Here is a 55,279-nt window from a genome sequence, read left to right as displayed (position 1 = left end):
GTACCAGGAGCCGCCCGCGGGGTCGATCACCCCGGCCAGCCGGGACTCCTCCAGCAGCACGGCGTGCGTGTTGCGCGCGATCCGCGCGGAGAACGCGTCGGGCAGGCCGATCGCGGCATCGAAGGGCAGCACGGTGACCGCGTCCGCGCCGCCGGCCCCGGCGCCGAAACACGCCAGCGTCGTGCGCAGCATGTTCACCCACGGATCGCGCCGGGTGAGCATCGCGGGGGACGTCACGGCGTGCTGGCGCATGCCGCGTGCCTCGGCGCGCACACCGGAGACCTCGGTGACGCGGGCCCACAACCGCCGCGCGGCACGGAACTTCGCGATGGTGAGGAACTGGTCGGCGGTGGCGGCGAGCCGGAACTCCAGCTGGCCCGCCGCGGCGTCGACGTCGAGCCCGGCCTCGGTCAGCGCGCGCAGGTAGGCCACGCCCGCGGCGATGGTGGCGCCCAACTCCTGCGCGTCCGAGCCGCCCGCCTCGTGGAACGGCAGCCCGTCCGCGACGATCGCGCGCACCTTGGGGTACGCGCCGTGCACGCGGGTGGCGAGCGCGACGGCGGGGGCCAGCGGCACCGCGGTACCGGTGCGGGCGGCCAGGCCGATCGGGTCGGCGCCGAGCGTGCCCAGCGCCTCGCTGGCCGGGATCTCCCGCTCGGCGAACAGCTCCAGCAGCGCTTCGGCGGCGGCCTCGTATTCGGCACCCGCGTCGAGAACGACGGCGGCCAGGTCGAGGTAGACCTCGTTGAGCGCGTCGGCGAGCGAGGACACCGGCAGCGCGCCCTCGCCGAGCCGCAACCAGACGGAGCTCACACCGCCTTCGAGGTCGGCGAGGATCGCGGTGTTCAGCGGCTTGGCCTCGGGCAGGACGTGCCGGGCGCGGACGTCCCAGCCGGTGCCCACCGCGCCCTGCGGGCGGGCGCCGCGCACGAACGGCGGAAGACCGGGGAAGCCGGGATCGCCGGTAGCGCTTTCGGCGGTGTAGAGCGGCTGGATCTCGATGCCGTCGTACGTGCGGCTGACCAGCTTGCTCTCGGGAGCCCCCGCGAAGTCCTCGGGCAGCCGTCCGCTCTTGCGCAGCACGGCGGCGACCAGCTCCTGCCACTGCGCCCGCTCCGCCGCCGGGAACTCGGCGGCGAGCGCGAGTGTGGTGTCGGCGGTCTGCACTGACCCCGGCCCAGCCTCGTGTGTCATACCCAACGATGGTAGAGCCCTCGTCGGAGCCCGCCCTGTGACACTTCTCGCGTCCGGCGCGCGGCGACAGGCGAGCTGACTCCGCGGCGGTCAGGGAGATACGACACAATTGGGTGCGTGTCCACCTCCAGCGAATCCTCTCGCGTCGTAGCCGGGCGGTACCGGTTACGGTCCGTGCTCGGAGCCGGATCGATGGGCACCGTCTGGTCCGCCTACGACGAGTTCCTGCACCGGCCGGTCGCCGTCAAGGAGATGAAGCTGCCGCCGGGCGTCCCGGCGGCGCAGGCGGACGAGCTGCGCGAGCGGACGCTGCGCGAGGCCCGCGCGATCGCGGTCCTGTCGCATCCCAACGTGATCATCCTGCACGACGTCGCGCGCGACAACGACGAACCGTTCGTGGTGATGGAGCTGCTGCCCTCGCGCAGCCTCGCGCACATCCTGCGCGACCACGGCCCGCTCACCGTGCCGCAGGCGGCCGCGGTCGGCATCGCCGTCGCCGCCGCGCTGGAGGCCGCGCACGCCGCCGGGATCACCCACCGTGACGTCAAACCGGGCAACGTCCTGGTCGCCGGGGACGGGCGGATCAAGCTCACCGACTTCGGGATCGCGCGCAACGTCTCCGAGGCGACCATGACCCGCACCGGGATCATGCTCGGCTCGCCCGCCTACATCGCCCCCGAGGTCGCCTCGGGCGGCGCGGTGGTCCCGGCCGCCGACCTGTGGGGGCTCGGCGCGACGCTGTTCGCCGCGATCGAGGGCACCGCGCCCTACGACGCCGACGGCGACCCGCTGGAGACGGTCGGCAAGGTCGTCAACGGCAAGGTCCCGAAGCCCTCGCCCGGCCAGCTGGCCGACGTCATCTCGGCGCTGATGAGGAAGGAGCCGTCGAAGCGGATCTCGCTGCGCGACGTGCGGCACCGGCTGTACCCGCTGCAGGCGGAGTCGGCGATCGACCTGTTCGGGCCCGAGCTGTTCCGTACCCCGGACGGCAAGAAGACCTCCGCCCAGCCGGACGCCACCGACACCCAGATCATCAAGACGGTCACCCCGGAGCCGCAGGCGGAGAACAGCGTCGCGCTGGCGGCCGACCCCGGCCCGCTGCCGTTCCTGCGCGGGTCCGAGTCCCCGGCGTCCGCGTCGGCGTCCCTCCCCGCGCTCCCGGCGTCGGCGTCGGCCGCCCTGCCCGCGCTCCCGCCGGCGCCCGCCCCGGCCGGTCCCCCGGCCCCGGTGCCCCCGCCGCTCACGCCGCCCACCGCGCCCGCCGCCCCGGCGTCCCCCGCCCGGCGGAGCGTGAAGACGAGCGCGGTGCTCACGGTCGTGTCGGTGTTGATCTTCCTGCTGGCCGCGGGTGGCGGGTTCGCGCTGGCCAGGACCGTCGGCGGGCAGCCGCTGCTGCCCCCGGCGGCGGGTTCGCCGGTCTCGACGGGCCAGCCCGTGGTGGTCCCGCCCCCGGTGCTCGTCACCCAGCAGGGCAACTCGAACGCGGTCAACGGCGTCAAGGGCGGGCAGTTCTCGCTCGATGTCCCCGAGGGCTGGCTCAAGTTCGCCTCCCCGCACCAGTTGCGGTCCGGCTCCACCTCCACCATGGTGCAGTTCGTGTCGCCGGACGGGCGCCAGGTCATCACGGTGGAGCGGCTGGCCGGGTTCCTCACCGGTGGCGCGCCGGCCCGTTACCTCTCCGAGGTGCAGCGGAACTATCCCGGGGACGCGTTCTTCCTGGCCAAGCAGGCACCGCTGACGGGACAGAACGGGCTCGCGGTGACCTACCGGACCACCGAGCGGGCCACCGGCAGGTCGGACGGTTCCGGCCCGGTCACCCGGTCGACGTTCGCGAACCTGATCCAGGCCAAGAACGACCTCTGGGTACTTTCGCTGACCGCGCCGTCCGAGCAGGAGGACAGCGCGCGCACCGGCGTCTTCGACCGGGTCGCCCCGACGCTGAAGATCGACTAGCGGTCGGTGCCAGGCAGGTGGCCGGGCTGGAACAGGCGCCGCGACTCGCCTTCCTGCGCGAACCTCCGCAGTCCCGCGAACAGGCGATCCCCGAGCACACTGCCGACGACGGCGGCCTCGACGATCCGTTCCACCGTCGGCAGACCGGTGGTGATGCCCAGGTCGATCACCGCCAGTTCCTGCGCGAGGGCGGCGTACTCGTCGAGCCGCACGATCAGCTCGTCGTGCCCGAGGTCGCGGATCCGGCACAGCACGTCGATCACGTTCCGCTCGGTCGGGTCGCCGTCGTGCAGCTTCCAGCCGTGCTGCTCCGCGAGCCCCGCCAACAGGCCCCGCGCCCAGGCCCGGTCCTCTTCACTCGCCTCGTCCGGTTGCGGGGTGAGCGCGTCGAGCGCGACGCCGAGCGCGTTGTAGGTCGTCGCGCTGTCGTCGATGGCCTTCAGGACCTCGCCCACCGCGGCCACCGACAGCCCGCCGACCTCGCGCAGCGCGCGGACGAGCTTGAGCCGCTGGACGTGTGAGACGTCGTACCGGGCCTGGTTGGGACTGGTCCGTTCGCCGGGCGGCAGCAGGCCTTCCCGCAGGTAGTACTTGACGGTGGCCACCGGCACCCCGGACTCGGCGCTCAGTTCCGCCATCCGCATCCGCGTTCACTCCGATCTCAGGGACGGATTTCAGGGACAACCCTGAGGACCTCTCAGGATAGATAGTTTAGCTTTCCATAACGGAGAGCATAACTATCCATATTGGGAGGGACCTCGTGACCATCTTGGCCGACATCCGGACCAAACCCTGGCAGTGGCACCGGCCCGCGACCGGGTTCGCCTTCGCGATGGCGGGCGCGGCCGTGCTGTGCGTCATCGGCCTGATCGTCGACCAGCGGACGCTGGGCGGCGCGCCGATCTGGGCCAAACCGCTCAAGTTCGCGATCTCGGGGGCGCTGTACTTCTTCACCTGGAGCTGGCTGGTCTCGCTGCTGCCGCGGCTCCGCCGGACCGCGTGGTGGGTCACCACGGTGCTCGTCGCGATGTTCGGCGGCGAGTACGTCCTGCTCGTCATGCAGGCGTTCCGGGGCACGGCGAGCCACTTCAACCAGGCGACCCCGTTCGACACCCAGGTGTTCAACGCCATGGCGATCATGGTGGCCGTCATCTTCGTGGCGACACTGGTCCTGACCGTGCTGCTGGTGTTCAGCCGCCAGGAGGACCGCGGGACGTTCTGGGCGGTCCGGTTCGGCGGGATCATCTCGCTCGTCGGCCTCGGTCTCGGCCAGCTCATGACCAGCCCGAGGCCGGAGCAGCTCGCCCTGATGCACGCCGGGATCAGGCCGGACCTGCGGGGCGGGCACTCCGTCGGGCTGGCCGACGGCGGCCCCGGCCTGCCGATCCTCGGCTGGAGCACGGTCGGCGGCGACCTGCGGATCCCGCACTTCGTCGGCATGCACGCGCTGCAACTGCTGCCGCTGCTCGCGCTCGGCCTGCTCGCGCTGGCGAAGCGGTTCCCGGTGCTGGCCGACGGCACGGTACGGGCGCGGCTGGTGCTGGTCGGCTCGGCCGGGTACGCCGGGCTCGTCGCGCTGGTGACCTGGCAGGCCGAACGCGGCCAGTCGATCGTGCGCCCGGACGCGCTCACCCTGGTGGCGTTCGGAGCGCTGGTGCTGGCCGTCGCGCTCGGCACGCTGGCGTCCCTCTCGCGCCCTGGCAAACGCGCCCAGCTGGGAACGGCGGTCTGACGCGATGACGGCTTCGACGCTGTTCAGCTGGACGTTTCCGCTCGCGACGCCGTTCTGGGCGCTGATGATCTTCCTGCCGGGCTGGTCCTGGACACGCCGGATCATGGCCTCGCCGTGGGTCCCGCTGCTGCCGCTGGTGTGCTACTTCGCGCTCGCGATCCCGCACTTCGGCGAGCTGTGGCGGGCGGTGAGCAACCCGGATCTCGGTGTGCTGCAAGGGTTTCTCTCCACCCCGCACGGCGCGGCGCTGATCTGGGCGCACCTGATCGCGTTCGACCTGTTCATCGGCAGGTGGATGTACCTCGAGTCACGCGAGCACCGGATTCACCCGCTCGTGACGAGCCCGATCCTGGCGCTGACGATCTTCCTGTCCCCGTTCGGGCTGGTCGCGTTCCTGGTCGCCAGGAGCGTCCGGATACGCTCGCTTTCATGACAGAACACGAGGTCGCCGCGTCCGCCATCGCGGAGCGCACGGGCGTGGAGAAGCACGACATCGCCGTGGTGCTGGGGTCGGGCTGGCGCCCGGCGGCGGACGTCATCGGCACGCCGGAGGCGGAGATCCCGCTGGGTGAGCTGGCCGGGTTCGCCCAGCCGAGCGCCGTCGGGCACGGCGGGACGGTCCGGTCGGTGCGCGTCGGGGACAAGCGGGCGCTGGTCCTGCTGGGACGCACGCACTTCTACGAGGGCAAGGGCATCGACCCGGTGGTGCACAACGTGCGCACCGCCGCGGCCGCCGGGGCGAAGTCGGTGCTGCTGACGAACGCGGCGGGCGGGCTGCGCGAGGGGATGCGGGTCGGCCAGCCGGTGCTGATCTCGGATCACCTCAACCTGACCGCGCGGTCGCCGATCGTCGGGGCGAACTTCGTCGATCTGACCGACCTGTACTCCGCGCGCCTGCGCGGGGTCGCGAAGGAGATCGACCCGTCGCTGGAGGAGGGCGTGTACGCCGGGCTGACCGGGCCGCACTTCGAGACGCCGGCGGAGATCCGGATGCTGCGCACGCTCGGCGCGGATCTGGTCGGGATGTCCACGGTGCTGGAGGCGATCGCCGCGCGGGCGGCCGGGCTGGAGGTGTTCGGGCTGTCCCTGGTGACCAACCTGGCCGCCGGGATGACCGGGGAGCCGCTCAACCACGAAGAAGTGCTCGAAGCGGGCCGCGCGGCCGCCACCCGGATGGGCGAGCTGCTGCGCGAACTCGTCTCCCGCGCCTGATCCGCCGATGGTCCGTGAATGCCACATTGAGGGACTCTGAGTCCTTCAATGTGGCATTCACGGACCGTTCTAGACGTAGCTGGGCAGGGTGGCGGCGACCTCGGCCGGGCCCGGCATGGCGGCGACCTCGGCGGCGAGGGCGCGGGTGGCGTCACGCACGGCGGCGTCGGTCAGCAGCACGCGGGCGTTCTCGGTGACCGCCTCCGCGGTGACGGCGTCGCCGAGGAGCTGCCGCCCGACCCCGGCGTCGACCACCATCTCGGCGTTGGAGAACTGGTCGGCACCCTGCGGCAGGACCAGCTGCGGCAGCCCGGCGCCGAGCGAACCCAGCGTCGTCCCGCTGCCGCCGTGGTGCACGACGACGTCCACGTACGGCAGCAGTGCGCTCTGCGGCACCCACGCCTCGAGCCGCACGTTCGCGGGCACTTCGCCCAGCTCCGCGACGTCGACGCTCGGTCCGGCGGCGACGAGCACGTCGGCGTCGAGCACGGCGAGCCCCTTGATCGCCTTGCCCAGCACGTCGGTGTTCCCGAACGCGGTGCCCAGCGTCAGGTACACGAGCGGACGGCTCCGGTCACGGCCGGCGATCCCGGCGGGCAGGTCACCCGGCTCGCTCCAGCCGACCGGACGCAGCGGGATCCGCTTCGTCCCGGCGAGGAACTCCGGTGCCTGCACCGATTCCGGGCAGATGTCCACCACCGGATCGCCGAAGTAGCTCTGGGGATCGCCCTCGACGCCGTACTCGCGCGCGGTCTCGCCGATCCGGGCACGGATCAGGTCGCCGAGCTCGCCCATCCGCGACATCCGGCCGAAAGTGTGGCCGACACACGGAATTCCGGCGCGTTTCGCGGCGAAGGCCCCGCCCACGTTCCCGGATTCGTAGACCACCAGATCCGGTCGGCGCTCGGCGAAAATCGATTCGAGGTCGGTGACGAAGGACCTCGGCACGACTTCGCCGAAGATCCGGCCGAGGATCTGGGGCAGCTGCTCCGGGGGCAGCTGCTCCGGGTCCTCGGCGATACCCTTCGCCGCCTCCGTGAACGCCACCGTCATGGTGACCCCGGCCGAGATGCCGGTGATACCCGCCTTTCCGATGTTCGGCAGGAAGTCCTCGGCGGTGGCGAAGCCGACGTCGTGCCCGGCGTCGCGAGCGGCGACGGCGAGCGGGATGAGTGGGAACGAATGTCCGAAGCCCCCCAGGGCTGTGAAGATCACGCGCATCCTTCGAACGTAGCCGTAAGCTGAGCCGCGTGCCCATGACAGTTTCCTCGACGCTGCGGGACGCGGCCTTCCGCTGGATCGCCGACGACCCCGACCCCGATTCCCGTGCCGAACTGCAGGACGTCCTCGCCAACGCGCTGGGCGGCGTGCCGGGACGCGCCGAGGAGCTGGCCGACCGGATGGCCGGTCCGCTCGAGTTCGGCACCGCCGGGCTGCGCGGGCCGGTGCGCGCCGGGCCGAACGGGATGAACGTCGCGGTCGTCGTCCGCACCACCGCCGGGGTGGCCGCGTGGCTGACCGCGCACGGGCACGCGGGCGGGACCGTCGTGGTGGGCCGGGACGCGCGGCACGGTTCGGCGGCCTTCGCCGAGGCCGCCGCCGAAGTGCTCACCGCCGCCGGTTTCGCGGTGAAGACACTCCCCGAGCCCCTGCCGACGCCGTTGGTGCCGTACGCGGTGAAGCGGCTCGGAGCGGTCGCCGGGATCCAGATCACCGCGTCGCACAATCCGCCCGCCGACAACGGGTACAAGCTCTACGACGGCACCGGCGCACAGATCGTCCCGCCGTCGGACGGGGAGATCGAGCGGGCGATCGCCGCCGCGCCCGCCGCGGTGAGCGTGCCGCGCTCGCCCGGCGCCGAGACCCTGGATCCGCGCGAGGGCTACCTCACCGAGGTGGCCGCGCTGCCCCGCGGCACCGCCCGCGACGTCCGGATCGCCGCGACCGCCCTGCACGGCGTCGGCGCCGAGACGCTGCGCGCCGCGTTCGCGCGGGCCGGTTTCACCGACGTGCACCTGGTCGCCGAACAGTCCACACCGGACCCGGACTTCCCGACCGTCGCCTTCCCGAACCCGGAGGAGCCGGGCGCGACGGACCTTCTGCTCGCGCTCGCGTCCACTGTGGACGCCGATCTCGCGGTGGCGCTCGACCCGGACGCCGACCGCTGCGCCCTCGGCGTCCGCGAGCACGACGGCACCTGGCGCATGCTGCGCGGTGACGAGACCGGCGTGCTGCTCGGCGCGCATGTGCTGTCCACAGTGGACCTTTCGGTGACGCCGGACCCGCTGGTGGCCACCACGATCGTGTCCTCGTCGATGCTCGGCGAGGTCGCGAAGGCGCGCGGCGCGCGCTATGCCGAGACCCTGACCGGGTTCAAGTGGCTGGTCCGTGCCGGCGAGGGCCTGGTCTTCGCCTACGAAGAAGCGCTGGGGCTCTGCGTCAACCCGTCCTTCGTCCGTGACAAGGACGGCATCGCCGCGGCCGTGCTCGCGGCGGGGCTGGCGGCCACGCTCAAGGCCGAGGGCGGCTCGATCCCGGCCGTGCTGGACGAGTTGTCCCGCCGGCACGGCGTCCACCTCACCGACCAGGTTTCGTTGCGGGTCACCGATCTCGCCGTGCGCGGCCGGATCATGGCGCGGCTGCGCGCGGAACCGCCGTCCTCACTGGCGGGTGTCCCGGTCACGATGGAGGATCTGCTCCCGGACGCGGACGTGCTGCGCCTGACCGGGGAGGGGTTGCGGGTGGTGATCCGGCCGTCCGGGACGGAGCCGAAGCTCAAGGCGTACCTGCAGTCCGCGCGGCCGCCGTCCAGCGAGCTGGCGGCGTCCCGCGAGGCCGCGGCCGCCCGGCTCACGGCCCTGCGTGCCGACGTCGAGGGGTTGCTGTCCTGACATGCCGACGTTGCTGATCGTCCACCACACGCCGTCGCCGTCGACGCAGGCGATGTTCGAGGCGGTGCTCGCGGGCGCCACGCATCCGGACATCGAGGGGGTGGACGTCGTCCGGCGTCCGGCGCTGGGCGCGACGGTGCCGGACGTGCTGGCCGCCGACGGGTACCTGCTGGGTACCCCGGCGAATCTCGGCAGTATGAGCGGGGCGTTGAAGCACTTCTTCGACACCGTGTACTACCCGTGCCTGGACGCCACGAAGGGGCGTCCGTTCGGTTACTACGTGCACGGGAACAGCGACACCAGCGGGACCACCCGCCAGCTGGACGCGATCACCACCGGTCTCGGCTGGACCCGCGTCGCGTCCCCTGTCCTGGCGACCGGAGACCCTGCCCCCGACACCCTCGCCGCCTGCACCGAACTAGGCGGCACCCTGGCCGCCACCCTGATGAAGTAACCAACACCACAAGAACACGGGCACCAAGGCACGCCCCCACCCCACGCAACCACGGCTGGGGGTCCGGGGGCGTGCCCCCGGGCGGGGCGTGGGGGCTGCGCCCCCACAAAAAAGAGGAAGGCAGGACGGCGCAGCGCGCTGTCCTGCCTTCCGAGGCCTCTACCGGAAGCCCTGGGGGTCGACCTCCGGCGGAAGGCCTGGTGCCAAGGGTTCGCCGGACGGGCGATCAACCTCAGCTTCCCCAGCTTACTACGAACGCTCGATCTTGACGACCCCCGGGCAGGGCAAAACCTTCCGCTGCGGTCTCCGTGCACCCCCAGGACGCGGAAACCGCAGCGGAAGGCATGCGGGATTGTCGATCCCGTAGCGAGTGTAAACCACTGCATACACAAGTCGTCAACAGATGCGTACAGTTGTCCCCGGACAGGAATTTCACCGGGCACGGGAGGGAAGCCGGGGATGGCACGGCAGCGCACGTTCGCCGAAAAACTGACCGCGCTGATCGACTCGGCCCGGGTCGACGGCAGAGCGCCGCACAGCTATCGCGAGCTGTCCGCGGCCATCGAGCGCGCCGGTGGCCCCGCCATGTCCCCGGCCTACCTCCAGCAGCTGGCGACCGGCAAGCGCATCAACCCGAAGATCCACTACGTCGAGGCGCTGGCGAAGCTGTTCGGCGTCCCGGTGACGTACTTCTTCGAAGAGGACGAAACACCCACCACCGGCGGTCCGGCCAACGAGGCCAAGCTCATGGCGATGCGTGCCCAGGAGCTGTCGCCGCGGGGGCGCCGACAGGTGATGGACCTGCTCGACCTGGTCGAACGCTACGAGCGCGCCGAACGGGACACCCCGGACGACGAACGGACCGAGCGGTAACGAGCGGGCGCCGCGCGAGCGGTGCCGAGGTGCTCTACGCGCGGCTCGGCCTACCCGCCAGGGATACGAAGTCCGGACACCCCGTCCCATCCGCGAAGGAATGAACGGAAGATTCAGGACACCCTGAAGCCCCTACCAAACAGCCTAGGCAAGGGGTCCGACACTTCCACGTCCCGGCACCCTGCCCCGCCCACGTACCCGAGTAGGCGACTCGCGTACCCAGACGGTCGGTTCACGTACCCAGAGGGTCGACTCGCGTACCTGGGCGGACGACACGCGTCCGACCTCCCAGGTACGCGAGTCGTCCATCCAGGTACGCGAGATCTCCGTCCAGGTACGCGAGATCGCCGTTCGGGCACGTGAGATCGCCGGTTGGGCTGTCGGGGCGGCGCGCCGACGTGCTGTTAAGGCCACCTTGCGGGCGTCTCCCGCCCCTAAGGTGGCCTTAGCGGCGGGAGGACGTCTGATTTGGTGACAGTGTTTTAAAACGGTGTTATCGTAGGGCTCCCCGATCGAGAAGGAGTCCGAGATGCACGGGCCCGTCCAGCTGTTCACCGTGATCGCCCTGGTCTCGCTGCCGACCGTGATGTATGGCGGCTACGCGCTGATGGGCGTGCTGCGCCACCGCGACCTGACCGACTTCCAGCGCGGGATGTTCCGCGCCGGACACGCGCACGCCGGCGTCCTGCTCGTCCTCGTCCTCGCCGCGCTACAGGTCCTCAACCTCGGCGGGCTCGGCGACACCGCCCGCTGGGTCGTCTGCTTCCTCCTGCTGTTCGGCGTGCTCGCCCAGTCCGGCGGGATGTTCCTGCACATGGCGCTCGGGAAACCCGGCAAGGCCTCGGCGGGCAACGCCGTCACCACCGGCGGCGCCGTCCTGCTCGCCGCCGCGATGCTGATGACCGCGTACGGGGTGGCCTTCCCCTGACAACCTTCCCCTGACAACACTGTCGGACCCGGTCGTTAAGCTTGCTGACGTGCCTGAATACCTGCCTACCGCGCCGACCAGGGGAACCCGCGACTTCCTCCCCGCCGAGATGTCCGTCCGTACGCAGGTTTTCGGCCATCTCTACGAGGTACTGGAGCGCCGCGGCTTCCTCCGCTACGACGGCCCGATCCTCGAACCCGCCGAGATCTACGAGGCCAAGTCCGGCCAGGAGATCGCCGACCAGCAGCTGTACACGCTCACCGACAAGGGCGGCCGCCGCCTCGCGCTGCGCCCGGAGATGACCCCGTCGGTAGCGCGGATGATCGCCGGGAACGCGAAGTCGCTGTCGTTCCCGGTCCGCTGGTACAGCCACCCCAACTGCCACCGCTACGAGAAACCACAGCGCGGCCGGGTGCGCGAGCACTGGCAGATCAACGCGGACATCTTCGGCTCCGACAGCGCGAACTGCGAGATCGAGATCTTCGAGCTGATCCACGATCTGATGACCGCGCTCGGCGCCACCCCGGACATGTTCGCGGTGCGCGTCAACGACCGGAACCTGCTGTCCTCGGCGCTGCTCGACCTCGTCGGCGTCTCCCCCGAGCACCTGTCGCAGGTCTTCGCGCTCGTCGACCGCTGGGAGAAGCTAGACCGCGACAAGCTCGCCGAGGGCGCGGCCGAGATCGGCCTGTCGGACAAGCAGTTCGAGAAGCTCTCCGAGGTGCTCGGCGCCGGGACGGCCCTGCTCGACGAGCTGCCCGAGCACGCCAAGGAGAACTCGAACCTGGTCAAGGTCCTCGCCAGCGGCGCGGCCGACCTCGTCCGCTTCGAGCCGATCATCGTGCGCGGCCTCGCGTACTACACGTCCACCGTGTTCGAAGTCTTCGACACCTCGCCGGAAAACCGCCGCGCGCTGTTCGGCGGCGGCCGCTACAGCGATCTGGCCTCGCTGTTCACGCCGCAGCAGATCACCGGCATCGGGTTCGGCATGGGCGACGTCACGCTGATGGACTTCCTCGACACGCACGGACTCACCCCGGCCCCGCGCAGCGAGGTCGACGTCATGGTCGTGCCCGTCGTCGAGGAGCTCTTGGACGCGGCCCGCGAGGTCGCGAAGTCCCTGCGCCAGGCCGGGCTCCGCACCTCGACTCCGATCGAGCTGCGGAAGCTGGGCAAGGAGCTGGCCCGCGCGGACAAGGCGGGCGCCGCCGCCGTCGTCATCGTCGGCCAGGAGGACTGGGCCGCCGGGAACGTCACCGTCCGCTCGCTCGCCACCCGCGAACAGCGGCAGGTCCCCACCGCCGAGGCCCCCGCCGCCGTCCAGGCCCTGCTTTCCTGAGCAACGCGCCGCCGATCTCATGTGATCGGCGGCGCGACTCACGTGATTGAACGCGTAACTCGCGTGATTGGCGACGTCTCTCGCGAGTTACGCCTCTGATCACGCGAGTTTCGTGCCCGATCACGCGAGATCGCCGTGTGATCACGGGACGGCGCGGAGGAAGCGGAGGGTGAAGGTGGCGCCGGCGCCGGGGGTGCCGCGGGCGGCGATGGTGCCGCCGTGCCCGGTGACAACCTCACGCACCAGTGCCAGGCCGAGACCGAACCGGCGGCCGTCACCGTCGTGTCCCCGCGCGAAACGTTCGAAGAGCCGCGCGGCGTCCCGCTGTTCGAAGCCGACGCCGGTGTCCCGCACGCTCAGCTCCACGTGCCGGTCGTCCGGCACGCCGAGCGTGACCTCGATCGTCCCGCCCGGCGGGGTATGGCCGATCGCGTTGTCCAGCAACGCCGAAAGCACCCGGCGCAACGCCGTCGGCACGCCCGGAACCACGTACGCGCCGCCGTCCGCCGACACCGAGATCCGCACGTTCCGTTGTTCCGCGCGCACCGCCTCCGCCGCCACCGCCTGTTCCGCCAGCTCGCCGAGCTCGACCGGCTCCATCCGCGGCGCCTCGGCCCGCAGCCGTGCCGAGAGCAGCAGGTCGTCGACTACCTCGCCCAGCTCCCGCGTCCCGCCGACCAGCTGATCGACCTCCGCGACGACCCGAGGTGGCAACTCCGAACCCCGCGCCCGCCGGGACAGCAGCTGCGCGCGGGTGTGCAGCCGCGTCAACGGCGCGCGCAGCTCGTGGCTGGCGTCCGCGACGAAGGTCCGTTGCCGCCGCAACGCCTCCCCCAGCGGCCGGATCACCCGGCCCGCCAGCAGGTAGCCGGTGAGCACCGAGGCCACCAGCGCCAGCGCCTCGGCGATGGCGAACCCGGTGAGCAGCGAATACCGGTCCTGGAGCTGGTAGACCTGCTCGAAGAACGCCTGCGAGATGATGCCCCCTCGGTTCTCCGTCCGGATGGTGTAGACCACTCCGCCCAGCTCGCGGGTCTCGGTGACGACGTCGCCGTCGGCGGGCACCCGCGCGAAGATCTCGGTCACCGGCATCCCGGCGGGCGGCTCCCCCAGCGGCGTATGCCCGCCCCCGCTGAACAGCCACACGCAGCCCGGCGGCGGCACGGTGAGCCCCTGCCGGATGGTCCAGGCCAGGGTGCGATCGGCCTCCGCCCGCTGACCGCCGATCAGCACCGCGAACGCGATCACCCCCGAGACGAACACCAGCAGCGTGATCACCACGGCGATCTCGCCCGCGACCAGCCGCCGGGCCCGCCGCAGCTCCCGCGTCTCCTGGTCACCGCGCGCGAGCTTCACACCGCGCCGATCTGGTACCCGAGGCCGTGCACGGTGCGCACCACGTCCCGGCCGAGCTTGCGCCGCAGGTAGTACACATAGGTGTCCACAATGGACTCGCCGGTCGAGTCCGCGAAGATGTTGCTGCGCAACGACTCCCGCGGATGGATCGCCTTCGGCCGCTGCGCCAGCGTACGCAGCAGCTCGAACTCCCGCCCGGACAGCGTGACCCGGTCCCCGACGGCCAGCACCACCTCGTGCCGCCGCAGGTCCAGCTCCGCCGTGCCGAGCGGGAGACACTCCGCGCCGTCGAGATCCCGCCTGCCCAGCGCCCGCAGCCGCGCCAGCAGTTCCTCAGCCTCGAACGGCTTGACGAGGTAGTCGTCCGCGCCCGCGTCCAGCCCGTCCACGCGATCCCCGACGTCGCCCAGCGCGGAGAGCACCAGGACCCGCGTGGTGACCCCCTTCCGCCGCAGACCGGCGAGCATCTCCAGCCCGTCCATCACCGGAAGCCTGCGATCGACGATCATCACGTCGTAGCGCCCGACCAAGCCGAGGTGGAGCCCGCGCTGGCCGTCATGGGCCAGCTCGGGCTCGTAACCCTCGTCCGCGAGCAGTTCGGCGAGCATCCCGGCCAGTTCACGGTCGTCCTCGACCACGAGCACACGGTTCCCTGCCTCTTCGCGCACGAATCCATACTGGCAGTCATTCCCTCGTCCTTGAACCCTCAACTCTTCGGAAAAGACTGTGCTCCCAGCAGGAATTCGTCCGTGTTCCCGCTGACCGGGGCACGGCCTTCCCTGCGGTCCAGCCAGCTGAGCACCGGCGCGGTCATCACCGTGGTCACCAGCGCCACGACGACCAGCACGGTGAACAGCGAGGGCGACACGATTCCGGCCTGCAGCCCGATGTTCAGCGCGATCAGCTGCATCAGCCCGCGCGCGTTGATCAGCGCCCCGACCCGGACCGCGACCCCGGGCGGCTCCCCCGCCAGCCGCGCCGCTCCCCAGCACGCCCCGAACTTGCCCACCACGGCGGCGACCACACACACCACCGTGAACAGCAACAGCCCCGGATCTCCGAGCAACGCGAAGCGCGTGTTGAGCCCGGAGTAGGTGAAGAACAACGGCAGGAACACGATGCGGCCGATCGGCATCAGCTTCGCCAGCACGGCTTCGGCGGTCTCGGACCTCGGCAGTGCGATCCCGACGCAGAACGCGCCGAACACCGCGTAGAGCCCGATGACGTCGGTGAACCAGGCCGCCGCGAACAACACCACGGCGGTGATCAGCACCCGCTGGTCGCCGCCGAACCGGGTCCCCGCCATCACCCTGCCCAGCAACCGCCTGCCGACCGTGGTGAGCACGATCGCGAACAGCACCGCGCCACCCACGGTCAGCAACGCGGGCCCGCCCGAGGCTGCGTGCATGCTGAGCACCACCGCCAGCAGCACCCACGCGAGCGCGTCGTCGATCGCACCGCAGGCCAGCGCGAGCGAGCCGAACCGCGTTCCGGCCAGGCCGCGTTCGGTGATGATCCTGGCCAGCATCGGGAACGCCGTGATCGCGACCGCGACCCCGACGAACGCCGCGGACACCACGACCGACACGTCCGGCCGGAACAGCCGCGTCCACTGGTTGCCGAGCAGGCTGACCCCGACGCCGAGCGCGAGCGGAACCACCGTGCCCGCCAGCGAGACCGCGCCGACCGTCCGCGCCGAACCCCGGATGCTGCGCAGGCTGAACTCGTACCCGGTGCCGAACATGAACACCACCAGGCCGATCTGGCCGCCGACGTAGAGCAGCGGCCGCAGCCCTTCGGGGAACAGCGCTTCCTGCACCCCCGGCGCGAGCAGCCCCAGCAGCGACGGGCCGAGCAGCACGCCGGCGACCATCTCGCCGACCACCGGCGGCTGCCCGATCCGCCCCATGGCGTAACACACCACCCGGCACACCAGGAGAATCACCAGCACGGCCAGGAAGAACGCCGGGGCCGCGGCTGCCGGGCTCATCGCTGTTCCCCTTCGAAGTAGCTGGCGCACAGGCGTTTCCGCCGGGCGTCGAGCACCATGTAGGTCCCGAAGACCAGTTGCGCGAGGCTCCGCCAGACGTCCTCCCAGCGGTCACGCACGAACATCACCGCCAGCGCGAACCGCCGGTTTCGCGGCGCTTCCCTCGGCGTCAGCAGGCACGGGCCCCGGTTCGGGACCGACCTCGTGTGCGCCGCGCTCGTCGCGAGCGTGTAGCGCCGCAACACCTCCCGCAGCACGACGCGCATGGTCACCGGTGCCAGCCCCCGCGCCGGGCAGGGCCGGTTGTGCGTGCTGCCGAACGGAAGGAAGTTGTGGTCCACAGTGGACGTCTTGAGCCACCGGTCCGGATCGAACTTCTCCGGGCACTCGTATCCGGCGCTGTGGTACTCGGGATAGCTGAAGCACAGCACGCTGCCCTCGGGGATCGTGGTGTGCGCCAGCTCGACGTCCGCGGTGGTGATCCGGTGCGCGATCCCGAACAGCGGGTAGACGCGCAGGCATTCGTCGATCACGCGGTCGACGTAGTCCTCGTCGTCCGGATCGGCGGCGAGCCGTTCCTGCACACCGGGATGCTGCGCGACGACCATCAGCAGGTGGGTCATCGCCTCGGACATCTGCACCACGGCGGTGTTGAAGAACGTGCCCTGCAGGTAGTACGCCTTTTCCACTGTGGACAGCCGGGACGGGAGCGGATGCGGCACGTCGTCCAGCCTGCGCCGCAGGTACGCGGTCAGCCGCGCCCGGCGGCGCATGTGCCGTGGCCGCACGCACTTTAGCGCGGAAACGACGTCGTCGGCGTTGGCCACGATGAGCGCACGCGCCTCCGCCGGGCACGGCTCGCCGAACACGAGCTCGTAGTACAGCTCCGCCCAGATCGGCATCATCGTGTCCCGCAGCCGGACGAACCCGCCGTCACCGAGCTCGTCGAGCACGCGCGTGGCGCATCGCCGGATCAGCTCCTCGGACTCCACTTTGGACCGGACGAGGATCTGCCTGGTCGTCTTCGCGACCTCGTCGTAGCGCGGCCCCGCCTCCAGATGTTCCTGATGAATATGGGAACCCGGTTCGAGCCAGTACCAGAACAGGTCGGACAGCGCGGCGCCGCGGCTGCGCCCGCCGGCGGCCGGATCGGCGTAGACGCGCTTGAAGTCCTCGATCCCGATCCGGTCGCCGGGGATCGGCACCGCCTCGTCCCCGTTGACCAGTGCGAAGATCCGCATCCGCAGCGCCACCACCCGTCCTGGCAGCCAGGACGGGATCGTGACCACCAGCACGGCGAGCAGCGCCCGGAGCGCGAGCCGGATCACCGGTAGCTCCGGACCAGATCGGCGGTGAGGTCGAGCGGCGAGGCCGCGCCACACAGCGCGAGCGTGTGGTCGAACTCCTCCCGGACCCGTTCGAGCACCCGCGCGACGCCGTCCTGCCCGGCAGCCGCCAGCCCCCACAGCACCGGCCGCCCGAGGCCGACCGCCGACGCGCCGAGCGCCAGCGCCTTCGCCACGTCCGTGCCGCGCCGCACCCCGCCGTCGAGGATCAGCGGGACCGCGCCCGCGACCGCCTCGGCGATCTCCGGCAGCGCGTCGATCGTGGCGGGCACGGTGTCGAGCTGACGGCCGCCGTGGTTGGACACGATCAGCCCGGCGACCCCGTGCCGCACCGCGAGCCGCGCGTCCTCGGGATGCAGCACGCCCTTGAGCAGGATCGGCAGCGCGGTGAGCTGCCGCAGCCAGGCGATGTGCTCCCACGACAGTTCCGCCGACATCGCGATCTGGCGCACGTGCCCCGGCTCGCCGCCCCGCAGGTTGCGCAGGTTCTCCACCACCATGCCCGGCGGCAGGTCGTGGAACCCGTGCCGGTCGTCGCGTTCCCGCCTGCCCAGCACCGGCGAGTCGACGGTGACCACCAGCGCCTTCACCCCGGCCCGTTCGGCGCGGCGCACGATCGCCTCGGAGAAGTCCAGATCCGGCTGGAGGTAGAGCTGGAACCACAGCTCCGGCTCCGGGGTGACCTCCAGCGCGGCGGCCGCGACGTCCTCGATCGCCGTGGTCGCCGCCATGCTGACGATCATGACCGTGTCCGCCGCCATGGCCGCCCGCACCGTCGCCAGCTCCCCGTCCGGATGCGCGAGCCGGTGGAACGCCGTCGGTGCCACCAGGATCGGCATCGACGCCCGGGAACCGAGCAGCTCGATGGTGAGATCGCGCTTGTCGCTTCCCCGGAGCACCCTGGGCAGCAGGCAGAGCCGGGCGAACGAGTCCACATTGGACCTTGCGGTGATCTCGTCACCGGCGGCACCCGCGAAGAAGTCGTAGTACACCGGATCGAGACGTTCTCTCGCCGTCTCTTCGAATTCCGCGACAGAACTCATCGCTCGCTCCTTCACGCCCGCGCGACGACGGGTTCGAGCTGCCGGGCGAGGAACGCGCGCAGCGGTCCTATGTGGATCTCCTGGTTCCATTCGTTTTCGAGGTTCTCGGTGACGTGGTGCGTCGCGACGAGCTCCCCGCGCCGGTAGTGCCGGACGATCGGGTGCAGGTAGTGGCCCGCGCCCTCGTCGTTCGCCGCGTCCTGGCGAGCCCTGGCGACATTGGCGTCGAACGGGTCGATCTTGTCGTGGTCCGGGCCGTAGTCGAGCGTGACCACGAAGGCGTTGTCCGAAGTGGACAGATCGCTCGCCGCGAAGAGCGCGATCGGCATTTCCTCGTGGTAGCGCGCTTCACCGCCGTCGACGGTGAGGATGTCGGCGAGGAACCCGAACTGCTGGTACAGCGCGGAAGTACGGTTGACCCGCGCGATCACCGCGTCGGCGAGGCTTTCCACGTCGGCGGGCACGGCGACGCTCGGCCACGGCTTGCCGTGGTAGCGCTCGTCCAGCGCCTTGGCGAGCGCGCGGACGCTGTAGCGGTAACCGTGGATGAACGCGCTCGTGCTCTTCCTGTAGTCGCGGACCTGGCTCAGGGTGCCCGCGAAGTACAGCCCCGGGACGTTGACCGACTCCCAGTACGGCGTCTGGTCCGGGAACCGGTTGTTGATCGTCAGCTCCGGACGGCAGTCCTCGTCGAAGATCGAGGCGTCGAACCGGAATCCGGTGCACGCGATCACCCGGTCGTAGCGCAGGTCCTTGACCACCTCGTCGGCACGGGAGAAGGCGAAGCTGACGACGTAGGAGTCCCCGGCGCGGCGGATCTCCCGGATCTCCCCGTCGAGGACCGCGTGCTGGAGCTTGAGCTGGTACATGTCGAGCACACCGGCGTTGATCGCGCGGAGGTGCCCGACGAAGTGGGTGCGCCACGCGAGCCGGACCCCGCCAGGACCGCCGACGTGCACCACCGCCGCGGACGCGATCAGGTTGTCCGCGGTCTCGAACGCCGAGTTCCCCTTGCCGATGACGAGCACCCGCTTGCCGAGGAACTCCCCCGGCTCCACCGAGACGTTCTCGTACTGCTCGGCGAACTCCATCCCCGGCACGTCCGGGACGTACGGCCTGCTCACGCCGGTCGCCACGACCACGCGGCGCGCGCGGTACACGGCGCCGTCGGTGTCGGTGACGGCGAAACCGTCGCCGTCGCGGCTCACCCGCGTCACCCGCGCGTTGTAGCGGACGGCGACGGCGTACTTCTCCGCATAGTCGGCGACGTAGCGGAGGAAGTCCTCGGCGTCCGGGAAGAGCAGGTCGCTGTAGGCGGTGAACAGCAGCGGATCCGGGTCGTCGGCCAGCAGCGAGTTCCAGTCCATCCGGAGGTTGAGCTCCGGGTCGGCCCAGCCGGTGTGCTTCTTGTTGACCGAGATCAGCTGCCGGTGCCGTGGATAGCGCGTGAAGAACGTGCCGGGCGCGGCGCCCGCCTCCAGCACCAGGTAGCGGTGCCCGGCACGGTCCAGGTGATGCCCCAGCTGGAGCCCCGCGGGCCCCGCCCCGATCACCAGATAGTCCAGAACGTCCTCTGCCATGACGGCCTCCCAGATCGGCTAGACGCCCCCCTCGCGTCAGCCACTCTGATCCGCCGATCTCAGAAAACCCTCAGAACTCGAAGGTCCGTGGGGGCCTCCTTGAGGGACCTAGAGTCCCTCAAGGAGGCCCCCACGGACCGTTACCGCCGGGTCAGCCGTTGACGAGGGACATGCCCGCGTCGGGATAGCGGTTGCCCGCGACGGCGTCGGCCGGGACGGCGGCCTCGATCGCCTCGATGTCCTCTGTGGACAGTTCGAGCGCGACCGCGGCGACGTTCTCCTCCAGGTACTTGCGCCGCTTCGTGCCCGGGATCGGCACGACGTCGTCGCCGCGCGACTGTACCCAGGCCAGCGCGAGCTGACCCGCCGTCACGCCCTTCTTCTCCGCCAGCGCCCGCAACGCGTCCACGATCGCCAGGTTCCGGTCCAGGTTCTCCCCGGCGAACCGCGGCTGGAGCGTCTGCCGGTAGTCGCCCTCGGCGAAGTCCGACTTGGCGGTGAACCGCCCGGTCAGGAAACCCCGGCCCAGCGGCGAATACGGCACGACGCCGATACCCAGCTCCCGGCAGGTCGGCACGATCTCGGTTTCGATGTCCCGCGACCACAGCGACCACTCGGTCTGCACCGCGGTGATCGGGTGCACCGCGTGCGCCCGGCGGATCGTCGCGGCGCTCGCCTCGGACAGCCCGATGTGCCGGATCTTGCCCTGCTCCACCAGCGCGGCCAGCGCCCCGACGGTCTCCTCGATCGGCGTGTCCGGATCGACCCGGTGCTGGTAGTACAGGTCGATGTGGTCGACACCGAGACGGCGCAGCGAAGCCTCGGCCGCCGACCGCACGTACTCCGCGTCGCCGCGGACCCCGCGCTTCGACGGGTCGTCCGGATCCCGGACGATGCCGAACTTCGTCGCCAGCACGACCCGGTCCCGCCGGTCGGCGATCGCGCGGCCGACCAGTTCCTCGTTCACGAACGGCCCGTACATGTCGGCCGTGTCGAGCAGGGTGACGCCCAGGTCGAGCGCGCGGTGGATGGTGGCGATCGACTCGGTGTCGTCGCCCTGGCCGTAGAACTCGCTCATGCCCATGCAGCCGAGCCCCTGCGCGCTGACCTCCAGCGCGCCGAGCCTGCGGGTGGGCAGCGTCGATCCACTCATGATTTTCCCCTGCCGGTTGAGAAAGCTGCTAATTCACTTGCCAGCGGCGCGCGCGAGCCGCTCCGGGTAGCGTTCCCCGGCGAAGGCGTCCGCGGGAGCCGCCTGTTCGATGGCCGCGATGTCCTCTTCGGACAGTTCCAGCGTCGCCGCGGCGACGTTCTCTTCGAGGTACTTGCGCCGCTTCGTCCCGGGGATCGGCACGACGTCGTCGCCGCGCGACTGCACCCAGGCCAGCGCCAGCTGCCCCGCCGTCACGCCCTTCTTCTCCGCCAGCGCCCGCAACGCGTCGACGATCGCCAGGTTCCGGTCGAAGTTCTCGTCCGAGAAGCGAGGCAGGCCACGGCGCACGTCGTCCTCGGGAAGGTCCTTGACCGAGGTCACCGCGCCGGTCAGGAAACCGCGCCCCAGCGGGGAGAACGGCACGACGCCGATGCCCAGCTCGCGGCAGGTGCCGAGGATCTCCGCCTCGATACCGCGAGTCCACAGTGACCACTCGCTCTGCAACGCCGTCACCGGGTGCACGGCGTGCGCCGCGCGGATGGACGCCGCGCTCGCCTCGGAAATCCCGGCATACCGGATCTTCCCGGCATCGGCCAGCTCGGCGAGCGCGCCCCAGGTCTCCTCGATCGGCGTGTCCGGGTCGACGCGGTGCTGGTAGTAGAGGTCGATGTGGTCGACACCGAGCCGGCGCAGCGACTCGTCGCAGCTCTGCTTGACGTAGGCGGCGTCACCGCGCGCGCCCATCTGGTCACCGTTCCACACGATGCCGAACTTGGTCGCCAGCACGACCTCGTCGCGGCGGCCCGCGATGGCGCGACCGACCAGCTCCTCGTTGGCGCCGTTACCGTAGACGTTCGCGGTGTCCAGCAGCGTCACGCCCAGTTCGAGCGCGCGGTGGATGGTCGCGATCGACTCCTCTTCGTTGTCGCGGACGCCGTAGGCCTGGCTCATGCCCATGCAGCCCAGGCCCTGCGCACCGACTTCGAGGGCCCCCAGCTTGCGAATCTTCACGCGGATATCTCCTGCATCGTGTTTTCGGGCACTGTTGTGCCGCTGATTTCGAGCACCCTGCGTTCGAGCTGCTCGTAGTTGTCGATCTTGTAGTCGAGGATGTCGAGACAGCCCTGCAGCTCGGCGATCCGCTCGGCCACCGCCTGCCGCTGCTCGACGAGGATCGCCTTGCGCCGCCCGGCGCTGGCGGTGCCGCGGCTGCGCAGCGAGGCGTACTCGCGCATGCGCTTGATCGACATGCCGGTCAGGCGGAGCTTGGTGAGGAACCCGAGCCAGGCGAGATCGTTGTCCGAATACGCCCTTCTGCCCGCCGTGTCCCGCGCGGGCGGATCGACGAGTTTGATGCGCTCGTAGTACCGGAGGGTGTCGATGGACAACCCGCTACGTCGCGCGGCTTCCGCTATCGAGTAGCTCATGACCTCGACAGTACGACCTGGAGTGCACTCCAGGTCAAATCCGCGCACTCGCGATTGGTAACACTGTTGCGATACGCTCGGTACATGGCTCGTCCCCGCACGCACGACGAAGCTCTCCGGCTCAGGCTGCTCGACCGGGCCGGTGAGCTCATCTCCGCCGACGGTCCGAAGGCGCTCTCGCTCCGCAAGCTCGCCGCCGAAGCGGGCACGTCGACCACGGCGGTGTACTCACTGTTCGGCAGCAAACCGGACCTTGTCAACGCCCTGTACATGGAGGGGTTCCGGCGCTTCGGAGCGCGGATGGCGTCGGTCGCGCGGTCCGGCGACCCGGTGGCGGACCTCGTGGCGCTGGGCGCGGCGTACCGCACGAGCGCGCTGGCCGACCCGCACCTGTACGCGATCATGTTCACCAAGTCGGTGCCGGGTTTCGAGCCGAACGAGGAGGCCGAGAAGCTCGCGCGGTCCAGCCTGGAGCCGCTGCAGGAGGTCATCTCGGCGGCGATCGCGGCCGGGATCTTCGTCGACGTCCCGGCCGAGACGATCGCGGTCAGCTGCTGGGGCATCGTGCACGGGCTGGTGTCGCTGGAGCTGACCGGGAACCTGCCGGACGAGTTCAGCGTGGGCGGCGCCTACGAAACCGCGTTACGCGCCAACGCTTCCGGCTGGCTGCGTCCCTGAGTGACGGTCCGTGAATGCCACATTGAGGGACTCAGAGTCCCTCAATGTGGCATTCACGGACCTGGGACGCCGTAGCCGAGGATGACGTATTCGCCGTCGCGTCCTTCGATGGAGCAGTTCGGCGGGAGCTTGACCGTGCCCTCTTGCGACTCGGGAAGCAACAGCCGGGCACCGGCCAGATCCAGCCAAGTCTCGCCGTACTCGGGGAGCTTCGCCCATCGTGTCCGCTGAAGTTCGACAGTGCTCTCGGCGGCGAGTCCATAAAAGAAGCTCTCGCCATCGAAGACCGCACTGTTGAACAGCGGATTTCGAACTACCCGCAGTTGCGGGAAATGCGCATCGCCGCGAAAGTGACACCAAGAGAACGCTGCATATCCACTAAAGCTGGCTCCACTGAAGTACGCGCTGTTAAACTGCACACCGAAGAACCGCGCGTCACCAGCGAATACCGTACCCGCGAAATGCGCGTCGCCGAAGAAAGTCGCGTAACTGAAGTCACCGAGGCGGACCCGGCATCCCCAGAACGAGAACTCGACCAGGCACGCCCGTTGCAGATCGAGGTCGATGTCGCTCCAGAACTTCGCGCTTGGAGCATCTTCCGGACCGGGGCGCAGGTGCTCCCGCAGGATGCTCTGCGCGGCCAGCCGGACCTGGAGTTCGTCCGTGGACACGGCCGCGGTGTCAGGGGCGGCGGGACTTCCCGACAGGGCACGATGCGCGGCCGTCGCCGCCGGCCCCCGAAGCTCGACGGACGGCGGTTCGAACGGCATCCGGAGATAGGCGCAGATGACGTTGATGATGGTTTGCCGATGTGGCGGGTTTTCCTGGCCTACGCGTTCCAGCGCATACAATCCGCCGAGCCGGACCGGGGCCTTGTCGCTGCCGAGCTGTTCCACGGCCTTCGTGTACAGCTCGGTCACCCGGCGTTCTTCGAGGTCCCGTTCGGTGACCTCGGCGACGCGCTCGGAATGTGCCTTGGTCTCCGCGGCGATCCGGGTGGTCTCGATGAGCTGCAACTCCGTCGTCCGCTGACGCCGTGCCGCGAGCCACAACGCGAACACCCCGCCCGCCCCGACGCCGACACTCAGCGCGGTCCGGAACGCGTCGAGCCGCGCGCGGACCTTGTCGGCGTCGGGCTGGGCGGCCCAGTCGAGCAGCAGCCACAACAGACCGCCCGTCACCACCGCGACCAGCGCGGTCGCCGCGATGATCCACGACCACTTCAGATACGGCGGCCGCGTCATCCCGGTGTCAGACGGCGCCGTACTGGCGGTCCCCGGCGTCGCCGAGGCCGGGGACGATGAAGCCGGAGTCGTTGAGCCGCTCGTCGATGCTCGCGGTGACGATCCGCATCGGGAGGCCGGTCTTCTCCAGGTGCGCGATGCCCTCGGGCGCGGCGAGCGCGCAGATCGCGGTGACGTCGGTCGCGCCGCGCCCGGTCAGCAGCCGGATCGTGTACTCCATCGAACCGCCGGTCGCGAGCATCGGGTCGAGCACCAGCACCGGCCGCTCGGCCAGTGACTCCGGCAGCGACTCCAGGTACGGCGTCGGCTGGAGCGTCTCCTCGTCACGGGCGAGGCCGACGAACCCCATCTGCGCGTCCGGGATCAGCTTGTGCGCCTCGTCGGCCATGCCGAGACCCGCCCGCAGCACCGGCACCAGCAGCGGCGGGCTGGCCAGCGCGATGCCCTCGGTACGCGCGACCGGGGTGTGGATGCGCTCGGTCCGCACCGGGGCCTCCCGCATGGCTTCGTACACCAGCATGACGGTCAGCTCGTGCAGCGCGGCACGGAAAGCGGCGCTGTCCGTGCGCGCGTCGCGCATGGTGGACAGCCTGGCCTTGGCCAGCGGGTGATCGACGACGTGCACATCCATGGCGGTTAATCTAGCTCGCGCCGCTCGGCGTTGTCGCGGGCCATCTCGCGGACCGCCTCGTAATAGTTCACCGCCTGAAAGAAGTGCCCCGCGACCGGGGCGATCTTGTCGGTGGGCCACTCCGGGACGTCCGGCCGCGAGGCGCCCTCGGGCGCCTCGATGACCACGATCATCCGCCAGTTGGCATACGTGCCACTGATCTTCCACGACTGCTTCATGTTCCTCCTCTTCCATCGCACCGGCTCACGATTTCCGCTTGCATACCCGGCATGCAACCTTCCTTCAGGTGACCGGCCTTTCTTGCCACGGGGGCATGCCGGAAGAGTGTGCGCATGGGAAATCGCAAGGGGATCTCGGTGCGGCAGCGGCGGGTGTCGGCACAATTGCGAACGTTGCGGCGCGCACGCGGCTTGACGTGCAAGGACGTCGCCGCCGCGCTGGACTGCTCGGAAAGCAAGGTCAGCCGCATGGAAACCGGCGAACGCGGCCTCTACGCCGACGAAGTGTCCGCCATTCTGGGCTTTCTCAAGGTTCCTTCGAAGACGCGAGAATATCTCGTCAAACTCGTCCGCGACGGCGAGGAGCGGAACTGGCACGAGATCCACGGCAAGCTCCCGCCCAACTGGAAGGAGCTGATGGAGTTCGAAGCCGACGCCACCAGCATCCGCAACTACGAACCTCTTCTCGTGCCCGGACTCGCCCAGGTCCCCGACTATTCCCGTGCCATCATTCGTGGAGGCAACCCGAAGCTCACCGATGTCGAAATTGACAGCTTGGTCGCAACACGCATGACGCGGCAGGTCATCTTCAGCCGCCGTCCCGCACCGAGCGTCCATCTCGTCATGGACGAAACTGTACTGACTCGGCCCGTATGCAGGGCCGAGATCAGGCGTGCCCAGCTGCGCAACCTGCTCAGCCTGAGCGAACGCCGGAGCGTCACGATTCAGGTTGTCCCCTTCACCGCCAAGGCGAACCCAGGGTTGGAAGGACCCTTTGTTGCACTTGACTTCGCAGAGGACCACTCGGTGGTCTACATGGATAGCCGTGGCACCAGCAGTTTTCTTGAGGAAGACGTGCACATCGACCGTGTTAAGGTTTCGTGGCAAGGCATTCTTGCCGCGGCGTTGTCACCTGAGGAGTCGATGCGGCTCGTCGCCAACGTCATCGGCACGCTGACCGGCCCGGAGGAGCAGGAACCGTGATCACCCCAGGTACCTGGCACAAGAGCAGCTACAGCAGCAGCGACGCCAACTGCGTCGAAGTCGGCGCCTGGCACAAGAGCACCCGCAGCACCAGCCAGGCCAACTGTGCCGAGGTCAGTGCCTGGCACAAGAGCCCCCACAGCAGCGGCGACGATGCCAACTGTGTCGAGGTAGCCACCGGTTCGCTCGTCGTGGCCGTGCGGGACACCAAGGACCGCGACGGCGGCCAGCTCACCCTCCCGGCCCCCGCCTGGTCCGCCTTCCTCACCACCCAGCGCTGACCGTCCCGAAGGTCCGTGGGGGCCTCCTTGAGGGACCTAGAGTCCCTCAAGGAGGCCCCCACGGACCACTACGAGGGTTGTTGCGCGAACCAGGCGACCCAGCGGCGTTGCCAGGGCGTCTCGACGGCGTGTTTGTTGTAGTGCTCTCGAACCCACGTAACAGCTTCGTCGGCTGAAAGGCCCGAAAGCGTCGTAAGACACGAAAGCACCGTCCCGGTCCGGCCCGAACCGCCGTAGCACGCGACCTCGACGTCTTCGCCCGCGATGGACCGCGCGTGCAAGGCGAGGATGCTTCGTCGCGCGGCGTCACGGTCCAGCGGCACCAGAAAGTCCGGCCACCGGACCCATTCGCGGTCCCAGGACAGGCCACCGTCGTACTTCTTCCGCAGCCGTCCCGACCCCAGATACAGGCCGAAATCCGGCGATTTCCCCTCCGGCGCCCCGCGCCGGAGGCCCCGGCCGCGCACCCGGACGCCGCCGGGCAGTTCGATCGTTCCCACCAGCATGGGGCCCATCCTGCCCGTGTCCGCCATTCGATGGACGCCCGCCACCCGAGAGGGGGCTAGGCTACGCGGGGTGAGCGATCAGCCAGCCGTCCCGCCGGACCAGATGCGCATCTCCGACGCCGACCGCGAGCGCGTCGCGCAGGTGCTGCACACCGCGCTGTCCGAGGGCCGCATCACGGTCAACGAACTCGAAGAACGCCTGAGCACGGTGTACGCCGCCAAGACAGCGGGCGACCTGAAACCGGTCACCGCGGACCTGCCCGCCGTGGGCGCGTCCGGCGTCATCGAACCGGCCACGACCCGCGCGCTCGGCCTGCCCGACGAGCGGATCGGCGGGCACCCCGGCTCGCCGGCATCGGTCGCGATCATGTCCGGCGCGACGCGCAAGGGCAGCTGGGTCCTGCCGCCGCAGCACAACAGCTTCGCGTTCTGGGGCGGCGTCGACATCGACCTGCGGCGGGCGCGGTTCGCCGAGAAGGACTGCACGATCACCGCGGTGGCGATCATGGGCGGCATCGACATCGTCGTCCCCGACGACGTCAACGTCGAGGTCACCGGGGTCGGCTTCATGGGCGCGTTCGAGTTGCAGGACAAGGCGGGCACGCCGCCCGCCCCGCCCACGGCGCCGACGGTCCGCATCAACGGACTGGCCTTTTGGGCGGGCGTCACGGTCTATCGCAAGCCCGCAAAGCGGGACGAAAGCCCGCAGCTGGAAGCGTGACTCCCCGATAACGTCGGACGCACCGATCCGGGGAGGATGCGATGCGACGTTCCATCGGTTTCGTGCTGTGCGCCGTCATCGGCGCCGCGCTGTGCACCGGCACCGCGCACGCCACCACCGACCCGCGCCAGGCCGCGATGGACGCCGCCGTGGCGTCCGGGGTTCCCGGCATGGTCGCGGTGGCGCCGGACTGGCGTGGTGCCGGCGGGGTCCGGCAGGCCGGAGGTACCGGCAAGCCCGATCCGTCCGGCCGGTTCCGGATCGCGAGCGTGTCGAAGTCGTTCGTCGCGACGCTCGTGCTCCAGCTCGTCGGCGAACACCGCGTTTCGCTCGACGACGTCGTCCAGGACCGGCTGCCCGGCCTGCTGCCCTACCCCGAGCCGATCACCGTGCGGCAGCTGCTCCAGCACACCAGTGGTGTCCCGCGTGATCTCGCGCCCGAGGACGGCTGGGGATCGCTGCCGGAGATCGACACCGAACGGTTCGTGCACTTCGACGCGGCCGAGCAGGTCCGGCTGAGCACGAAACAGCCGTTGCTGTTCAAGCCGGGCACGAAATGGTCGTACTCGAACACCGGTTACAACGTGCTCGGCCTGCTGGTCGAGAAGATCACCCACCAGCCGCTGGCGCGCGTGCTCGCCGGGCGGATCACCGGGCCGCTGGGCCTGCGCGACACGTTCCACCCCGGCGACTTCCCGTTCCTGCCGCACGCCGCCGCGCACGGCTACGAGCAGCTGTACCCGGCGCCGCACGCGCGTACCGACGTCACGACGTACAACTACTCGCGCTACTTCGGCGCGGGTCAGATCGTCTCCAGTGCCGGGGACCTGAACCGGTTCTTCCGCGCGCTGTTCGACGGGAAGCTGCTGCCGCCGGCGCAGCTCGCGGAGATGAAGAAGACGGTGCGCGCGGTCGACGTCACGTTCGGCGACATGGGCCTCGACTACGGGCTCGGGCTGATGAAGCTCGATCTGGGGGCGGCGTGCGGGAAGCCCGCGGTCGTGTGGGGCCACGCCGGGGATCTGCCGGGGTTCAACACGCTGAGCTTCGTCGCGGACTCGGGCCCGAAGCAGATCAGCACGCTGGCGACGGTGGACCTCACCGCGAACAAGGAGCAGGCGCTCAAGCGGCAGCTGCCGTTCGTCGCCGAGTTCTGTGCCGCTCCGTCTCCCGCGCGGCCGCTGTTCCCGATGTCGCTGTAACTCGCCCGATCGGGCGGCCGGTTCCGCCCCGCCACCAGTGCTCGGGGGCGGGATCCGGCGCGCCGGCGTCGGCAGGCTCGACGGTATGCGAATCCTTACCACCGGCCTGCTGGCCGGAGCCGCCGCCGTCGCGCTCGCGACACTGCCCGCGTCCGCCATCGCCTCCGCCTCCGCGGAAGGCCCGTCACCGTGGCCCGCGCTGGGCCCGACGCCCATCCCCGCGCTGGCCGACACCCCGCAGCCCATCCCGGCGCTGCTCCCGGCGCTGCTCCCGGGACGTCCGAAGGCCGGGGAGGTCATCCTCGCGGACGGCCCCGGCCCGATCCCGCCGTTCGCGGACGACAGCCCCGGCCCGGTGCCCCCGTTCGCCTGACCACACCGGTCCGTGGGGGCCTCCTTGAGGGACTCTAGGTCCCTCAAGGAGGCCCCCACGGACCTTTCGGCCGCTGTCGGACCCGCCGCATACACTCATCGGCATGACAGCTACGACCAGCTCGTCCGTGGCGCCGGCCATCCCGGCTCCGCTGGCGGACGCGACTCGCGACGAGGCGAGCCTGCGCCGGTTCCTGCACGGGCTGCCCGGCGTCGACCAGGTCGGTGTCGAGCAGCGCGCGGCGGGCCTGGCCACCCGCAGCATCAAGAAGGACGCCAAGCGCTGGGCGATCGACACCGCCATCTCCATGGTCGACCTGACCACGCTCGAAGGCGCCGACACGCGGGGCAAGGTCCGCGCGCTCGCGGCCAAGGCGCTGCGGCCCGATCCGGAGCGGCCGGACACGCCGCGGGTCGGCGCGGTGTGCGTGTACCCGGACATGGTCGCGACGGCCGTCGAGGCGCTGAAGGGCAGCGGCGTGCACGTCGCGAGTGTCGCGACCGGCTTCCCCGCCGGGCGCACGAGCCGCGAGATCAAGCTGGCCGACACGAAGATCGCCGTCGACGCCGGCGCGCACGAGGTCGACATGGTGATCGACCGCGGCGCCTTCCTCGAAGGCCGCTACCTGGACGTCTTCGAGGAGATCCAGGCGATCAAGGCCGCCTGCGGCGAGGCGCACCTCAAGGTCATCCTGGAGACCGGCGAGCTGGCGACCTACGACAACGTGCGCCGCGCCTCGTGGCTGGCGCTGCTCGCGGGCGGCGACTTCATCAAGACCTCCACCGGCAAGGTCTCCCCCGCCGCGACGCTGCCGGTCACGCACGTGATGTTGCAGGCGGTGCGCGACTGGTTCACCCACACCGGCGAGTTGCGCGGCGTCAAGCCCGCGGGCGGGATCCGGACCACCAAGGACGCGATCAAGTACCTGGTCGCGGTGCACGAGGTCGCCGGCGAGCAGTGGCTGACCCCGGACCTGTTCCGCTTCGGCGCGTCGAGCCTGCTCAACGACCTGCTGCTGCAACGCCGCACCCAGACCGACGGCCACTACAGCGGCCCCGACTACGTGACGGTGGACTGATGCCCGTTTTCGAGTACGCGCCCGCGCCGGAATCGCGCGCCATCGCGAACCTCAAGGACCACTACAAGCCGTTCGTCAACGGCGAATTCGTCGACGGCTCGGGTGAGCCGCTGAAGTCGGTCAACCCGGCCACCGAAGAGGTCCTCGCGGAGGTCGGCACCGCTTCCGTGTCCGATGTGGACACCGCGGTCAAGGCGGCCCGCAAGGCCTACACCAGCGTCTGGTCGAAGATGCCGGGCACCGAGCGGGCCAAGTACCTGTTCCGCATCGCCCGGCTGATCCAGGAGCGTTCGCGCGAGCTGGCCGTGCTGGAGACGCTGGACAACGGCAAGCCGATCAAGGAGTCACGCGACTCCGACGTGCCGACGGCGGCCGCGCACTTCTTCTATCACGCGGGCTGGGCGGACAAGCTCGACTACGCGGGCTACGGGCCGTCGCCGAAGCCGCTCGGCGTCGCGGGCCAGATCATCCCGTGGAACTTCCCGCTGCTCATGCTGGCGTGGAAGATCGCGCCCGCGCTGGCCACCGGCAACACCGTGGTGCTCAAGCCCGCCGAGACCACGCCGCTGACTGCGCTGGTGTTCGGCGAGATCTGCCAGCAGGCCGAGCTGCCTCCCGGCGTGGTCAACATCCTGCCCGGCGCCGGTGACATCGGATCGTCCATTGTGGAGCACTCGGGCGTGGACAAGATCGCGTTCACCGGCTCCACCGAGGTCGGGAAGCTGATCCAGCGCCAGGTCGCGGGCACGCCGAAGAAGCTGACGCTGGAGCTGGGCGGCAAGGCGGCGAACGTCGTGTTCGAGGACGCGCCGCTGGACCAGGCCGTCGAGGGCATCGTCAACGGCATCTTCTTCAACCAGGGCCACGTCTGCTGCGCGGGGTCCAGGCTGCTCGCCCAGGAGTCCATTGTGGACGAGCTGCTGGACAAGCTGCGGCATCGCGTCGCCACGCTGCGGCTGGGCGATCCGCTGGACAAGAACACCGACATCGGCGCGATCAACTCCGCCGAACAGCTGGCGAAGATCAAGGGGCTCGTCGAGTCGGGCGACGCCGAGGGCGCGCAGCGCTGGACGAGCCCGTGCCCGGTGCCGGACCGCGGGTTCTTCTTCGCCCCCACGGTGTTCTCCGACGTGCACCAGTCGATGCGGATCGCGCGCGAGGAGATCTTCGGGCCGGTCCTTTCGGTGCTGACCTTCCGCACCCCGGACGAGGCGGTGGCCAAGGCGAACAACACGCCGTACGGGCTCTCGGCCGGGATCTGGACGGAAAAGGGCTCGCGGATCCTGTGGATGGCGAACCAGCTGCGCGCGGGCGTCGTCTGGGCCAACACCTTCAACCGCTTCGACCCCGCCGCCCCGTTCGGCGGCTATCAGGAATCCGGGTTCGGCCGCGAGGGCGGGCGTACCGGGCTGGAGGCGTACCTCAGTGTCTAGTCCGAAGCAGTCTGAGACTCGTTTGTCTGTCGCCAAGACGTACAAGCTCTACCTCGGCGGCAAGTTCCCGCGCTCGGAATCGGGACGGGTGTACCCGGTCACCGATCCGAAGGGGAAGTTCCTGGCCAACGCGGCACACGCCTCGCGCAAGGACGTGCGGGACGCGGTGGTCGCCGCGCGCAAGGCGTTCGGCGGCTGGTCGTCGGCCACGGCGTACAACCGCGGCCAGGTGCTCTACCGCGTCGCCGAAATGCTGGAGGGCCGCCGCGAGCAGTTCATCAGCGAGGTCGGCACGTCCGAAGGCGTAACCGCGAAGAAGGCGCAGTCCCTTGTGGACGCTTCGATCGACCGGTGGGTCTGGTACGCGGGCTGGACGGACAAGATCGCGACCGTGCTGGGCGCGGCGAACCCGGTGGCGGGGCCGTACTTCTCGTTCACCGTCCCGGAGCCGACCGGCGTCGTGGGCGTGCTCGCGCCGCAGTCCTCGTCGTTGCTGGGCCTGGTCAGCGTGCTGGCCCCGGTGCTGGCGACCGGCTCGACCGCGGTCGTCGTCTCCAGCGCCGAGCGTCCGCTGCCCGCGATCACGCTCTCGGAAGTCCTTGCCACGTCGGACCTTCCGGGCGGCGTCGCGAACATCCTCACCGGCCGCGCCGCCGAGCTGGGCCCCTGGCTCGCCTCGCACGGCGACGTCAATGCGCTCGACCCCACCGGCGCCGCCCCGGCCGACCGTCCCGAACTCGCCCGCGAGGCCGCGGGCACGGTGAAGCGCGTCCTGACCGTGCCGGACGCCGAACCGGACTGGACGGCCGCGCCCGACCTGTCCCGGCTGCGCCGCTACCTGGAGGCGAAGACCGTCTGGCACCCCACCGGCGTCTGACGCTCCGGCCAAGGTCCGTGAATGCCACATTGAGGGACTCTGAGTCCCTCAATGTGGCATTCATGGATCACTGCTGCTGGCGCACCATTTCCAGGTCCTCGGTGGTGAGCGCCCGGCCGGGCAGCGGGGTGCCCGGGATCGCCCGCAGGCCGTCGAGCATGACGCCGACGCAGCGCTGCGCTGCCATCCTGGCCACGTCCTCGGACTTCGCGCGGACCTGACGCATCAGCACCGCGCACATCATCGCGATGTCCCCCGCGGCGACGTCGGGGCGCAGCACCCCCTCGTCCTGCGCCCCGGCCACCAGCCCGGCCAGCAGGTCCATCAGCTCGGCCCGGTACTGCCGGATCTGCGGGTCCGTCTTCAGGATCGTCAGCGCCCGCGGGGAGAGCATCGCCAGCTGAACGCTCAGCTGGAGTTCGACCGAGTGGTGCAACAGCCACTCCAGCGCCAGCCACGCGGTCGGCTTCTCCGCCGCGGCGGCCCGCGCGTCGCGGAGCACGCGCTCGAAGTTGTCCGCCGCGACGGCCCTGATCAGCGCCTCCCGGTCCGGGAAACGCCGGTAGAGCGTGCCGACACCGACGCCGGCGGCACGCGCGATCTCCTCCATCGGGGCCTCGGGCCCGGAGACCGCGAAGATGGCGCGCGCGGCGGCGATGATCTGGTCGCGGTTACGGCGTGCGTCAGCCCGCAGGGTGGTCTCGGGGTCAGCGGTCATGCGCTTGCCTCTCCAACTCGCTTCGGCCGGACGATTCTCGCATGGTCAGCGCCCGACGAGCTTCCTGCACGAATGGTCACCCTTTCGCGAGTGGACGGAAAGCTTCCGCTTGAGTACCTTGGTCAGTGTAACCGGAATGTAATCCTCCACATACATTTCGTCCGGATTGGGGATCCGCGCATGACCGAAATGACCAGTTCCGCGCCCGTTGCGTCCTTTCCGATGAAACGGACCTGTCCGTTCAGCCCACCGCCGGAGTACCGCGACCTGCGGGACGAGGGCCGGGTGGCCCGGGTCGATCTGCCGTCCGGGCAGCGGGCCTGGGTGCTGACCCGGCACGAGGACATCCGTGCCATGCTCACCGACCCGCGCTTCAGCTCCGACCGCTTCGACCCGGGGTTCCCGCTGACCGTCAAGCGTCTCCGGGAGCTGAACGAGGAGGACCGGGACAACCCGTTCCTCACGTCGATGATCAACATGGATCCGCCGGAGCACGGCGCGGCCCGCCGCGCGGTGCTCGGCGAGTTCACCGTGAAGCGCATGCGGGCCCTGCAGCCGCGGATCCAGGAGATCGTCGACGAGCACATCGACGCGATGCTGGCCGGGCCCCAGCCTGCCGATCTCGTCCAGGCGCTTTCCCTTCCCGTGCCGTCACTGGTGATCTGCGAACTGCTCGGCGTCCCGTACTCCGACCACGAGTTCTTCCAGCAGCGCAGCACAACGCTGCTGAACCGCGAGGCCGACGTCGACGAGCGCCAGCAAGCGGTCGACGAGTTGCAGAAGTACCTGGACGAGCTGGTCACCGCGAAGGAGGCCGCGCCCGGTGACGACCTGCTCGGCCGTCAGGTTCTCAAGCAGCGCGAGTCGGGCGAGTCCGACCACCGTTTCCTGGTCGGTACGGCGTTCCTGCTGCTCATCGCCGGGCACGAGACCACCGCGAACATGATCTCCCTCGGCACGCTCACGCTGCTGGAGAACCCGGCGCAGCTCGCCGCGATCAAGACCGACCCCGGCAAAACCCTCGACGCCGTCGAAGAACTGTTGCGCTACTTCACGATCGCCGAGTTCGCGACGTCGCGAGTGACGACCGAAGAGGTCGAGATCGGCGAGGTGGTGATCCCGAAGGGCGAGGGCGTCATCGGGCTGAGCAACGCGGCCAACCGGGACGAGAGCGTGTTCGAGAACCCGGACGAGTTCGACATCGAGCGCGGCGCGCGGCACCACGTCGCCTTCGGGTTCGGACCGCACCAGTGTCTCGGCCAGAACCTCGCCCGCATGGAACTCCAGATCGTCTTCGACACCCTCTTCCGGCGGATCCCGACGCTGAAGCTCGCCACGAGCGTGGACGACCTGCCGTTCAAGAACGACTCGCAGATCTTCGGCCTCCACGAATTCCCTGTGACCTGGTGAGGAAACCGATCATGACCGAAACTCTCGACAGCTCCGAGACGACGACGTTCCCCCTGGCGCGGCAGTGTCCGTTCGGCCCGCCGGCCGAGTACGAACGGTTCCGCGCCGAAGCGCCGGTCACCCGGGTCACCCTGCCGACCGGCACCGAGGCGTGGCTGGTGAGCAGGCACCATGACGTCCGCGCGGTGCTGACCGATCACCGGCACTTCAGCTCCGACCGGCTGCACCCCGACTTCCCGAGCCAGATCCCCGGCGGCACCCGGATCGCCGACCGGCGGTCGATGATCGCGATGGACGCGCCGGAGCACGGCCCGGCCCGCCGCGCGGTGATCGGCGAGTTCACCGTCCGCCGCATGGAAGCGCTGCGGCCGCGGATCCAGGAGATCGTCGACGAACGCGTCGACGTGATCCTTTCCTCGTCGAAGCCGGTGGACCTGGTGGAGACGCTCTCGCTGCCGGTGCCGTCACTGGTGATCTGCGAACTGCTCGGCGTCCCCTACTCCGACCACGAGCACTTCCAGGGGCACACCGCGACGGCCCTCAAGCGTGAGTCCACCATCGAGCAGCGCCGCACCGCGTTCGCCGCGATCCGGAACTACCTCGACGAACTGGTCACCCGCAAGGAGACCGAACCCGGCGACGACCTGATCAGCCGCCAGATCGCCAAATCCCGCGAGGACGGCAGCGTCTACGACCACGAAGACGTGGTCGAACTCGCCCGCCTGCTGCTGGTCGCCGGGCACGAGACCACCGCGAACATGATCTCCCTCGGCACGCTCGCCCTGCTGGAGAACCCGGAGCAGCTCGCCGCGATCAAGGCCGACCCCGGCAAAACCCTCGACGCCGTCGAAGAACTGCTGCGGTACTCCTCGATCGTCGACGCGATTCCGCGGCTGTGCGTGGAGGACACCGAGATCGACGGCGTCCTCGTCCGGAAGGGCGAAGGCGTGCTCGCGCTCGCCTACTCGGCGAACATGGCGGCGGACCCGTTCGAGAACCCGGACACCCTCGACATCGAACGCGGCGGGCGGCACCACGTCGCCTTCGGGTTCGGACCGCACCAGTGCCTCGGGCAGAACCTCGCCCGCATGGAACTCCAGATCGTCTTCGACACGCTTTTCCGCCGGATCCCGGCCCTGCGCCTCGCCCCGGGAGCCGACCTGTCGTTCAAGGACGACGCCCTGATCTTCGGTATGTACCGCCTCCCCGTGACCTGGTGAATGAGGAGCAGAGCCATGACCGAAACCCTGCACCAGCAGTACACGCACGAGTTCCCGCAGACCCGTACCTGCCCGTTCGCCCCGCCCGACTCGTACGAGCAGATCCGCGAGACGGAGCCGGTCTCGAAGGTGGCGCTGCCGGACGGCCAGTGGGCCTGGGTGGTCAGCAGGCACGAGGACGTCCGGCTGGTCCTCAACGACCGGCGGTTCAGCGCCAACCGGCAGGATCCCCGCTTCCCGATGCTCGCCTCCGGCGCCCGTGTCCGTGACGAGGACGCCGAGAAGGCACTCATCTCGATGGACGCGCCGGAGCACGGCCCGGCCCGCCGCGCCGTGCTCGGCGAGTTCACCGTCCGCCGGATGGAGGCGCTGCGGCCCCGCATCCAGCAGATCGTCGACGAACACCTCGACGCGATGCTGGCCGGGCCGCGACCGGCGAACCTCGTCCAGGCGCTTTCCCTTCCGGTGCCGTCACTGGTGATCTGCGAACTACTCGGCGTCCCGTACTCCGACCACGACTTCTTCCAGCAGCACACCGCGAAGATGCTCAGCCGGACCACCACGCCGGAGGACCGCAAGACGGCGTTCACCGCGGTCGAGGGGTACTTGGAGGAGCTGATCGCCAAGAAGGAGGCGGCCCCGTCCGACGATCTGCTCGGCCGCCAGATCGTCAAGCTCCGTGAGGAGGGCACCTACCGCCGCGCGGCGCTGGTCTCGATGGGGTTCCTGCTGCTCGTCGCCGGGCACGAGACCACCGCGAACATGATCTCCCTCGGTACCGTCGCGCTGCTGGAGAACCCGGAGCAGCTGGCCGCGATCAAGGCCGACCCCGGCAAAACCCTCGACGCCGTCGAAGAACTGCTGCGGTACTTCACGATCGCCGATCTCGTCACCGCGCGGCTGTGTGTCGAGGACATCGAGATCGGCGGGGTCACCATCCGGGCGGGTGAAGGCGTGCTCGCACTCGGCTTCGCGGCGAACCGGGACCCCGGCGCCTTCGCCGACCCGGGTTCGCTCGACATCGAGCGCGGCGCGCGGCACCACGTCGCCTTCGGGTTCGGGCCACACCAGTGCCTCGGCCAGAACCTCGCCCGCATGGAGCTCCAGATCGTCTTCGACACCCTCTTCCGGCGGATCCCGACGCTGAAATACGTGGGGAAAATCGATGATCTGCCGTTCAAGGAGGACGCCGCGATCTATGGTCTGTACGAACTCCCGGTGACCTGGTGAGGAGGCCGGCATGACCGAGACGGCCCAGACCGGCGTCCTGTCGCCGGAGTTCCCGATCGCGCGTGGCTGTCCCTACGCCCCGGCCGAGGAGTACCGGCGGATCCGCGCGGAGCGGCCGATCACCAAGGTCCGGCTGCCCGACGGGCGGGAGGCGTGGGCGCTGTCCCGGCTGTCCGACGTCCGCGCGCTGCTCACCGACCACCGGTTCAGCGCCAACCGCCGGGACCCGCGGTTCCCGCACCTGACCGCCGGTGGCGGGGTCAGCCTGCTGGACGGCGAGCGGAGCATCCTCACCCTGGACGCACCCGAGCACGGCCCGGAGCGTCGTGCCGTGCTCGGCGAGTTCACCGTCCGCCGGATGGAGGCACTGCGGCCGCGGATCCAGCAGATCGTCGACGAACACCTCGACGCGATGCTGGCCGGACCGAAACCCGTCGATCTCGTCCAGGCGCTTTCGCTGCCGGTGCCGTCACTGGTGATCTGCGAGTTGCTCGGCGTCCCGTACGAAGACCACGACTTCTTCCAGCGGCATTCGGCGAAGACGCTCGACCAGGGCATCGGGGCCGAGGAGCGGCAGGCGGCGGTCGACGCCCTCCTCGGCTACCTCGACGAGCTGATCACGGCGAAGGAGGCCGCGCCCGGCGACGACCTCTTCGGCCGCCAGATCGTCAAGCGCCGCGCGGAGGGCACCTACCGGCACCAGGGGATGGTCGCGCTGGCCTTCCTCCTGCTCCTCGCGGGGCACGAGACCACCGCGAACATGATTTCCCTCGGCACGCTCATGCTGATGGAGAACCCGGACAAACTGGCCGCCCTGCGGTCGGACCCGGGAAAGACCCTCGACACCGTCGAGGAGATGTTGCGGTACTTCACGATCGTCGACGCCTTCGTCGCGCGGTTCTGCGTCGAAGACGCCGAGATCGGCGGGGTCACCATCCGGGCCGGCGAAGGTGTCCTCGCGCTGGGGCACATCGCCAACCGGGACCCCGAGCACTTCGAGAACCCGGAGACGTTCGACGCCGAACGCGGCGCGCGCCACCACGTCGCGTTCGGTTTCGGGTTCCACCAGTGCCTCGGGCAGCACCTGGCCCGGCTGGAACTCCAGATCGTCTTCGACACGTTGTTCCATCGTATTCCCGAACTGAAACCGGCCGCCGAGGTCGCCGACCTGCCGTTCAAGGACGACGCGTCGATCTACGGCCTGCACCGGCTGCCGGTCACCTGGTAGGAGGCAAGACGAAAATGAAGATCATCGCGGACACCGGGAAGTGCGTCGGCGCGGGTCAGTGCGTGCTGACCGAGCCCGCCCTGTTCGACCAGAGCGAGGACGACGGCACGGTCATCGTCCTCGACGACACCCCGGAGGGCGAGCTCGTCGCGAAGGCCCGCGAGGCCGTGCACGTCTGTCCGAGCCAGGCGCTGTCGCTTCAGGAGTGAAGAACCGGTGGGCCTTCCCCAGGGGGTCGGCGGAAGGCCCACCGGTGGCTCCCTACTTGACCGCGCCCATGGAAAGACCGCGCACCAGGTGGTTCTGCGCGATCCAGCCGACGATCATCACCGGCAGCGAGGCGAGCAGCGCGGCGGCCGAAAGCTGCGCCCAGTACAGCCCTTCGTTGGTGATGAAGCCGACCAGGAACACCGGCACGGTGCCCGCCCGCGCCGCGGTCAGGTTCACCGCGTAGAAGAACTCCGTCCAGGAGAAGATCACGCAGATCAGCGCCGTCGCCGCGATCCCGGGCGCCACCACCGGCATGATCACGCGGTAGAGCAGCGTCGGCAGCTTCGCGCCGTCGATGCGGCCCGCCTCGATCATCTCGTGCGGGACTTCGAGGAAGAACGAGCGCATCATCCAGATGGCCAGGGGCAGGTTCATCGACGTGTAGAGGATGACCAGCGCCCACCAGTTGTCCAGCAGCTCCACGTTCTGCGAAATCACGTACAGCGGGATGATCGCGGCCACGATCGGCAGCATCTTGGTGGACAGGAAGAACCCGAGCGCGTTCGAGGTCTTCTTCACCGGTGCCAGCGAAAGCGCGTACGCGGCCGGGACGCCGAGCAGCAGCACGAGCAGCGTCGAAATCACCGTGACGAACGCGGAGTTGGCCAGGTAGGGCAGGAACCCGCGGTCGAGCACCCCGGCGAACTGGTCGAGCGTCGGGGTGAACAGCACGCGCGGCGGGTCGGTGGCGGCGTCGGCCTCCTGTTTGAACGCGGTGATGACCATCCAGATCAGCGGGAACGCGAACAGGATCGCCAGCACCCAGGTCGCCAGCGTCAGCGACCCGGCACCGAAGCGGCGTTTCGTGCTCAGGGTGCTCATTTCACCCCTCCGTCCACCGAGAAGGTGCGGAACATCAAGCGCAGTGCGAAGGTCGCGACGATCATCGTCAGGATGACCACGACCACGCCCATCGCCGAGGACTGGCCGACGTCGAAGCCCTCGAACGCGCGCTGGTAGATGTAGTACGGCAGGTTCGTGCTCGCCGTGCCGGGACCACCCTGCGTCATCAGGAAGATCGCGTCGAAGCTGTTCACGATGTAGATCGCGCCGAGCAGCGTGGCCAGCTGCAGGAACCGGTTCAGGTGCGGCAGCGTGATCGCGGTGAACGTGCGCCAGCGGCCGGCGCCGTCGACCGACGCCGCTTCCAGCACGTCCTTCGGCTGGCTCTGCAGCCCGGCGAGGATCAGCAGCATCATGAACGGCGTCCACTGCCACACGATCTGCGCCATCACCGACGCCAGCGGGAACTGCGAGAGCCAGTCGACGTCGGTGCCGAACACGAAGTGCAGCAGCCCGTAGGTCGGGTCGAACATCGTCGTCTTCCACAGCAGCGCGCCGGCGGCGGGCAGCACGAGGAACGGCGTGATCAGCAGCGTCCGCACCAGCCCTCGGCCGAGGAACTTGCGGTCGAGCAGGATCGCGAACCCGAGCCCGAGCAGCAGCGAGACGAACACGCACACCACGGTGAGCAGGACGGTGTTCAGCAGCGCGCCGAGGAACGTCAGGTCGGTGAACACGTCGACGTAGTTGCGCAGGCCGACGAAGTGCCGCGAACCGGGGCGCACGAGGTTCCACGACTGGAACGAGTAGAACACCGTGAGCAGGAACGGCAGCTGGGTCACCGCGATGACGAAGACCAGCGCGGGCAGCAGCGGGAGCCTGCGCTTCGCCGCCGTGCTCAGGCCCTTGCGTTCGGCCTTGGCTTCGGCGGGTCCGGTGCGGGCCGGGGCGGCGGAGATCGTGGACATCACCGAACCTCCTGATAGGACTTTCCGACCGTTTCGGCGTACTGCTGCGACTGTTTCAGCGCCCCGTCCACGGATTCCCGTCCGGCGATCGCGGCCGAGAGCTGCTGGCTGACCCGGGTCCCGAGATCCTGGAACTCCGGGATCCCGACGAACTGGATCCCGGGATAGGGCACCGGGTTGAGCATCGCCTTCTGCTGGCTCGCGTCGGCGATACCGTCCAAAGTGGGCTGTGCGTACGCCTTGGCGGCGTCGCGGTAGGCGGGAATGTCGTAAGTGGACTTCCGGACGCCCGGCGGGACCCGGTTCCAGCCGTAGGTCTCCCCGACCTTGCGCACGAAATCCTTACCCGTCATCCACGCCATGAACTTCCAGGCCGCGTCCTTGTCCTTGGCCACCTTGGGAATCGCCAGCGACCAGGTGTACAGCCAGCCACTGGACTGCGTCTTCTCCACCGGCGCCGGCGCGTACCCGGACTTGCCGACGACCTTGCTGCTCGCCGGGTCCTCGTTGGTCCCGGCCATCACCGTGGCGTCGTACCACATCGCGGCCTGTCCCTGGTTGTAACGGTTCCCGCACTCGGAGAAGCCCGCGCTCGACGCGCCGACCTCACCGTGCTCGCGCACGAGGTTCACGTAGAACTCCGCGGCCGCCTTGAACTCGGGGCTGGTGAGCTTCGCGTTCCAGTTCTGGTCGAACCACTGCGCGCCGAAGGTGTTCGCGACGGTGGTGAACGGCGCGAGGCTCTCGCCCCAGCCGGGCTTGCCGCGCAGACAGATCCCGGCGACACCGTTCGCCCTGTCGTCCAGTTTCGCGGCGAACTCGGCGATCTGCCGCCAGGTCGGCTTCGCGGGCATCGTCAGCCCGGCCTTGTCGAACAGGTCCTTGCGATAGGCCAGGAACGAGGACTCGCCGTAGAACGGGGCCGCGTACATCTGGTCCTTGTAGGACAGTGAATCGCGGATACTCGGGATGAAGTCCTGCCGGTCGTAGCCCGGAGTGGCGGCCATGTGCGGTTCGAGGTTTTCCAGCCAGCCGTTGGCCGCCCACTGCGGCGCCTCGTAGTTGCTGATCATGACGACATCGAACTCGCCGCCCTCGGTCGCCGTCGACGCGGTGATCTTCGCCCGCGCCTGGTTTTCCGGCAGCGACACGAACTTCAGGTTGATGCCCGGGTTGGCCTTTTCGAACTCCGGGCGCAGCGAGATCGCGTCCTTCATCTGCGGGTTGGACACGATCGCGATGACGAGCGTGCGGCCGCCACCACCGGCCGCGCCCGCCCCCGCGCATCCGGTGACCAGCAGGGCCACCGCCGCCAGCAGATAACCGAGCCTACGCACCGCTCGCCTCCGGGAGAACCTGGACCTTGAGCCCCGAGCCGCTGCGCATCAGGTCGAGCGCCTCGGGGTACCGGTCGAGCGGAAGGGTGTCGGTGAGCAGCTCGGCGGTGTCGATGGCGCCGTTGGCGACGAGGTCGAGTGCGGTACCGAAGCTGTTGAGCACGGCCATCGAGCCGACGACGGTGATCTCGTCGTTGTAGATGCGGAACGGCGAGAGCGCGACGCGGGCCTCGGCGGGCGCGACACCGAAGATCAGCAGCCGTCCACCGCGCCGCAGCGAGTCGAACGCGGCTTCGATGGCCGGGGCGGCACCGGTGCAGTCCGCGGCGGCGTCGAACTTCTCGCCGTTCAGCTCGCCGACGTCGCCGGCCACGGCCTCCGCGCCGAGGCGGGTGGCGCGCGGCAGGCGGGTGGTGTTGCGGTCGACGACGGTGACCCGCGCGCCGGCCCGTTGCAGCAGCTGCTGCATGATCAGGCCCATCGTGCCGGCGCCGACGACGAGGAACCGTTCCCCCGCCTCGACCCCGATCTTGCGCACGCCGTGCACGGCGCAGGACACCGGCTCGACCAGCGCGCCCTGCTGCCAGGTCATCGTCTCGGGCATGCGGTAGCAGGTGGCGGCGGGAACGGCGACGTACTCGGCGAAGGCCCCGTTCACCGTGTCCCCGGTGGCGTTCCAGTTGGCGCAGAGGTTGCCGTGCCCGGACCGGCACGGCGTGCAGTAGCCGCAGAACAGCGAGGGGTCGACCGCGACCCGGTCGCCGATCCGCCAGCCGCCCGGCACGTCCGCGCCGAGCTCGACGATCTCGCCCGCGAACTCGTGGCCGGGGACGATCGGATAGGGGGTCGGCGGGAAGTGGCCGTCGGCGATGTGCAGGTCGGTCCCGCAGATCCCGCAGGCGCCCACCTTGATGACGACCTGCCGTTCCCCCGGCTTCGGATCGGGTACCTCACCGACCCTGATCTCTCCGGGACGGTCCACGATCGCGGCACGCATGCCTCTCCCTTCATCCGCTCAAATGAGCGTCGTTGATTCATCGCACGGCTGACAGGTGTAGGCATTACAGGGTTTTGCCTGGTGTCGCGTCAACCTTTCGCGCATTTTTCGCGGTATCATTGCTCATATGAGCGCTCGTTCCGTCCCGTTGAGCCTGACCGACTCCCTCGATCTGGCCGGTGTCGCGCACCGCTTCTACGTGCGCGGGCAGTCGAAGCTGGAGATCGCCGACGAACTGGGAGTGAGCCGGTTCAAGATCGCCAGAATGCTCGACAAGGCCAGGGAAACCGGCCTGGTGCGCATCGAGTTCCGGCTCCCCGTCCCGGTCGACGTCACGCTGTCGGAGGAGATCCGCGCGGCATACCGGCTCGACCGCGTGCTGGTGCTCGAACGAGCGCCCGCGAACGAACCCCGCGAGGTCGTCCGGCGGAAAATCGGCGCACTCGCCGCGCGGCTCCTAGAGGACATCGCGACCAAGGACGACATCATCGGATTGTCCTGGGCCCGCTCGGTGAACGCCATGACCGAGGAGATCCGGGCACTTCCCCGGTGCCCGATCGTGCAACTGTGCGGGGTCCAGGCCGGGATGGACATGCGCGGCCGGTCCGTGGAGACCGTCAGCCGGGTGACCTCGGTGTCCGGTGGCGACGCCTACCCGCTGTTCGCACCGCTGGTGCTGCCCGACCGGCGCACCACCGAGACGCTGCGCCGCCAGCCCGGCATCGCCGAGACGTTCGCGCAGTTCAAGAACCTCACCAAGGCCGTGGTCAGCATCGGGGCGTGGCAGGAGGGCGAGTCGACGGTGTACGACGCGCTGGACGAGGACGAGCGGTCGGCGATCGCCGACCGCGGCGCGACCGCCGAGATCGCCGCGCGGCTGTTCACCGCCGACGGCGGCGCGCTGTCCACCGGGCTCGCCCGCCACGTGCTGGCCATCAGCACCGAGGACCTGCGCGAGGTGCCCGAGGTCATCGCGCTCGGGTACAGCGCGCCGAAGGCCGCCGCCGTCGACGCGGTGCTGCGCTCCGGCATCGTCACGACGTTGATCACCGACGCCGCGGCCGCCGCCCCCCTGCTGGACCTGGCCGCCGCCTCGCCGCCCTGAGCCGGATTTCGGGGGCGGCTCGGTGATTTCGCCGGATGTGCCCGGCCCGCCGCGCCGTGAGCATGGACGGCGTGACATCCGCGAAGAAGACGTCCCCGCGCTGGCGACAGGCCGTGGTGTGGCTGCACGTGCTGTCCTCGGTCGCGTGGATGGGCGAGGCGCTGGCACTGCTGACCCTGCTCGTCCTCGGCGTCACCACCGACGATCCGCGGTTGCGGGTCAGCGCGACGTCGATGGCACACGTGCTGGACCGGACGCTGCTCGCGCCGATGGCCAACGCCGCCGCGTTCACCGGCGTGCTGCTGGCCGCCGCGACCGCCTGGGGTCTCTTCCGGCACTGGTGGGTGCTCACGAAGTTCGTGCTGACGCTGGTGCAGCTCTACGCCGGGATCTTCCTGTTGTCCGGCGCCCTTTCCGACGCGGTGGACGCGGCGAAGGCGGGCGCGCCGGTCCCGGTCGGCTGGCCGATGATCGCCGGGACCGCGCTGATGGCGAGCGTCCTCGCCTTCCAGGCCTGGCTGTCGGTCGCCAAACCGGGCAAGCGGACCTCGCGGTCCCCAGCCGGGAAACCCCGCACGGCCCCGCCCTGGGTGTTCGCCGCCGGGATCGCCGCCCCGGCCGCCGACACCACCGCCGGTCTCCTGCTCGGCTACCCGCTCCCGGCCCTGTCCCTGCTCGTGCTCGCGGCGGTCCTGACCACCCGTCCCGCCCGGCTCCGCCCCGCCCCCACCTGACCGACCCTCCAGGCACGCGAGTTCGCCATCCAAGCACGCGAGTTCGCCGTCCGGACACGCGAGTCCGCCGTTCCCGCACGGGGCCGCCTGCCGTCCGGGCTCAGTACTCGGTGGCGGAGGCGTCCGGGGTCACCGAAGCCCTGCCGAGCTTCTTGTACGCACCGGCCACAATGGACTCGACAGCCCCGTCGCGGTGCGCCGCCGCCCCGTACTCGATGGCCGTCGCGGCCTGTGCCGACGCGGCGCCCACGACACCGAGCACGGCCGCCGCCGCGCCCGCCACCAGCATCCCGGCCACCGCACGCTTGATGTCCCGCATAACCCCTCCAGTTCGCGAATCCCCGTGCGCCGACGCTATCCCAGCGAGCCGCGGTCCGGGAGTGCCGCACGAAAGTCCGCCCCGAAGGGCGGATCAGGCCGAGGCATCGTGCCGTTCCTGGGCGGCCATGACCTCGTCGCCGTTTTCGTGGGCCCAGCGGCCGAACGCCTCGATCGGACCGAGCAGGCTCGCACCGAGTTCCGTCAGCGCGTACTCGACCCGCGACGGAACGTCCTCGGCCCGGCGGTCGATCAGCCCGGAGTACTCCAGCCTGCGCAGCGCCTCGGTGAGCACCTTCGTGCTGATGCCGCCGATCCGCCTGCGCAGTTGCGAAGGCCGTTGCGGCCCCTTCCGCAGCGCCCACAGCACGACCGGGTTCCACGTGTTGGCCATCAGGTCGAAGGCCAGCCGCGTGCGGCAGTCGGCGAGGAACTCGTGCTCGATGCTGTCCACTCCGCCATTGTGCCCCCGCCCGCGGTAACCGATCGGTACCCGCGCGCCTGCCTACCGTCGATCCGGTCACCCCCCTGCGAAGGAGTTCCTCATGCGAATCGGCATCTTCGGCACCGGCGGAATGGCGGACGCGCTCGGCACGCAGTGGGCGCGTGCCGGGCACGACCTGCTCGTGAGCGGCCGGGACCCGGCCAAGTCCACCGCGCTCGCGAAGCGGCTCGGCGCCCGAACCGGGAGCTGGGCCGACGCCGCCGGGTTCGCCGACGCGATCCTGCTGGCACTGCCCGCCGGGAGTGTGCTGGACGTCCTCGACGCCGCCGGTGCGACCTCCGGCGCGCTGGCCGGGGTCACCCTGATCGACCCCACCAACGCCGTCGACGGCACGCTGTTCCCGTGGACCCCGCCCGGCACCTCGATGGCGGAGCTGATCACCGCGAAGGCGGCGGGCGCCCACGTGGTCAAGGCTTTCAATCTGTGCCATGTGGACACCTGGCGGCAGACCCCGCCGATGTCCGGCGGCCGCCCGCTCGCGGTACCCCTGTGCGGTGACGACGAACGCGCGCTGGCGCACGTCCGTACGCTCGTGACCGACCTCGGCTGCGTCCCGCTCGACGGCGGCGGAATCGACCGGGCCGTGCTCATGGAGGCGACCATGGCGTTCGTCGTCAAGCTGTGGTCCGATGGCGCCGACGCCCAGTCGATCCTCCCGCCCCTCACCGTCTAAACCGGACCCAGGTGCTCCAGCAGGAGCCGGGAGACGCTCTCCGGCGCGGTTTCCGGGATGAAATGCCCGACGCCGGAGAGCTGCTCCAGCCGGTACGGCCCGGACACCCATCGCCGGGTGTTCCGGATCCCGGACGGCGCGACCATCGGATCGTCCCCCGCGACGAACAGCGTGGGCACCCGCACGCACTGCTCGTATCCGGTGAAGTCGTTGGCGCGGTACCAGTTCAGCGCCGCGGTCAGCGCGCCCGGCTCGGAAAGCCGCGCGAAGTACTCCTCGCAGATCTCCCTCGGCACGCCGTCCAGCTTCGGCGGCCCGGCGGCGAGGATCCGGTTTTCCGGCGCGGGAGCGGGTTCGCGGAAGCCGTCCATGTACCGGGAGGCGTCCCGCTGGGCCGGATCGCTCCGCAGCGCCTCGGCGAACGCGCCGGGGTGCGGGACCGACACCGCCGTGAGTTTCCGGACCCGCCCCGGGAACCGGGCGGCGGCGATCCACGCGACGCACGCGCCCCAGTCGTGGCCGACGAGGTCGAACCGGTTCCAGCCCAGGGTGTTCGCGATGCCCCGGACGTCGGACACCGCGTGCTCGAGCCGGTAGGCGTCGATCGGCGCCGGCCGTACCCCCGGCGAGTAGCCGCGCTGATCCGGTGCCACCGCGCGGAACCCGGCCGCGGCGAGCGCCGTCAGCTGATGCCGCCATTCGAGGCCCGATTCGGGAAAGCCGTGCAGCAACAGCACCGGCCGCCCGTCGGCGGGCCCGGCGGCCAGCGCGTCGAACGTCCCGGCCCTGGTCCGGATCCGCAGCCGTTCGAACCCGCCCGGCACCGCCGGAGCGGCCGACGCCGGCGAGGGCGCCAAGGTCGCGGTGCCCGCCACGATGGCGGCCGCCGCGCCGAGCCTGAACAGGTCACGCCTGGTGGAGGTCATGATCCAGACTCTGCCCGACCGCGCCCCCGGAGTCCCTGGGGTAAACCCCACTCCTCCCCTGCGGTTGCCCACACCCCACCTATAGGTCCGTGAATGCCACATTGAGGGACTCTGAGTCCCTCAATGTGGCATTCACGGACCGCTAGAGCTGGTTGACGTCCACGATCCGGAGCACCGCGGACCCCGCCTCGTCGGACGCCGCCAGGTCGACCTCGGCGCTGATGCCCCAGTCGTGGTCGCCTGCCGGGTCGTCGAAGATCTGCCGCACACGCCAGACGTCGGACGCCTTCTCGATCATCAGCAGCGCCGGGCCCCGCGCGTCCGGGCCGATCCCGAGCGTCTCGTGCTCGTCGAAGTAGTCCTCCATGGCGTCTTCCCACGCGTCGGCGTCCCAGCCGTCGGCGCCGTCCAGTTCGCCCAGCGTCACGTAGGCGCGCCGCGCCGCCAGCTCGACCCGGCGGAACAGCTCGTTGCGCACCAGCACCCGGAACGCGCGCTCGTTGCGGGTGACCGCGGGCGGCTCGGACGGCGGCCGCTGCGACACCGGCCCTTCCTCGTCCGGATGCCGCAACGCCTCCCACTCGTCCAGCAGGCTGGAGTCGACCTGCCGGACCAGCTCGCCGAGCCATTCGATGAGGTCCTGCAACGGTTCCGTCTTCGCCTCGTCCGGCACGGTGTGCCGCAGCGCGTCGTAGGTGTCGGCCAGGTACCGCAGCACCAGGCCTTCCGAGCGCGCGAGCTGGTAGAAACCGATGTACTCCACGAAGTTCATCGCGCGTTCGTACATGTCGCGCACCACGGACTTCGGCGACAGCTCGTAGTCGGCGACCCACGGATGCCCCTGGCGGTAGCTGGCGTACGCCGCGTTCAGCAGCTCCTCCAGCGGCTTCGGGTACGTGACGTTTTCGAGCAGCTCCATCCGCTCGTCGTACTCGATGCCGTCGGCCTTCATCGCCTGCACGGCCTCGCCGCGTGCCTTGAACTGCTGCTGCGACAGCACCGGGCGCGGATTGTCCACAGTGGATTCCACAATGGACACGACGTCGAGCGGATAGACCGGCGACTCCGGGTCGAGCAGCTCGATCGCGGCCAGCGCGAACGGCGAAAGCGGCTGGTTGAGCGCGAAGTCGAACTGCAGGTCGACGGTGAGCCGGATGACCCGGCCCTGCTCGTCGGGTTCGTCGAGCCGTTCCACCACGCCCGCGGCGAGCAGCGCCCGGTAGATCGCGATCGCGCGCAGGATCAGCTTCCGCTGCGACGGGCGCGGCTCGTGGTTGTCCTCCAGCAGGTGCCGCATCGAGTCGAAGGCGTTGCCGGGCCGGGAAATCACGTTCAGCAGCATCGAGTGGCTGACCTGGAAGCTGGAGGTCAGCGGCTCCGGATCCGCGGCGATCAGCCGCTCGAAGGTGCTTTCGGTCCAGTTGACGAAGCCTTCCGGCGCCTTCTTGCGGACGATCTTCTTTTTCTTCTTCGGGTCGTCGCCCGCCTTCTCCAGCGCCTTCGCGTTCTCCACCACGTGGTCGGGCGCCTGCACCACGACGTACCCGTCGGTGTCGTACCCCGCGCGCCCGGCGCGACCGGCGATCTGGTGGAACTCGCGGGCCTTGAGGTGCCGCTGCCGCACGCCGTCGTACTTGGTGAGCGCGGAGAACACGACCGTGCGGATGGGCACGTTGATGCCGACGCCGAGGGTGTCGGTCCCGCAGATCACCTTGAGCAGCCCGGCCTGCGCGAGCTGCTCGACCAGCCGCCGGTACTTCGGCAGCATCCCGGCGTGGTGCACACCGATGCCGTGCCGCACCAGCCGCGACAGCGTCTTGCCGAACCCGGCGGAGAACCGGAAGTCGCCGATCAGCTCGGCGATGGCCTCCTTCTCCGGCTTCGAAGTGACGTTGATGCTCATCAACGTCTGCGCCCGCTCGATCGCGGCCGCCTGCGAGAAGTGCACGACGTACACCGGGGCCTGGCCACCGTGCAGCAGTTCGGACAGCGTCTCGTGCACCGGGGTCAGCGCGTAGCGGAAGGTCAGTGGGACAGGTCGTTGCGCCGATGTCACAACCGCGGTCGGGCGGCCGGTGCGCCGGGTGAGGTCCTTCTCGAAGAAGGAGACGTCGCCCAGCGTGGCCGACATCAGCACGAACTGCGCGTCCGGCAGCTCCAGCAGCGGCACCTGCCACGCCCAGCCGCGGTCCGGCTCGGAGTAGAAGTGGAACTCGTCGGCGACCACCTGGCCGACCGGGGCCTCGCGACCGAACCGTAACGCGATGTTGGCCAGGATTTCCGCCGTGCAGCAGATGATCGGGGCATCCGCGTTGACGCTGGAGTCCCCGGTCATCATCCCGACGTTGTCCGCGCCGAAGATGTCGATGAGCTGGAAGAACTTCTCCGAGACCAGCGCCTTGATCGGCGCGGTGTAGTAGCTGCGCCGTCCGTGTGCGAGCGCGGTGAAGTGCGCGCCGACCGCGACGAGGCTCTTGCCGGAACCGGTCGGAGTGGACAGGATGAGGTTGGCCCCGGAGACGACTTCGATCAGCGCCTCTTCCTGCGCCGGGTACAGCTCGAGCCCCCGTTCGGCCGTCCAGGTGGAGAAGGCCTCGAACAGGGAGTCGGCGTCGGGATCCGCAGGCAGGAGGTCTGTAAGAGTCATCAGGTGCCCCATCGTGCCATCCGTTGGTTCGGACTTGGCCAGGGGCAATCGCGGGCCGGACCGGAAACCCGTAGGCTGCGCATACCGCGCACGACCGGGGGAACACCGGCGTCGCGCGTACACGGGCGGTAATCCGGAGGGCTAAGGAATGGCACAGGACATCATCCCGATCGAACTCGGGCTGCCGCAGGGCGATGTGGTCACCCTGTGGGCGCCGCGCTGGCGGGAGGACGGCGAGGAGTGGGAAGCGTTCCTCGGCGACGAGGACGACCTGTACGCCTTCCCCGACGCGGCACACCTCGCCGCGTTCGTCCGCACGGCCGAACAGCACGACCTGCTCGACCACCCGGCGTGGGACGCGGTGCCGGTGCTGAACGTGCCCGAGCTGATCCCCGACGACGACCACTCCTACGACCTGGTGGGCGTGCCCGAGCTGGTCGCCGACGAGCCGGACTCGTGGACCATCTCCGAGCTGGCCGAGATCATCGGCATCGTCCGCTCACTCGCCGACGTCTGCGAGCTGGAGGACGTGCACGAGATCCTCGACGCGCACGAGGGCTTCTCGTTGCTGGAGCAGGGACGGCTGCCGTTCACCGGCCGCGAGGGCGCGGCGCTGTGGAACGACCTGTCCAAGGCCGTGTCGGAGGAATGGGACACCGTCCTCGACGCGATCGACGGCCTGGTCACCCAGCCGGAGGTCGACGCCGCGGTGCTGGAGCAGACCGCCGAGGAGCTGGCCGCGTTCCACGAGGAGTCCGCCGAGGCCGAGGCGGGCGCCGACAAGGGCGACGACGACCTGGAGACCGTCGAGACCACTGACGGCGAGGACTCCGAGGAGGACGAGGAAGCCGAAGACGTCCCGGTCGGGTTCTGGGGCGAGGTCGGCATCGACCCGATCAAGATCGTGACCTCCGGCGCGGAGTACTACACGCTGCGCTGCTACCTCGACGACAAGCCGGTGTTCCTCGGCAGCGAGGGCGAGATCGACGTCTTCACCTCGGAGAAGGCCCTGATCCGCGCCATCGCGGACGCCAAGGAACTTGGCGACACCGACCTGGTCGAAGTGTCCACTTGGGACGAGGTGGTGCAGAAGGCCACCGCCGGCGAGCTGGAGATCGAGGTCGACGCCGAGAACACCTACGTGCTCAACGGTCTCGACGACGACATCGCCGAGGGCCCCGAGGCGATCGACCCGACGCAGCTGGACCTGGCCGTCGAGCTGATCCGCGACGCGGCCGAGTGGGCTGAGGACGACAGCGTGGAAACCGCGCTGGCGGCCAACGAAAGCCTCGGCTGGCTGGTGTCGTTCGTGCTGCGGCCGGATCCGACGCGGCTCGAGCCGTCGGCCCCGTTCGACACCGAGCAGAGCGCGTGGCGCAAGCTCGTGGAGTCGTTCGAGAACCGCCTCACGGTGGTCTAGACCGCTTCCGTTCTGGTCCGTGAAGGCCTCCTCACCGGCGTTTTTGGCCGCCGGTAAGGGGGCCTTCACGGCTTTTCGGGAGGGGCCCGGCGATCGGCGGCGTCGAGCGCCCCAATGTGGCATTGGGTGCTCCACTCCTTGCCCCCACCACCACCCTCAACGGAGACGCTCCGCGCCCAGCCCCTGATTCCACGCACCCAATGTGGCGTTCGGTGCGTCCAACGCACCGAACGCCACATTGGGGCGCATGGGCGAGCTGGTCAGGCGGCGGAGGTTCGGCTCAGGCGGGGTGTTCGGCGCGAGTGGGCACCAGGGTGATGGCCAGCGCTGGGAAGACGGCCGCGACACAGTAGGCGAGCGCGTAGCGCGCGTCGCCGATCACCAGGCCCAGTAGCGGCGGTGTGAGTGCCGAGGCGAGGTTCTGCGCGGTGTTCTGCGCGCCCATCGCGCGGCCCGACCAGGCGACACCGGCGAGTTCGGCCGAGGCGGTGAAGCCGAGACCGTTGTCGCTCACCGTGATCACCGCCGCGAGCACCAGCGCCAGCGCCGCCAGCCACGGCCACGTCACGTCCCCGAAGGCGACCAGCAGCATCGCCGCCGCGCTCGCCACCGCCAGCTGCCGCATCGGCCGCAGCCTGCTGCCCACGCGGTCGGACCAGTACCCGGAGGCCAGCCTGCCCAGCGCGCCCAGCACCTGCACCACCGCCAGGAACCAGCCCGCCGACAGCGCGCTCCAGTGCTGCACCGAAACCAGGTACACCGGGGCGAACGCCGACACCGCGAACTGCGGGACGACCAGCAGCGCGCTCGCGCCGTGCAACCGCCACAACGCCGGTTTCCGGTACGGCGACGGCGGTTTCTCCCCCGCGCCCGCGCCGGTCGCCGGACGCGGCGGGTCGACCACGAGCCAGGCCACCAGCACGGCGACCCCGAGCGCGAGCACCGCGGGGAGCAGCATCGCGGCCCGGAAACCCCAGTGCCCGGCCAGCGGCGGCAGCCCCAGCGCGGCGACGCCGACGCCCAGCGGCTGCGCGGTCTGCCGGATGCCCATCGCCACCCCGCGCTCGGCGGCGGCGAACCAGCCCATCACCACCCGGCCGCTCGCCGCGTTGACCGAGGCCGAACACGCACCGGCAGCCAGAAACAGCCCAAAGAGTAGGCCGACCGAGTGATTGCCCAGCGCGGCGAACACCAGGAGTAGTCCCGAAGCGCCCAGTCCGAGCGCCATGATCAGCCGCTCCCCGTAACGGTCCGCAGCCGCGCCCCACGCGATCAGGGTAAGCAGCAGCCCGACGCTCGGCGCCGCGACCACGGTGCCCGCCTCCGCGAGACCCAGCCCCGCGGTCTCCCGCATCGCCGGGACCAGAAAGGGAAGGCCGTACAGGAAAGTGCAGCTCGCGGTCTGCGCGGCGAGACCGAGCGCGAGCACGAGCCAGCGGTTGACCCGAGGCTTTTCCCGCACACGCACGCTCTCGACCTGCGACACCGTCGCCACCATCCCAAATTATGAGACAAAGTTCCTATATAGTGAAATATAGTTGGGCATGCTAAGGAACGCAACCGCCGTCCGGCGGTCGCGTCCGGTGCCCGCGAACTCAGGCCAGCGCGGCGTATCCCGGCTTGATCACGGTGTCGATGAGCCTCAGGCGCTCGTCGAAATCGATGAAGGCCGATTTCATCGCATTGATGGTGAACCACCGCAGGTCGTCGAGGCCGAAGCCGAACGTCTCGTGCAGCGCGGCGAATTCGCTGCTCATCGAGCAGCCGCTCATCAGCCGGTTGTCGGTGTTGACGGTCACCCGGAAGCGCAGCCGGGCCAGCAGTCCGATCGGATGCTCGGCGATCGAGCCCGCCGCGCCGGTCTGCACGTTGGACGTCGGGCAGATTTCCAGCGGGATCCGGCGGTCGCGGACATACGCGGCCAACCGTCCCAAATGGACCGTTCCGTCGGCGTCGGTCTTGATGTCGTCGACGATGCGCACACCGTGCCCGAGCCGTTCGGCACCACAGTGCTGAATGGCCTCCCAAATGGAGGCGAGCCCGAATGCCTCACCGGCGTGAATAGTGAAATGCGCATTGTTCTGGCGAAGGAACTCGAACGCGTCGAGATTACGGGTCGGCGGGAATCCGTCCTCGGGTCCCGCGATGTCGAACCCGACCACGCCGGCGTCGCGGTAACGCACCGCGAGCCCGGCGATCTCCAGCGCGCGGGCGTGCTGGCGCATGGCGCACAGCAGCGTCCCCACCCGGATGGCGGCACCGCGCTCAGCCACCCGGCTGACGCCCTCGGCGAAGCCCGCCTGCACGGCCTCGACCACCGCATCGAGTGACAGTCCGCGTTCGACGAACAGTTCCGGTGCGTAACGAACTTCGGCGTACACGACCCCGTCCGCGGCGAGGTCCTCCACCGCCTCGGCGGCCACCCTGACCAGCGCCTCTTCCGTCTGCATCACCCCACACGTGTGGGCGAACGTCTCCAGGTAGGAGACCAGCGAACCGGAGTCGGCCGCCTCCCGGAACCACCGGCCGAGCGCGCCGACGTCGCTGGTCGGCAGGCCGGTGTAGCCGGTGGACTCGGCCAGTTCGGCGACGGTGCCGGGCCGGAGGCCGCCGTCGAGGTGGTCGTGCAGGAGTACCTTGGGCGCGCGGCGCAGGGTGTCCGCGCTCAGCTCCGGAGGTACGGGCGCTACTGGGGTTACTGTGCTTCCGTCTGGCATGGCACCAACGGTAGTCTCGGTGTCATTCCCCTACATGGTGGTAACGCTGAGCCTCCACCTAACCCTGAGCGTTGACGATCTCCAGCTGAATCGGCCATCCGGGGGCGACCTCCGCAATGCGTTCCGTACGGGGGTCATACACACAGCAATTTCGCAATGGATAAGCTTCGGGGCACGTCCCTCCCATTTTCCCCGCCGACGAAGGACACCGCAGTGACCACTGACAACCACATTGCCGCCCCGTCCTTCGACCGGATGCGCAACATGCTGGTGCGCGCGGCCGAAGTGCGTGAGAGCGAGCAGCAGCAGATCTTCGACGCGCTCGACGACATCTACGCCCGGCTCGCCCCGGTGGACTCGCTCGGCGCCGTGCGCAAGCGGCTGTCCGAGCTGCCCGACCGGACTGAGGTCGGCGTGCTCGCCGAGCGGCTCGACGAGGCCATGTCGCGGCTGGAGGCGCAGGACAACGCGATCTCCGCGCTGACCCACGCGGTCGAGAGCATCGTCGACAAGCTGGCCAAGCCCTTCGCCCAGCTCGACGGCCGCCTCGACGGTGTCGCCGCGCGCTTCGAGGGCGTCGCGGGCCGGATGGACGGGCTCGAGGACAAGCTGCAGAACATCCACCGCAGGCTCGACGAGCTGGGCGGTCACCTGGACAAGCAGGACGCGCGCCTCGAGTCGCTCCCGGCCGCCGTGCACGGGCCGGTCCGCGAGCGGATCGAGCTGGCCGAGTCCGGGCTGCGCGAGCGGATCGACAGCACCGACGCCGAGCTGCGCTCGCGCGTGGACGAGCTCGACCGCGCGACCAAGGAGCGGATCGGCACGACCACCGAGGCGCTGAAGACCGCGATCACCGAGACCGGCGAGATGGTCGACGCCTCCGAGCGTCTCGACGGCCTCGGCGGCAAGCTCGAAGCGGTCACCGGCAGGCTCGACGACCTGGCCTCGCGACTGGACAAGGTCGAGGACGGCCTGGCCGCCCAGCTCGGCGACCTCGACGGTTCGCTCAAGAGCGGGCTGTCCAAGGTCGAGGGCACGCTGGCCAAGCAGCCGGACACCGACTCGGTGGACTCGCTGGTGCGCAAGAGCAACGACGAGTCGGTCCGCCGGATCGGCGGCCAGCTCGACGAGGCGATGGCGACCTTCGCGGAGCTGATGCTCGGCGGCGGCCCCGCCGTCCAGCAGATCGCCCCGCCGCCGCCCGCCCCGCGCCAGCCGCGGCGTACCTCGCGCAACGGCCGCTCGCCGAAGTCGGCGGACGCCAAGTCGAAGGCCGCTTCGGCCGACGGCTCGGACGACTCCTCCGACTGAGTGATCTTCGGGCGTTAACTCTTCACAACACTGCCCCTGCCGGAAATCCCGGCAGGGGCAGTGTC

The 55,279-nt window shown here is 69.9% G+C and carries 55 protein-coding genes (1 of these 55 cut by a window edge); 28 read left to right on the top strand and 27 right to left on the bottom strand.

Features of this window, described 5'->3' with window-relative positions; all coding sequences use genetic code 11:
- Positions 1-1,194, bottom strand: the 5' portion of a protein-coding gene (locus ABD987_RS23205; protein WP_345397278.1) for a methylmalonyl-CoA mutase family protein. The gene continues 684 nt to the left of window position 1, outside the view; the window shows 1,194 of its 1,878 coding nt (coding positions 1-1,194); the start codon lies at positions 1,192-1,194; its stop codon lies off the left edge, out of view.
- 192 nt (positions 1,195-1,386) lie between these two features.
- Between ABD987_RS23205 and ABD987_RS23200 the strand changes: the two genes are divergently transcribed.
- Positions 1,387-3,147: a serine/threonine-protein kinase gene (locus ABD987_RS23200; RefSeq protein ID WP_378214140.1), complete on the top strand. Its 1,761-nt coding sequence runs from the start codon at positions 1,387-1,389 to the stop codon at positions 3,145-3,147.
- On the opposite strand, the gene ABD987_RS23195 is transcribed toward ABD987_RS23200, so the two are convergent.
- The gene (locus tag ABD987_RS23195; protein ID WP_345397272.1) at positions 3,144-3,785 is read right to left on the bottom strand and encodes a MerR family transcriptional regulator; all 642 of its coding nucleotides are present in this window, start codon (positions 3,783-3,785) and stop codon (positions 3,144-3,146) included. The genes ABD987_RS23200 and ABD987_RS23195 overlap by 4 nt on opposite strands.
- A 122-nt stretch (positions 3,786-3,907) precedes the next feature.
- Between ABD987_RS23195 and ABD987_RS23190 the strand changes: the two genes are divergently transcribed.
- Genes ABD987_RS23190 through ABD987_RS23180 form a run of 3 tightly spaced genes read left to right on the top strand, consistent with a single transcriptional unit; the run spans position 3,908 to position 6,091 of the window.
- Positions 3,908-4,879, top strand: a complete 972-nt coding sequence (locus ABD987_RS23190; RefSeq protein WP_345397269.1) for a hypothetical protein — start codon at positions 3,908-3,910, stop codon at positions 4,877-4,879.
- A 4-nt stretch (positions 4,880-4,883) separates the two neighbouring features.
- A complete protein-coding gene (locus ABD987_RS23185; RefSeq protein ID WP_345397266.1) occupies positions 4,884-5,312 on the top strand; it encodes an ABA4-like family protein in 429 nt (142 codons plus the stop codon).
- Positions 5,309-6,091: a purine-nucleoside phosphorylase gene (locus tag ABD987_RS23180; protein ID WP_345397263.1), complete on the top strand. Its 783-nt coding sequence runs from the start codon at positions 5,309-5,311 to the stop codon at positions 6,089-6,091. Before ABD987_RS23185 ends, ABD987_RS23180 begins: the two co-directional genes overlap by 4 nt.
- Positions 6,092-6,160: 69 nt before the next feature.
- Here the strand turns inward: ABD987_RS23180 and ABD987_RS23175 are convergent, their stop codons facing one another.
- Positions 6,161-7,312, bottom strand: coding sequence for a glycosyltransferase (locus tag ABD987_RS23175; RefSeq protein ID WP_345397260.1), 1,152 nt, complete (start codon positions 7,310-7,312; stop codon positions 6,161-6,163).
- 35 nt (positions 7,313-7,347) lie between these two features.
- On the opposite strand from ABD987_RS23175, the gene ABD987_RS23170 reads away from it, so the two are divergent.
- From ABD987_RS23170 to hisS, 5 genes are all read left to right on the top strand, one after another.
- Positions 7,348-8,982 (top strand): phospho-sugar mutase, encoded by a 1,635-nt coding sequence (locus ABD987_RS23170; RefSeq protein ID WP_345397537.1) that lies wholly within the window; start codon positions 7,348-7,350, stop codon positions 8,980-8,982.
- Between the two features lies 1 nt (position 8,983).
- The gene (locus ABD987_RS23165) at positions 8,984-9,436 is read left to right on the top strand and encodes a flavodoxin family protein (RefSeq protein ID WP_345397257.1); all 453 of its coding nucleotides are present in this window, start codon (positions 8,984-8,986) and stop codon (positions 9,434-9,436) included.
- Positions 9,437-9,895: 459 nt separating this feature from the next.
- Positions 9,896-10,309: a helix-turn-helix domain-containing protein gene (locus tag ABD987_RS23160; RefSeq protein ID WP_345397254.1), complete on the top strand. Its 414-nt coding sequence runs from the start codon at positions 9,896-9,898 to the stop codon at positions 10,307-10,309.
- A gap of 529 nt (positions 10,310-10,838) precedes the next feature.
- Positions 10,839-11,237: a hypothetical protein gene (locus ABD987_RS23155; protein ID WP_345397251.1), complete on the top strand. Its 399-nt coding sequence runs from the start codon at positions 10,839-10,841 to the stop codon at positions 11,235-11,237.
- Positions 11,238-11,286: 49 nt separating this feature from the next.
- Positions 11,287-12,576 (top strand): histidine--tRNA ligase, encoded by a 1,290-nt coding sequence (hisS, locus tag ABD987_RS23150; protein ID WP_345397248.1) that lies wholly within the window; start codon positions 11,287-11,289, stop codon positions 12,574-12,576.
- Positions 12,577-12,717: 141 nt separating this feature from the next.
- Here hisS and ABD987_RS23145 read toward each other — a convergent pair whose 3' ends face one another.
- The 9 genes from ABD987_RS23145 to ABD987_RS23105 all read right to left on the bottom strand — a co-directional run bounded on the left by ABD987_RS23145 (position 12,718) and on the right by ABD987_RS23105 (position 22,471).
- Positions 12,718-13,932: a sensor histidine kinase gene (locus ABD987_RS23145; protein WP_345397245.1), complete on the bottom strand. Its 1,215-nt coding sequence runs from the start codon at positions 13,930-13,932 to the stop codon at positions 12,718-12,720.
- Positions 13,929-14,576 carry a response regulator transcription factor gene (locus ABD987_RS23140; RefSeq protein WP_345397534.1) on the bottom strand — a complete coding sequence of 216 codons (648 nt, stop codon included), beginning with the start codon at positions 14,574-14,576 and terminating at the stop codon, positions 13,929-13,931. The genes ABD987_RS23145 and ABD987_RS23140 overlap by 4 nt, the downstream gene beginning before the upstream one ends.
- A gap of 62 nt (positions 14,577-14,638) precedes the next feature.
- Positions 14,639-15,922 (bottom strand): cation:proton antiporter, encoded by a 1,284-nt coding sequence (locus tag ABD987_RS23135; protein ID WP_345397242.1) that lies wholly within the window; start codon positions 15,920-15,922, stop codon positions 14,639-14,641.
- Positions 15,919-17,163: a cytochrome P450 gene (locus ABD987_RS23130; protein WP_378214161.1), complete on the bottom strand. Its 1,245-nt coding sequence runs from the start codon at positions 17,161-17,163 to the stop codon at positions 15,919-15,921. The genes ABD987_RS23135 and ABD987_RS23130 overlap by 4 nt, the downstream gene beginning before the upstream one ends.
- Before the next feature lie 83 nt (positions 17,164-17,246).
- A complete protein-coding gene (locus ABD987_RS23125; RefSeq protein ID WP_345397236.1) occupies positions 17,247-18,311 on the bottom strand; it encodes an alpha-hydroxy acid oxidase in 1,065 nt (354 codons plus the stop codon).
- Between the two features lie 11 nt (positions 18,312-18,322).
- Positions 18,323-19,891, bottom strand: coding sequence for an NAD(P)-binding domain-containing protein (locus ABD987_RS23120; RefSeq protein ID WP_345397233.1), 1,569 nt, complete (start codon positions 19,889-19,891; stop codon positions 18,323-18,325).
- A gap of 151 nt (positions 19,892-20,042) precedes the next feature.
- The gene (locus tag ABD987_RS23115; protein ID WP_345397230.1) at positions 20,043-21,044 is read right to left on the bottom strand and encodes an aldo/keto reductase; all 1,002 of its coding nucleotides are present in this window, start codon (positions 21,042-21,044) and stop codon (positions 20,043-20,045) included.
- Between the two features lie 33 nt (positions 21,045-21,077).
- Positions 21,078-22,001: an aldo/keto reductase gene (locus tag ABD987_RS23110; RefSeq protein ID WP_345397532.1), complete on the bottom strand. Its 924-nt coding sequence runs from the start codon at positions 21,999-22,001 to the stop codon at positions 21,078-21,080.
- A 50-nt stretch (positions 22,002-22,051) separates the two neighbouring features.
- Positions 22,052-22,471 carry a MerR family transcriptional regulator gene (locus ABD987_RS23105; protein WP_345397227.1) on the bottom strand — a complete coding sequence of 140 codons (420 nt, stop codon included), beginning with the start codon at positions 22,469-22,471 and terminating at the stop codon, positions 22,052-22,054.
- Between the two features lie 84 nt (positions 22,472-22,555).
- Here ABD987_RS23105 and ABD987_RS23100 point away from each other — a divergent pair, with 84 nt between their 5' ends.
- Positions 22,556-23,149 carry a TetR/AcrR family transcriptional regulator gene (locus tag ABD987_RS23100; protein ID WP_345397224.1) on the top strand — a complete coding sequence of 198 codons (594 nt, stop codon included), beginning with the start codon at positions 22,556-22,558 and terminating at the stop codon, positions 23,147-23,149.
- A gap of 53 nt (positions 23,150-23,202) precedes the next feature.
- Here ABD987_RS23100 and ABD987_RS23095 read toward each other — a convergent pair whose 3' ends face one another.
- The 3 genes from ABD987_RS23095 to ABD987_RS23085 form a co-directional block, all read right to left on the bottom strand.
- Entirely contained in the window at positions 23,203-24,330 is a 1,128-nt protein-coding gene (locus ABD987_RS23095) for a pentapeptide repeat-containing protein (RefSeq protein WP_345397221.1), read from the bottom strand.
- Positions 24,331-24,400: 70 nt separating this feature from the next.
- Complete coding sequence (upp, locus tag ABD987_RS23090; protein WP_345397218.1) at positions 24,401-25,024, bottom strand: uracil phosphoribosyltransferase; 624 nt, start codon at positions 25,022-25,024, stop codon at positions 24,401-24,403.
- Positions 25,025-25,029: 5 nt separating this feature from the next.
- On the bottom strand, positions 25,030-25,242 hold the full coding sequence (locus tag ABD987_RS23085; protein ID WP_345397215.1) for a hypothetical protein: 213 nt from the start codon (positions 25,240-25,242) through the stop codon (positions 25,030-25,032).
- A gap of 114 nt (positions 25,243-25,356) precedes the next feature.
- Between ABD987_RS23085 and ABD987_RS23080 the strand changes: the two genes are divergently transcribed.
- Both ABD987_RS23080 and ABD987_RS23075 read left to right on the top strand, forming a co-directional pair.
- A complete protein-coding gene (locus ABD987_RS23080; RefSeq protein WP_345397212.1) occupies positions 25,357-26,226 on the top strand; it encodes a helix-turn-helix domain-containing protein in 870 nt (289 codons plus the stop codon).
- Positions 26,223-26,507 carry a DUF397 domain-containing protein gene (locus ABD987_RS23075; RefSeq protein WP_345397209.1) on the top strand — a complete coding sequence of 95 codons (285 nt, stop codon included), beginning with the start codon at positions 26,223-26,225 and terminating at the stop codon, positions 26,505-26,507. Before ABD987_RS23080 ends, ABD987_RS23075 begins: the two co-directional genes overlap by 4 nt.
- A 68-nt stretch (positions 26,508-26,575) precedes the next feature.
- On the opposite strand, the gene ABD987_RS23070 is transcribed toward ABD987_RS23075, so the two are convergent.
- Positions 26,576-27,022, bottom strand: coding sequence for a protein-tyrosine phosphatase family protein (locus ABD987_RS23070; protein WP_345397206.1), 447 nt, complete (start codon positions 27,020-27,022; stop codon positions 26,576-26,578).
- A gap of 94 nt (positions 27,023-27,116) precedes the next feature.
- On the opposite strand from ABD987_RS23070, the gene ABD987_RS23065 reads away from it, so the two are divergent.
- The 6 genes from ABD987_RS23065 (at position 27,117) to ABD987_RS23040 (ending at position 32,697) form a co-directional block, all read left to right on the top strand.
- Positions 27,117-27,734: a DUF1707 SHOCT-like domain-containing protein gene (locus tag ABD987_RS23065; RefSeq protein WP_345397530.1), complete on the top strand. Its 618-nt coding sequence runs from the start codon at positions 27,117-27,119 to the stop codon at positions 27,732-27,734.
- A 41-nt stretch (positions 27,735-27,775) separates the two neighbouring features.
- The gene (locus tag ABD987_RS23060) at positions 27,776-28,936 is read left to right on the top strand and encodes a serine hydrolase domain-containing protein (RefSeq protein WP_345397204.1); all 1,161 of its coding nucleotides are present in this window, start codon (positions 27,776-27,778) and stop codon (positions 28,934-28,936) included.
- Between the two features lie 85 nt (positions 28,937-29,021).
- Positions 29,022-29,309: a hypothetical protein gene (locus ABD987_RS23055; protein WP_345397201.1), complete on the top strand. Its 288-nt coding sequence runs from the start codon at positions 29,022-29,024 to the stop codon at positions 29,307-29,309.
- Between the two features lie 103 nt (positions 29,310-29,412).
- Positions 29,413-30,387, top strand: a complete 975-nt coding sequence (gene deoC / locus ABD987_RS23050; RefSeq protein WP_345397198.1) for a deoxyribose-phosphate aldolase — start codon at positions 29,413-29,415, stop codon at positions 30,385-30,387.
- Positions 30,387-31,820: an aldehyde dehydrogenase family protein gene (locus ABD987_RS23045; RefSeq protein ID WP_345397195.1), complete on the top strand. Its 1,434-nt coding sequence runs from the start codon at positions 30,387-30,389 to the stop codon at positions 31,818-31,820. Before deoC ends, ABD987_RS23045 begins: the two co-directional genes overlap by 1 nt.
- Positions 31,821-31,842: 22 nt before the next feature.
- Complete coding sequence (locus ABD987_RS23040) at positions 31,843-32,697, top strand: aldehyde dehydrogenase family protein (RefSeq protein ID WP_345397192.1); 855 nt, start codon at positions 31,843-31,845, stop codon at positions 32,695-32,697.
- A 67-nt stretch (positions 32,698-32,764) separates the two neighbouring features.
- Here ABD987_RS23040 and ABD987_RS23035 read toward each other — a convergent pair whose 3' ends face one another.
- Entirely contained in the window at positions 32,765-33,415 is a 651-nt protein-coding gene (locus tag ABD987_RS23035) for a TetR/AcrR family transcriptional regulator (RefSeq protein ID WP_345397189.1), read from the bottom strand.
- A gap of 180 nt (positions 33,416-33,595) precedes the next feature.
- Between ABD987_RS23035 and ABD987_RS23030 the strand changes: the two genes are divergently transcribed.
- From ABD987_RS23030 to ABD987_RS23010, 5 genes are read left to right on the top strand one after another with little or no spacing between them, the layout of a single operon-like run.
- The gene (locus ABD987_RS23030; RefSeq protein ID WP_345397186.1) at positions 33,596-34,825 is read left to right on the top strand and encodes a cytochrome P450; all 1,230 of its coding nucleotides are present in this window, start codon (positions 33,596-33,598) and stop codon (positions 34,823-34,825) included.
- Between the two features lie 11 nt (positions 34,826-34,836).
- Positions 34,837-36,045, top strand: a complete 1,209-nt coding sequence (locus ABD987_RS23025) for a cytochrome P450 (RefSeq protein WP_345397183.1) — start codon at positions 34,837-34,839, stop codon at positions 36,043-36,045.
- Positions 36,046-36,060: 15 nt separating this feature from the next.
- Positions 36,061-37,275: a cytochrome P450 gene (locus tag ABD987_RS23020; RefSeq protein WP_345397180.1), complete on the top strand. Its 1,215-nt coding sequence runs from the start codon at positions 36,061-36,063 to the stop codon at positions 37,273-37,275.
- A gap of 10 nt (positions 37,276-37,285) precedes the next feature.
- Complete coding sequence (locus ABD987_RS23015; RefSeq protein WP_345397177.1) at positions 37,286-38,503, top strand: cytochrome P450; 1,218 nt, start codon at positions 37,286-37,288, stop codon at positions 38,501-38,503.
- A gap of 14 nt (positions 38,504-38,517) precedes the next feature.
- On the top strand, positions 38,518-38,712 hold the full coding sequence (locus ABD987_RS23010) for a ferredoxin (RefSeq protein ID WP_345397175.1): 195 nt from the start codon (positions 38,518-38,520) through the stop codon (positions 38,710-38,712).
- A 52-nt stretch (positions 38,713-38,764) separates the two neighbouring features.
- Here ABD987_RS23010 and ABD987_RS23005 read toward each other — a convergent pair whose 3' ends face one another.
- From ABD987_RS23005 to ABD987_RS22990, 4 genes are read right to left on the bottom strand one after another with little or no spacing between them, the layout of a single operon-like run.
- Positions 38,765-39,595 carry a carbohydrate ABC transporter permease gene (locus tag ABD987_RS23005; protein WP_345397173.1) on the bottom strand — a complete coding sequence of 277 codons (831 nt, stop codon included), beginning with the start codon at positions 39,593-39,595 and terminating at the stop codon, positions 38,765-38,767.
- Positions 39,592-40,524, bottom strand: a complete 933-nt coding sequence (locus ABD987_RS23000) for a carbohydrate ABC transporter permease (RefSeq protein WP_345397171.1) — start codon at positions 40,522-40,524, stop codon at positions 39,592-39,594. Before ABD987_RS23000 ends, ABD987_RS23005 begins: the two co-directional genes overlap by 4 nt.
- Positions 40,524-41,861 (bottom strand): ABC transporter substrate-binding protein, encoded by a 1,338-nt coding sequence (locus ABD987_RS22995; protein WP_345397168.1) that lies wholly within the window; start codon positions 41,859-41,861, stop codon positions 40,524-40,526. Before ABD987_RS22995 ends, ABD987_RS23000 begins: the two co-directional genes overlap by 1 nt.
- The gene (locus tag ABD987_RS22990; RefSeq protein WP_345397165.1) at positions 41,854-42,858 is read right to left on the bottom strand and encodes a zinc-dependent alcohol dehydrogenase family protein; all 1,005 of its coding nucleotides are present in this window, start codon (positions 42,856-42,858) and stop codon (positions 41,854-41,856) included. The genes ABD987_RS22995 and ABD987_RS22990 overlap by 8 nt, the downstream gene beginning before the upstream one ends.
- Positions 42,859-42,985: 127 nt before the next feature.
- On the opposite strand from ABD987_RS22990, the gene ABD987_RS22985 reads away from it, so the two are divergent.
- The gene (locus tag ABD987_RS22985) at positions 42,986-43,963 is read left to right on the top strand and encodes a sugar-binding transcriptional regulator (protein ID WP_345397162.1); all 978 of its coding nucleotides are present in this window, start codon (positions 42,986-42,988) and stop codon (positions 43,961-43,963) included.
- A gap of 71 nt (positions 43,964-44,034) precedes the next feature.
- Positions 44,035-44,697, top strand: a complete 663-nt coding sequence (locus tag ABD987_RS22980; protein ID WP_378214141.1) for a hypothetical protein — start codon at positions 44,035-44,037, stop codon at positions 44,695-44,697.
- Positions 44,698-44,797: 100 nt separating this feature from the next.
- Here the strand turns inward: ABD987_RS22980 and ABD987_RS22975 are convergent, their stop codons facing one another.
- Both ABD987_RS22975 and ABD987_RS22970 read right to left on the bottom strand, forming a co-directional pair.
- Complete coding sequence (locus ABD987_RS22975) at positions 44,798-45,016, bottom strand: hypothetical protein (protein ID WP_345397156.1); 219 nt, start codon at positions 45,014-45,016, stop codon at positions 44,798-44,800.
- 93 nt (positions 45,017-45,109) lie between these two features.
- The gene (locus tag ABD987_RS22970; RefSeq protein WP_345397528.1) at positions 45,110-45,460 is read right to left on the bottom strand and encodes a winged helix-turn-helix transcriptional regulator; all 351 of its coding nucleotides are present in this window, start codon (positions 45,458-45,460) and stop codon (positions 45,110-45,112) included.
- 100 nt (positions 45,461-45,560) lie between these two features.
- Here ABD987_RS22970 and ABD987_RS22965 point away from each other — a divergent pair, with 100 nt between their 5' ends.
- Positions 45,561-46,193 carry an NADPH-dependent F420 reductase gene (locus tag ABD987_RS22965; protein WP_345397153.1) on the top strand — a complete coding sequence of 211 codons (633 nt, stop codon included), beginning with the start codon at positions 45,561-45,563 and terminating at the stop codon, positions 46,191-46,193.
- On the opposite strand, the gene ABD987_RS22960 is transcribed toward ABD987_RS22965, so the two are convergent.
- Positions 46,190-47,119, bottom strand: coding sequence for an alpha/beta fold hydrolase (locus tag ABD987_RS22960; RefSeq protein ID WP_345397150.1), 930 nt, complete (start codon positions 47,117-47,119; stop codon positions 46,190-46,192). The genes ABD987_RS22965 and ABD987_RS22960 overlap by 4 nt on opposite strands.
- 142 nt (positions 47,120-47,261) lie before the next feature.
- A complete protein-coding gene (locus ABD987_RS22955) occupies positions 47,262-49,766 on the bottom strand; it encodes a DEAD/DEAH box helicase (RefSeq protein ID WP_345397147.1) in 2,505 nt (834 codons plus the stop codon).
- A 148-nt stretch (positions 49,767-49,914) separates the two neighbouring features.
- Between ABD987_RS22955 and ABD987_RS22950 the strand changes: the two genes are divergently transcribed.
- Positions 49,915-51,186 carry a primosomal protein gene (locus ABD987_RS22950; protein ID WP_345397144.1) on the top strand — a complete coding sequence of 424 codons (1,272 nt, stop codon included), beginning with the start codon at positions 49,915-49,917 and terminating at the stop codon, positions 51,184-51,186.
- A gap of 280 nt (positions 51,187-51,466) precedes the next feature.
- On the opposite strand, the gene ABD987_RS22945 is transcribed toward ABD987_RS22950, so the two are convergent.
- Both ABD987_RS22945 and ABD987_RS22940 read right to left on the bottom strand, forming a co-directional pair.
- Entirely contained in the window at positions 51,467-52,684 is a 1,218-nt protein-coding gene (locus ABD987_RS22945; protein ID WP_345397141.1) for an MFS transporter, read from the bottom strand.
- Positions 52,685-52,781: 97 nt separating this feature from the next.
- On the bottom strand, positions 52,782-53,903 hold the full coding sequence (locus tag ABD987_RS22940; RefSeq protein WP_345397138.1) for an adenosine deaminase: 1,122 nt from the start codon (positions 53,901-53,903) through the stop codon (positions 52,782-52,784).
- Between the two features lie 213 nt (positions 53,904-54,116).
- Between ABD987_RS22940 and ABD987_RS22935 the strand changes: the two genes are divergently transcribed.
- Positions 54,117-55,214 (top strand): PA containing protein, encoded by a 1,098-nt coding sequence (locus ABD987_RS22935; protein WP_345397135.1) that lies wholly within the window; start codon positions 54,117-54,119, stop codon positions 55,212-55,214.
- The last annotated feature ends 65 nt before the right edge of the window (positions 55,215-55,279 follow it).

It is taken from the genome of Amycolatopsis samaneae (assembly GCF_039541975.1).
Lineage (GTDB): Bacteria > Actinomycetota > Actinomycetes > Mycobacteriales > Pseudonocardiaceae > Amycolatopsis > Amycolatopsis samaneae.
Note: the sequence above shows the minus strand (reverse complement) of the source record. Positions and strands in the feature narration are given on the sequence as shown.

What these genes read in the sequence shown, in the direction of transcription:
- ABD987_RS23200 (WP_378214140.1), top strand. Translation starts at nt 1,387, where the DNA reads ATGGGCACCGTCTGGTCCGCCTACGACGAGTTCCTGCACCGGCCGGTC.
- ABD987_RS23195 (WP_345397272.1), bottom strand. Translation starts at nt 3,785, where the DNA reads ATGGCGGAACTGAGCGCCGAGTCCGGGGTGCCGGTGGCCACCGTCAAG.
- ABD987_RS23185 (WP_345397266.1), top strand. Translation starts at nt 4,884, where the DNA reads ATGACGGCTTCGACGCTGTTCAGCTGGACGTTTCCGCTCGCGACGCCG.
- ABD987_RS23180 (WP_345397263.1), top strand. Translation starts at nt 5,309, where the DNA reads ATGACAGAACACGAGGTCGCCGCGTCCGCCATCGCGGAGCGCACGGGC.
- ABD987_RS23175 (WP_345397260.1), bottom strand. Translation starts at nt 7,312, where the DNA reads ATGCGCGTGATCTTCACAGCCCTGGGGGGCTTCGGACATTCGTTCCCA.
- ABD987_RS23170 (WP_345397537.1), top strand. Translation starts at nt 7,348, where the DNA reads ATGACAGTTTCCTCGACGCTGCGGGACGCGGCCTTCCGCTGGATCGCC.
- ABD987_RS23165 (WP_345397257.1), top strand. Translation starts at nt 8,984, where the DNA reads ATGCCGACGTTGCTGATCGTCCACCACACGCCGTCGCCGTCGACGCAG.
- ABD987_RS23160 (WP_345397254.1), top strand. Translation starts at nt 9,896, where the DNA reads ATGGCACGGCAGCGCACGTTCGCCGAAAAACTGACCGCGCTGATCGAC.
- ABD987_RS23155 (WP_345397251.1), top strand. Translation starts at nt 10,839, where the DNA reads ATGCACGGGCCCGTCCAGCTGTTCACCGTGATCGCCCTGGTCTCGCTG.
- ABD987_RS23135 (WP_345397242.1), bottom strand. Translation starts at nt 15,922, where the DNA reads ATGAGCCCGGCAGCCGCGGCCCCGGCGTTCTTCCTGGCCGTGCTGGTG.
- ABD987_RS23130 (WP_378214161.1), bottom strand. Translation starts at nt 17,163, where the DNA reads ATGCGGATCTTCGCACTGGTCAACGGGGACGAGGCGGTGCCGATCCCC.
- ABD987_RS23125 (WP_345397236.1), bottom strand. Translation starts at nt 18,311, where the DNA reads ATGAGTTCTGTCGCGGAATTCGAAGAGACGGCGAGAGAACGTCTCGAT.
- ABD987_RS23120 (WP_345397233.1), bottom strand. Translation starts at nt 19,891, where the DNA reads ATGGCAGAGGACGTTCTGGACTATCTGGTGATCGGGGCGGGGCCCGCG.
- ABD987_RS23115 (WP_345397230.1), bottom strand. Translation starts at nt 21,044, where the DNA reads ATGAGTGGATCGACGCTGCCCACCCGCAGGCTCGGCGCGCTGGAGGTC.
- ABD987_RS23110 (WP_345397532.1), bottom strand. Translation starts at nt 22,001, where the DNA reads ATGGGCATGAGCCAGGCCTACGGCGTCCGCGACAACGAAGAGGAGTCG.
- ABD987_RS23105 (WP_345397227.1), bottom strand. Translation starts at nt 22,471, where the DNA reads ATGAGCTACTCGATAGCGGAAGCCGCGCGACGTAGCGGGTTGTCCATC.
- ABD987_RS23100 (WP_345397224.1), top strand. Translation starts at nt 22,556, where the DNA reads ATGGCTCGTCCCCGCACGCACGACGAAGCTCTCCGGCTCAGGCTGCTC.
- upp (WP_345397218.1), bottom strand. Translation starts at nt 25,024, where the DNA reads ATGGATGTGCACGTCGTCGATCACCCGCTGGCCAAGGCCAGGCTGTCC.
- ABD987_RS23085 (WP_345397215.1), bottom strand. Translation starts at nt 25,242, where the DNA reads ATGAAGCAGTCGTGGAAGATCAGTGGCACGTATGCCAACTGGCGGATG.
- ABD987_RS23080 (WP_345397212.1), top strand. Translation starts at nt 25,357, where the DNA reads ATGGGAAATCGCAAGGGGATCTCGGTGCGGCAGCGGCGGGTGTCGGCA.
- ABD987_RS23070 (WP_345397206.1), bottom strand. Translation starts at nt 27,022, where the DNA reads ATGGGCCCCATGCTGGTGGGAACGATCGAACTGCCCGGCGGCGTCCGG.
- ABD987_RS23065 (WP_345397530.1), top strand. Translation starts at nt 27,117, where the DNA reads ATGCGCATCTCCGACGCCGACCGCGAGCGCGTCGCGCAGGTGCTGCAC.
- ABD987_RS23060 (WP_345397204.1), top strand. Translation starts at nt 27,776, where the DNA reads ATGCGACGTTCCATCGGTTTCGTGCTGTGCGCCGTCATCGGCGCCGCG.
- ABD987_RS23055 (WP_345397201.1), top strand. Translation starts at nt 29,022, where the DNA reads ATGCGAATCCTTACCACCGGCCTGCTGGCCGGAGCCGCCGCCGTCGCG.
- deoC (WP_345397198.1), top strand. Translation starts at nt 29,413, where the DNA reads ATGACAGCTACGACCAGCTCGTCCGTGGCGCCGGCCATCCCGGCTCCG.
- ABD987_RS23045 (WP_345397195.1), top strand. Translation starts at nt 30,387, where the DNA reads ATGCCCGTTTTCGAGTACGCGCCCGCGCCGGAATCGCGCGCCATCGCG.
- ABD987_RS23035 (WP_345397189.1), bottom strand. Translation starts at nt 33,415, where the DNA reads ATGACCGCTGACCCCGAGACCACCCTGCGGGCTGACGCACGCCGTAAC.
- ABD987_RS23030 (WP_345397186.1), top strand. Translation starts at nt 33,596, where the DNA reads ATGACCGAAATGACCAGTTCCGCGCCCGTTGCGTCCTTTCCGATGAAA.
- ABD987_RS23025 (WP_345397183.1), top strand. Translation starts at nt 34,837, where the DNA reads ATGACCGAAACTCTCGACAGCTCCGAGACGACGACGTTCCCCCTGGCG.
- ABD987_RS23020 (WP_345397180.1), top strand. Translation starts at nt 36,061, where the DNA reads ATGACCGAAACCCTGCACCAGCAGTACACGCACGAGTTCCCGCAGACC.
- ABD987_RS23015 (WP_345397177.1), top strand. Translation starts at nt 37,286, where the DNA reads ATGACCGAGACGGCCCAGACCGGCGTCCTGTCGCCGGAGTTCCCGATC.
- ABD987_RS23010 (WP_345397175.1), top strand. Translation starts at nt 38,518, where the DNA reads ATGAAGATCATCGCGGACACCGGGAAGTGCGTCGGCGCGGGTCAGTGC.
- ABD987_RS23005 (WP_345397173.1), bottom strand. Translation starts at nt 39,595, where the DNA reads ATGAGCACCCTGAGCACGAAACGCCGCTTCGGTGCCGGGTCGCTGACG.
- ABD987_RS23000 (WP_345397171.1), bottom strand. Translation starts at nt 40,524, where the DNA reads ATGTCCACGATCTCCGCCGCCCCGGCCCGCACCGGACCCGCCGAAGCC.
- ABD987_RS22990 (WP_345397165.1), bottom strand. Translation starts at nt 42,858, where the DNA reads ATGCGTGCCGCGATCGTGGACCGTCCCGGAGAGATCAGGGTCGGTGAG.
- ABD987_RS22985 (WP_345397162.1), top strand. Translation starts at nt 42,986, where the DNA reads ATGAGCGCTCGTTCCGTCCCGTTGAGCCTGACCGACTCCCTCGATCTG.
- ABD987_RS22975 (WP_345397156.1), bottom strand. Translation starts at nt 45,016, where the DNA reads ATGCGGGACATCAAGCGTGCGGTGGCCGGGATGCTGGTGGCGGGCGCG.
- ABD987_RS22965 (WP_345397153.1), top strand. Translation starts at nt 45,561, where the DNA reads ATGCGAATCGGCATCTTCGGCACCGGCGGAATGGCGGACGCGCTCGGC.
- ABD987_RS22960 (WP_345397150.1), bottom strand. Translation starts at nt 47,119, where the DNA reads ATGACCTCCACCAGGCGTGACCTGTTCAGGCTCGGCGCGGCGGCCGCC.
- ABD987_RS22955 (WP_345397147.1), bottom strand. Translation starts at nt 49,766, where the DNA reads ATGACTCTTACAGACCTCCTGCCTGCGGATCCCGACGCCGACTCCCTG.
- ABD987_RS22950 (WP_345397144.1), top strand. Translation starts at nt 49,915, where the DNA reads ATGGCACAGGACATCATCCCGATCGAACTCGGGCTGCCGCAGGGCGAT.
- ABD987_RS22945 (WP_345397141.1), bottom strand. Translation starts at nt 52,684, where the DNA reads ATGGTGGCGACGGTGTCGCAGGTCGAGAGCGTGCGTGTGCGGGAAAAG.
- ABD987_RS22940 (WP_345397138.1), bottom strand. Translation starts at nt 53,903, where the DNA reads ATGCCAGACGGAAGCACAGTAACCCCAGTAGCGCCCGTACCTCCGGAG.